The sequence below is a fragment of the Virgibacillus sp. JSM 102003 genome, assembly GCF_041949995.1.
GTDB lineage: Bacteria > Bacillota > Bacilli > Bacillales > Amphibacillaceae > Lentibacillus.
In genome coordinates this window covers 57,672-115,342 of record NZ_JBHFQH010000004.1, presented here as the reverse complement: position 1 = coordinate 115,342, position 57,671 = coordinate 57,672, and the positions used below count along the sequence as shown (strand labels likewise).

At 36.7% G+C, this 57,671-nt stretch carries 63 protein-coding genes (2 of these 63 cut by a window edge); 62 read left to right on the top strand and 1 reads right to left on the bottom strand.

The features are described from left to right. From dprA to rpsO, 61 genes are all read left to right on the top strand, one after another. Positions 1-228 carry the 3' portion of a DNA-processing protein DprA gene (gene dprA / locus ACE1TG_RS06000; RefSeq protein ID WP_375051458.1) on the top strand. It extends 666 nt beyond the left edge of the window, so the window shows 228 of its 894 coding nt (coding positions 667-894); its start codon lies off the left edge, out of view; it ends in the stop codon at positions 226-228. A 115-nt stretch (positions 229-343) separates the two neighbouring features. After that, positions 344-2,422 carry a type I DNA topoisomerase gene (gene topA, locus ACE1TG_RS05995; RefSeq protein WP_375051457.1) on the top strand — a complete coding sequence of 693 codons (2,079 nt, stop codon included), beginning with the start codon at positions 344-346 and terminating at the stop codon, positions 2,420-2,422. A 143-nt stretch (positions 2,423-2,565) separates the two neighbouring features. Next, positions 2,566-2,877, top strand: a complete 312-nt coding sequence (locus ACE1TG_RS05990; protein WP_375051456.1) for a hypothetical protein — start codon at positions 2,566-2,568, stop codon at positions 2,875-2,877. 341 nt (positions 2,878-3,218) lie between these two features. Continuing rightward, the gene (gene xerC, locus ACE1TG_RS05985; protein ID WP_375051455.1) at positions 3,219-4,163 is read left to right on the top strand and encodes a tyrosine recombinase XerC; all 945 of its coding nucleotides are present in this window, start codon (positions 3,219-3,221) and stop codon (positions 4,161-4,163) included. After that, positions 4,153-4,698: an ATP-dependent protease subunit HslV gene (gene hslV / locus ACE1TG_RS05980; protein WP_375051454.1), complete on the top strand. Its 546-nt coding sequence runs from the start codon at positions 4,153-4,155 to the stop codon at positions 4,696-4,698. The genes xerC and hslV overlap by 11 nt, the downstream gene beginning before the upstream one ends. A gap of 20 nt (positions 4,699-4,718) precedes the next feature. Then, a complete protein-coding gene (gene hslU, locus ACE1TG_RS05975; RefSeq protein WP_375051453.1) occupies positions 4,719-6,110 on the top strand; it encodes an ATP-dependent protease ATPase subunit HslU in 1,392 nt (463 codons plus the stop codon). A 27-nt stretch (positions 6,111-6,137) separates the two neighbouring features. Further along, the gene (gene codY / locus ACE1TG_RS05970; protein WP_375051452.1) at positions 6,138-6,917 is read left to right on the top strand and encodes a GTP-sensing pleiotropic transcriptional regulator CodY; all 780 of its coding nucleotides are present in this window, start codon (positions 6,138-6,140) and stop codon (positions 6,915-6,917) included. Positions 6,918-7,605: 688 nt separating this feature from the next. Then, a complete protein-coding gene (gene flgB, locus ACE1TG_RS05965) occupies positions 7,606-8,004 on the top strand; it encodes a flagellar basal body rod protein FlgB (protein WP_375051451.1) in 399 nt (132 codons plus the stop codon). A gap of 2 nt (positions 8,005-8,006) precedes the next feature. Continuing rightward, a complete protein-coding gene (gene flgC, locus ACE1TG_RS05960; RefSeq protein ID WP_375051450.1) occupies positions 8,007-8,462 on the top strand; it encodes a flagellar basal body rod protein FlgC in 456 nt (151 codons plus the stop codon). Positions 8,463-8,480: 18 nt separating this feature from the next. Continuing rightward, positions 8,481-8,786, top strand: a complete 306-nt coding sequence (gene fliE, locus ACE1TG_RS05955) for a flagellar hook-basal body complex protein FliE (protein WP_375051449.1) — start codon at positions 8,481-8,483, stop codon at positions 8,784-8,786. 241 nt (positions 8,787-9,027) lie between these two features. Further along, positions 9,028-10,623 carry a flagellar basal-body MS-ring/collar protein FliF gene (gene fliF, locus ACE1TG_RS05950; RefSeq protein ID WP_375051448.1) on the top strand — a complete coding sequence of 532 codons (1,596 nt, stop codon included), beginning with the start codon at positions 9,028-9,030 and terminating at the stop codon, positions 10,621-10,623. Positions 10,624-10,637: 14 nt separating this feature from the next. Next, positions 10,638-11,648 carry a flagellar motor switch protein FliG gene (gene fliG, locus ACE1TG_RS05945; RefSeq protein ID WP_375051447.1) on the top strand — a complete coding sequence of 337 codons (1,011 nt, stop codon included), beginning with the start codon at positions 10,638-10,640 and terminating at the stop codon, positions 11,646-11,648. Positions 11,649-11,673: 25 nt separating this feature from the next. After that, positions 11,674-12,405 (top strand): flagellar assembly protein FliH, encoded by a 732-nt coding sequence (fliH, locus tag ACE1TG_RS05940; protein WP_375051446.1) that lies wholly within the window; start codon positions 11,674-11,676, stop codon positions 12,403-12,405. Then, positions 12,402-13,715 (top strand): flagellar protein export ATPase FliI, encoded by a 1,314-nt coding sequence (gene fliI / locus ACE1TG_RS05935; RefSeq protein WP_375051445.1) that lies wholly within the window; start codon positions 12,402-12,404, stop codon positions 13,713-13,715. The genes fliH and fliI overlap by 4 nt, the downstream gene beginning before the upstream one ends. Next, positions 13,715-14,161 carry a flagellar export protein FliJ gene (fliJ, locus tag ACE1TG_RS05930; RefSeq protein ID WP_375051444.1) on the top strand — a complete coding sequence of 149 codons (447 nt, stop codon included), beginning with the start codon at positions 13,715-13,717 and terminating at the stop codon, positions 14,159-14,161. Before fliI ends, fliJ begins: the two co-directional genes overlap by 1 nt. A gap of 5 nt (positions 14,162-14,166) precedes the next feature. After that, entirely contained in the window at positions 14,167-14,766 is a 600-nt protein-coding gene (locus ACE1TG_RS05925) for a MotE family protein (protein ID WP_375051443.1), read from the top strand. 36 nt (positions 14,767-14,802) lie between these two features. Next, positions 14,803-16,185 carry a flagellar hook-length control protein FliK gene (locus ACE1TG_RS05920; protein WP_375051442.1) on the top strand — a complete coding sequence of 461 codons (1,383 nt, stop codon included), beginning with the start codon at positions 14,803-14,805 and terminating at the stop codon, positions 16,183-16,185. Continuing rightward, positions 16,186-16,695, top strand: coding sequence for a flagellar hook assembly protein FlgD (flgD, locus tag ACE1TG_RS05915; protein WP_375051441.1), 510 nt, complete (start codon positions 16,186-16,188; stop codon positions 16,693-16,695). A gap of 1 nt (position 16,696) precedes the next feature. Further along, positions 16,697-17,068, top strand: coding sequence for a TIGR02530 family flagellar biosynthesis protein (locus ACE1TG_RS05910; protein ID WP_375051440.1), 372 nt, complete (start codon positions 16,697-16,699; stop codon positions 17,066-17,068). Between the two features lie 92 nt (positions 17,069-17,160). Next, entirely contained in the window at positions 17,161-18,051 is an 891-nt protein-coding gene (flgG, locus tag ACE1TG_RS05905) for a flagellar basal body rod protein FlgG (RefSeq protein ID WP_375051439.1), read from the top strand. Between the two features lie 48 nt (positions 18,052-18,099). Beyond that, entirely contained in the window at positions 18,100-18,321 is a 222-nt protein-coding gene (locus ACE1TG_RS05900) for a flagellar FlbD family protein (RefSeq protein ID WP_375051438.1), read from the top strand. After that, entirely contained in the window at positions 18,311-18,733 is a 423-nt protein-coding gene (fliL, locus tag ACE1TG_RS05895; protein WP_375051437.1) for a flagellar basal body-associated protein FliL, read from the top strand. The genes ACE1TG_RS05900 and fliL overlap by 11 nt, the downstream gene beginning before the upstream one ends. A gap of 37 nt (positions 18,734-18,770) precedes the next feature. Then, complete coding sequence (gene fliM, locus ACE1TG_RS05890; RefSeq protein ID WP_375051436.1) at positions 18,771-19,763, top strand: flagellar motor switch protein FliM; 993 nt, start codon at positions 18,771-18,773, stop codon at positions 19,761-19,763. Further along, on the top strand, positions 19,753-20,904 hold the full coding sequence (gene fliY / locus ACE1TG_RS05885; protein WP_375051600.1) for a flagellar motor switch phosphatase FliY: 1,152 nt from the start codon (positions 19,753-19,755) through the stop codon (positions 20,902-20,904). The genes fliM and fliY overlap by 11 nt, the downstream gene beginning before the upstream one ends. A gap of 26 nt (positions 20,905-20,930) precedes the next feature. Next, complete coding sequence (locus tag ACE1TG_RS05880) at positions 20,931-21,293, top strand: response regulator (RefSeq protein ID WP_375051435.1); 363 nt, start codon at positions 20,931-20,933, stop codon at positions 21,291-21,293. Positions 21,294-21,309: 16 nt separating this feature from the next. Further along, a complete protein-coding gene (locus tag ACE1TG_RS05875; protein WP_375051434.1) occupies positions 21,310-21,954 on the top strand; it encodes a flagellar biosynthetic protein FliO in 645 nt (214 codons plus the stop codon). Continuing rightward, complete coding sequence (fliP, locus tag ACE1TG_RS05870; RefSeq protein ID WP_375051433.1) at positions 21,947-22,612, top strand: flagellar type III secretion system pore protein FliP; 666 nt, start codon at positions 21,947-21,949, stop codon at positions 22,610-22,612. Before ACE1TG_RS05875 ends, fliP begins: the two co-directional genes overlap by 8 nt. A 15-nt stretch (positions 22,613-22,627) precedes the next feature. Further along, the gene (gene fliQ / locus ACE1TG_RS05865) at positions 22,628-22,897 is read left to right on the top strand and encodes a flagellar biosynthesis protein FliQ (RefSeq protein WP_092492937.1); all 270 of its coding nucleotides are present in this window, start codon (positions 22,628-22,630) and stop codon (positions 22,895-22,897) included. A 3-nt stretch (positions 22,898-22,900) separates the two neighbouring features. After that, positions 22,901-23,680, top strand: coding sequence for a flagellar biosynthetic protein FliR (gene fliR, locus ACE1TG_RS05860; protein WP_375051432.1), 780 nt, complete (start codon positions 22,901-22,903; stop codon positions 23,678-23,680). Between the two features lies 1 nt (position 23,681). After that, on the top strand, positions 23,682-24,773 hold the full coding sequence (gene flhB / locus ACE1TG_RS05855; RefSeq protein ID WP_375051431.1) for a flagellar biosynthesis protein FlhB: 1,092 nt from the start codon (positions 23,682-23,684) through the stop codon (positions 24,771-24,773). A gap of 12 nt (positions 24,774-24,785) precedes the next feature. After that, positions 24,786-26,819, top strand: a complete 2,034-nt coding sequence (gene flhA / locus ACE1TG_RS05850; RefSeq protein WP_375051430.1) for a flagellar biosynthesis protein FlhA — start codon at positions 24,786-24,788, stop codon at positions 26,817-26,819. After that, positions 26,816-27,931 (top strand): flagellar biosynthesis GTPase FlhF, encoded by a 1,116-nt coding sequence (flhF, locus tag ACE1TG_RS05845; protein WP_375051429.1) that lies wholly within the window; start codon positions 26,816-26,818, stop codon positions 27,929-27,931. The genes flhA and flhF overlap by 4 nt, the downstream gene beginning before the upstream one ends. Beyond that, on the top strand, positions 27,924-28,787 hold the full coding sequence (locus ACE1TG_RS05840; protein ID WP_375051428.1) for a MinD/ParA family protein: 864 nt from the start codon (positions 27,924-27,926) through the stop codon (positions 28,785-28,787). The genes flhF and ACE1TG_RS05840 overlap by 8 nt, the downstream gene beginning before the upstream one ends. A 5-nt stretch (positions 28,788-28,792) precedes the next feature. After that, positions 28,793-29,851 carry a protein-glutamate methylesterase/protein-glutamine glutaminase gene (locus ACE1TG_RS05835; RefSeq protein WP_375051427.1) on the top strand — a complete coding sequence of 353 codons (1,059 nt, stop codon included), beginning with the start codon at positions 28,793-28,795 and terminating at the stop codon, positions 29,849-29,851. Between the two features lie 2 nt (positions 29,852-29,853). Continuing rightward, positions 29,854-31,878 (top strand): chemotaxis protein CheW, encoded by a 2,025-nt coding sequence (locus tag ACE1TG_RS05830; protein ID WP_375051426.1) that lies wholly within the window; start codon positions 29,854-29,856, stop codon positions 31,876-31,878. Between the two features lie 21 nt (positions 31,879-31,899). Beyond that, complete coding sequence (locus tag ACE1TG_RS05825; RefSeq protein WP_375051425.1) at positions 31,900-32,370, top strand: chemotaxis protein CheW; 471 nt, start codon at positions 31,900-31,902, stop codon at positions 32,368-32,370. 4 nt (positions 32,371-32,374) lie between these two features. Continuing rightward, complete coding sequence (locus ACE1TG_RS05820; protein WP_375051424.1) at positions 32,375-33,013, top strand: chemotaxis protein CheC; 639 nt, start codon at positions 32,375-32,377, stop codon at positions 33,011-33,013. Further along, positions 33,006-33,503 (top strand): chemotaxis protein CheD, encoded by a 498-nt coding sequence (locus ACE1TG_RS05815; protein ID WP_375051599.1) that lies wholly within the window; start codon positions 33,006-33,008, stop codon positions 33,501-33,503. Before ACE1TG_RS05820 ends, ACE1TG_RS05815 begins: the two co-directional genes overlap by 8 nt. A 66-nt stretch (positions 33,504-33,569) precedes the next feature. Then, positions 33,570-34,349 carry a FliA/WhiG family RNA polymerase sigma factor gene (locus ACE1TG_RS05810; RefSeq protein ID WP_375051423.1) on the top strand — a complete coding sequence of 260 codons (780 nt, stop codon included), beginning with the start codon at positions 33,570-33,572 and terminating at the stop codon, positions 34,347-34,349. Positions 34,350-34,376: 27 nt separating this feature from the next. Beyond that, positions 34,377-35,750, top strand: a complete 1,374-nt coding sequence (locus ACE1TG_RS05805; protein WP_375051422.1) for a flagellar assembly protein A — start codon at positions 34,377-34,379, stop codon at positions 35,748-35,750. Positions 35,751-35,762: 12 nt separating this feature from the next. Continuing rightward, on the top strand, positions 35,763-36,080 hold the full coding sequence (locus tag ACE1TG_RS05800) for a hypothetical protein (RefSeq protein ID WP_375051421.1): 318 nt from the start codon (positions 35,763-35,765) through the stop codon (positions 36,078-36,080). 9 nt (positions 36,081-36,089) lie between these two features. Further along, entirely contained in the window at positions 36,090-36,494 is a 405-nt protein-coding gene (locus ACE1TG_RS05795; protein WP_375051420.1) for a DUF6115 domain-containing protein, read from the top strand. 464 nt (positions 36,495-36,958) lie between these two features. After that, the gene (gene rpsB / locus ACE1TG_RS05790; RefSeq protein WP_375051419.1) at positions 36,959-37,720 is read left to right on the top strand and encodes a 30S ribosomal protein S2; all 762 of its coding nucleotides are present in this window, start codon (positions 36,959-36,961) and stop codon (positions 37,718-37,720) included. 173 nt (positions 37,721-37,893) lie between these two features. Then, a complete protein-coding gene (gene tsf, locus ACE1TG_RS05785; RefSeq protein ID WP_375051418.1) occupies positions 37,894-38,778 on the top strand; it encodes a translation elongation factor Ts in 885 nt (294 codons plus the stop codon). 124 nt (positions 38,779-38,902) lie between these two features. After that, positions 38,903-39,625 carry a UMP kinase gene (pyrH, locus tag ACE1TG_RS05780; protein WP_375051417.1) on the top strand — a complete coding sequence of 241 codons (723 nt, stop codon included), beginning with the start codon at positions 38,903-38,905 and terminating at the stop codon, positions 39,623-39,625. A gap of 2 nt (positions 39,626-39,627) precedes the next feature. Further along, positions 39,628-40,185, top strand: a complete 558-nt coding sequence (gene frr / locus ACE1TG_RS05775; protein WP_375051416.1) for a ribosome recycling factor — start codon at positions 39,628-39,630, stop codon at positions 40,183-40,185. Between the two features lie 465 nt (positions 40,186-40,650). Further along, positions 40,651-41,415 (top strand): undecaprenyl pyrophosphate synthase, encoded by a 765-nt coding sequence (locus tag ACE1TG_RS05770; protein WP_375051415.1) that lies wholly within the window; start codon positions 40,651-40,653, stop codon positions 41,413-41,415. A 15-nt stretch (positions 41,416-41,430) separates the two neighbouring features. Then, positions 41,431-42,204, top strand: coding sequence for a phosphatidate cytidylyltransferase (locus ACE1TG_RS05765; protein WP_375051414.1), 774 nt, complete (start codon positions 41,431-41,433; stop codon positions 42,202-42,204). 93 nt (positions 42,205-42,297) lie between these two features. Then, on the top strand, positions 42,298-43,557 hold the full coding sequence (rseP, locus tag ACE1TG_RS05760; protein ID WP_375051413.1) for an RIP metalloprotease RseP: 1,260 nt from the start codon (positions 42,298-42,300) through the stop codon (positions 43,555-43,557). A 98-nt stretch (positions 43,558-43,655) separates the two neighbouring features. Then, positions 43,656-47,948: a PolC-type DNA polymerase III gene (locus ACE1TG_RS05755; protein WP_375051598.1), complete on the top strand. Its 4,293-nt coding sequence runs from the start codon at positions 43,656-43,658 to the stop codon at positions 47,946-47,948. 123 nt (positions 47,949-48,071) lie between these two features. After that, entirely contained in the window at positions 48,072-48,914 is an 843-nt protein-coding gene (locus ACE1TG_RS05750) for an STAS domain-containing protein (RefSeq protein ID WP_375051412.1), read from the top strand. 837 nt (positions 48,915-49,751) lie between these two features. Next, a complete protein-coding gene (gene rimP / locus ACE1TG_RS05745) occupies positions 49,752-50,222 on the top strand; it encodes a ribosome maturation factor RimP (RefSeq protein ID WP_375051411.1) in 471 nt (156 codons plus the stop codon). A 14-nt stretch (positions 50,223-50,236) separates the two neighbouring features. Continuing rightward, positions 50,237-51,346, top strand: coding sequence for a transcription termination factor NusA (nusA, locus tag ACE1TG_RS05740; protein ID WP_375051410.1), 1,110 nt, complete (start codon positions 50,237-50,239; stop codon positions 51,344-51,346). Positions 51,347-51,358: 12 nt separating this feature from the next. Further along, positions 51,359-51,640, top strand: a complete 282-nt coding sequence (gene rnpM, locus ACE1TG_RS05735) for an RNase P modulator RnpM (protein ID WP_375051409.1) — start codon at positions 51,359-51,361, stop codon at positions 51,638-51,640. Continuing rightward, on the top strand, positions 51,630-51,929 hold the full coding sequence (locus ACE1TG_RS05730) for a L7Ae/L30e/S12e/Gadd45 family ribosomal protein (protein ID WP_375051597.1): 300 nt from the start codon (positions 51,630-51,632) through the stop codon (positions 51,927-51,929). Before rnpM ends, ACE1TG_RS05730 begins: the two co-directional genes overlap by 11 nt. Positions 51,930-51,949: 20 nt before the next feature. Next, positions 51,950-54,118, top strand: a complete 2,169-nt coding sequence (infB, locus tag ACE1TG_RS05725; RefSeq protein ID WP_375051408.1) for a translation initiation factor IF-2 — start codon at positions 51,950-51,952, stop codon at positions 54,116-54,118. Then, positions 54,115-54,393, top strand: a complete 279-nt coding sequence (locus ACE1TG_RS05720) for a DUF503 domain-containing protein (RefSeq protein WP_375051407.1) — start codon at positions 54,115-54,117, stop codon at positions 54,391-54,393. The genes infB and ACE1TG_RS05720 overlap by 4 nt, the downstream gene beginning before the upstream one ends. 38 nt (positions 54,394-54,431) lie before the next feature. Further along, on the top strand, positions 54,432-54,779 hold the full coding sequence (gene rbfA / locus ACE1TG_RS05715; RefSeq protein WP_375051406.1) for a 30S ribosome-binding factor RbfA: 348 nt from the start codon (positions 54,432-54,434) through the stop codon (positions 54,777-54,779). Between the two features lie 86 nt (positions 54,780-54,865). Beyond that, positions 54,866-55,759 (top strand): tRNA pseudouridine(55) synthase TruB, encoded by an 894-nt coding sequence (gene truB, locus ACE1TG_RS05710; protein ID WP_375051405.1) that lies wholly within the window; start codon positions 54,866-54,868, stop codon positions 55,757-55,759. Between the two features lie 21 nt (positions 55,760-55,780). Then, on the top strand, positions 55,781-56,719 hold the full coding sequence (gene ribF / locus ACE1TG_RS05705) for a riboflavin biosynthesis protein RibF (protein WP_375051404.1): 939 nt from the start codon (positions 55,781-55,783) through the stop codon (positions 56,717-56,719). A 137-nt stretch (positions 56,720-56,856) separates the two neighbouring features. Continuing rightward, positions 56,857-57,126 (top strand): 30S ribosomal protein S15, encoded by a 270-nt coding sequence (gene rpsO, locus ACE1TG_RS05700; RefSeq protein ID WP_375051403.1) that lies wholly within the window; start codon positions 56,857-56,859, stop codon positions 57,124-57,126. A 5-nt stretch (positions 57,127-57,131) separates the two neighbouring features. On the opposite strand, the gene ACE1TG_RS05695 is transcribed toward rpsO, so the two are convergent. Then, complete coding sequence (locus ACE1TG_RS05695) at positions 57,132-57,269, bottom strand: hypothetical protein (RefSeq protein ID WP_375051402.1); 138 nt, start codon at positions 57,267-57,269, stop codon at positions 57,132-57,134. A gap of 345 nt (positions 57,270-57,614) precedes the next feature. Here ACE1TG_RS05695 and ACE1TG_RS05690 point away from each other — a divergent pair, with 345 nt between their 5' ends. Beyond that, positions 57,615-57,671, top strand: partial view of a polyribonucleotide nucleotidyltransferase gene (locus tag ACE1TG_RS05690; protein ID WP_375051401.1) — the 5' end (the start) only. It continues 2,058 nt past the right edge of the window; 57 of the gene's 2,115 nt are visible here — the first part of the coding sequence; the start codon lies at positions 57,615-57,617; its stop codon lies beyond the right edge, outside the window.

Below are 57,671 nucleotides of genomic sequence, written 5' to 3'. Positions count from 1 at the left end.
TTAAGTTTCGGTACATTAGTGATTGAAGCTACCAAAAAGAGTGGTACCCTAATTACGGTTGACCAGGCCTTAGACCAAGGTAGAGAGGTTTATGCAGTTCCTGGATCCCCATTACTGAAACAGACTGAAGGGTGTCATAAAATGATCCAGGACGGTGCTAAATTAGTACAAGAAGCTGACGATATCCTAGAAGATTGGGATAGAATAAAGCCAAATTGGGTTATTTAGGCCGTTGTACAAGCGAATGATACCATCACATGTTTGACAAATGTATGGTAACTATTTAATATTAGTGAAGATTTCCAATTTATTTAATAATAACCTCATTTTGGGAGGAAAATAAATGTCAGATTACCTCGTGATCGTGGAATCGCCTGCAAAAGCGAAAACGATCGAACGTTATTTAGGAAAGAAATATAAAGTAAAAGCATCCATGGGACATGTAAGAGATCTACCAAAAAGCCAAATGGCTGTGGATGTAGACGATAAGTTTAAACCAAAATATATTACTATTCGCGGTAAAGGCGATGTACTAAAAGAATTAAAATCTGCCGCAAAAAAAGCGAAAAAAGTCTATCTAGCAGCTGACCCCGACAGAGAGGGGGAAGCAATTGCTTGGCATTTAGCACACAGTTTAAATGTTGATGAGAATTCGCAGTGCCGTGTTGTTTTTAATGAAATTACAAAAGATGCAATAAAGGAATCATTTAAAAACCCACGAACAATCAATAATGATTTGGTTGATGCCCAACAAGCAAGGCGGATTCTTGACCGTCTTGTTGGCTATAACATAAGCCCTTTGCTATGGAAGAAGGTCAAAAAAGGCTTGAGTGCTGGTCGAGTACAATCGGTAGCAGTAAAAATGATTATTGACCGAGAGAGGGAAATAGAGAACTTCAAACCTGAGGAATACTGGTCTATCGAGGCTAATTTCCTCAAAGATAAAGAAGTTTTCGAAGGATCATTTTATGGAGTTGACAACAAGAAGAAAGAATTGAAAACAGAACAGGATGTCAAATCCATTATGGAAAAAATGGATGATAATAAGTTCTCGGTTGATAAAGTAAACAAACGTGAACGCAAGCGAAACCCAGCTAAGCCCTTTACAACATCTTCGTTACAACAGGAAGCTGCACGTAAGCTTAACTTTCGTGCAAAGAAGACAATGATGGTTGCACAGCAATTATATGAAGGTATTGATCTGGGAAAAAAATCTGGGGGGATAACCGGTTTAATCACGTATATGCGTACAGACTCAACACGAATTTCTGAGACTGCCAAACAAGAGGCTAAAGGATATATAGAAGAACAATTCGGTAAAGAGTATTTGGGTAACCAAAGCAAAGCTAAGAAACAAGAAGGTGCCCAGGATGCTCACGAAGCCGTCAGACCTACATCAGCTTTACGTGATCCAAAAACAATGAAACCTGTTTTGTCAAGAGAACAGTATCGTTTGTACAAACTGATTTTTGAACGATTTCTAGCAAGTCAAATGGCTCCAGCAATTATGGATACCATGACTGTTCATATGCTAAATAATGGAGTCGAGTTTCGGGCAACTGGATCCAAAGTTAAATTTAAAGGGTTTATGAAGGTCTATGTTGAAGGTACAGACGATAAGAAGAAGGATGAAAATAAGTTCTTGCCCGATCTTAAGGAAGGTATGGTTGTTGAAGCATCAGAGATTACACCAAACCAGCATTTTACACAGCCGCCACCAAGATATACGGAAGCTCGACTTGTTAGAACAATGGAAGAGCAAGGCATTGGCCGACCATCGACATTTGCTCCTACATTGGATACAATTCAGCGTCGCGGGTATGTAAGTATTGATAATAAACGTTTTATTCCAACAGAATTAGGGGGTATTGTAACAGATATCTTAGAAGAATTTTTCCCGGAAATTATCGATATTGATTTTACTGTTAAGATGGAAGATGATCTTGATTCCATTGAAGAAGGAAAAACAGAATGGGTTCAAATACTCGATACATTTTACTCAGGATTCCATAAACGACTGGAAAAAGCAGAACAAGAGATGGAAAAGATAGAAATAAGAGATGAGCCGGCAGGAATAGACTGTGAAAATTGCGGGCATGAAATGGTATACAAGATGGGGCGATATGGGAAGTTTTTAGCTTGTTCGAACTTCCCGGAATGCAGGAATACAAAACCAATATTAAAAGAAATAGGTGTGAAATGCCCTAAATGTGAAGAAGGAAACGTGGTTGAACGGAAATCTAAAAAGAAGAGAACTTTTTATGGTTGTGACCGTTTTCCTGATTGTGACTTTGTTTCTTGGGATAAACCAATTTCAAGACCATGCCCTAAATGTGAATCATTGCTTGTTGAAAAGAAAAGTAAAAAAGAAACTCGAATACAATGCACAAATTGTGATTATAAAGAAAGTGTACAAAACTAGCTGCTCGCGCCTGCGAGTAGTTTTTTTGGTAGTTAAGAAACTGTATAAGTGTGATTGAAGTTTTATTCATAATGCTTGGCGATAAGGCAGGGTTTTTAACTGGTTGAATAAGGGAATGATGAAAGTACAGGGAGGTTATTATAATGGTAGAACGTAAAACTTACTATGTGGCTGTGGATACTAAAGATATACGAGAAGTGTCAGTTCCTGATAGCGGCATTGAATATGAAATTATTGCCAGCCCTGATGAAGCAAAAGAAATTCAACTTTTATTTACTGAAGAAAGTAAGGATGGTCGAAAGGCAACGGAATATTTAGGGAATCCATTTGATGAATGGGGTGCTGATGATAAACGAAGAAATTATGACGACCATCTGATTAAGGTTTATCGGCGGTTATATGAATTAGGAACGAATGATACGAAAAGTAAAATTAATCAATTGGGATTATTCTGATTGTAAAGTTTTGAAATATATTTTATGCAGTTAGTAAGTCGTAATACTTTTTTGCTGCATAATTGCAACGAAGTCTTTTCCATTAATTGGCGCTAATACAGGTTTTTTTAAATAATTCAATTCTTGATTATTGACTATTGAATTTGAAAAAGATATAATTACGCATTGGTAAGATTATTTACTTGACAGTTTCAGGTTATCCTTGAAAATTAGTTAAATACAAGTGTTGTAAAATGAAAGAGTTGAGCTCAATTCAGAATTTTGTTACAATTTAGTTAAGTTCATTGCTTTCCAATTTATTCTATGATATGATTTATTCGCTGTTTGAGCGAGGTGGAAAATTGAATCATTTTAGAAAATTCAGCGAGGCCTTTATTGAATATCTGCAAATTGAGAAAAACGCTTCGCAGTATACTGTCAAATATTATTCAGATGATTTGGAGACTTTTTTCGCTTTTTTATACCAGGAAGGAATTGAAAATCTTAAGGAAGTAAAGTACCAAGAGATTCGCTTGTTTTTAACAAATTTATATGACCGAAAGTTAAGCAGAAGATCTGTATCCAGGAAAATTTCCAGCATTAGAAGTTTTTATAAATTCCTGGAACGAGAAGATCTGGTTACTGGGAATCCGTTCATTAATGTAACGCTTCCTAAGGCTTCTAAACCGATACCAAGTTTTCTGTACATGGAGGAACTGGAAAAGTTATTCGAAGTGAATGATTTATCCGATCCTATTGGACAGCGAAATCAGGCAATAATTGAAACGCTTTATGCAACGGGTATACGAGTGAGTGAGTGTCAAGGGATGTTGCTGGAAGATATTGATTTCACTATTGGTACAATGTATATAAAGGGAAAAGGGAATAAAGAACGATATATTCCATTTGGACGCTTCTCAGAAATTGCCTTGGAAACCTACATAAATGATGGAAGGAATAAGCTTTTGGATAAAGCCAAAAGTTCAACAAACTCCGTTTTTCTTAATGCCAGAGGTACGGCGCTGACTTCAAGAGGCATTCGATTGATTCTTAATAAAATAGTTGAAAAAGCAGCATTAACAGTACATGTTAACCCACATAAACTCCGGCATACATTTGCAACACATATGTTGAATGAAGGTGCTGATCTTCGTGCAGTCCAGGAATTGTTGGGGCACGAAAATTTATCAGCCACACAAATATATACACATGTGACGAAGGATCGTTTGCGTAATGTATATATGAATAGTCATCCAAGAGCAAATGATAAATACTCAAGTCAAAGAGGTGATGATAGTGGCAGCTGAAATGCATGCTACAACGATTTTTGCTATTAAGCATGGTGATCAATGTGCAATGAGTGGTGATGGGCAGGTTACATTAGGAAATGCTGTTGTGATGAAACATAAAGCAAAAAAAGTTCGTACATTATATAACGGACAGGTGTTAGCTGGATTTGCAGGGTCTGTTGCTGATGCTTTCACTTTATTTGAAAAATTTGAGGGAAAGCTTGAAGCATATGATGGTAATTTAGCTAGAGCTTCAGTTGAATTAGCAAAAGAATGGCGCAGTGACAAAGTCCTTCGTAAATTAGAGGCAATGCTGATTGTAATGAACAAAGAGAACATGTTCCTTGTGTCTGGAACTGGAGAAGTCATTGAACCTGACGATGGTTTACTTGCAATAGGATCTGGCGGAAACTATGCATTAAGTGCTGGAAGAGCTTTAGTAAGATATTCAGGAAGTCTAACAGCACAAGAGATTGCTAAAGCAGCGCTGGAAATAGCGGGTGAAATATGCGTCTATACAAATGACCATATTACATTAGAGGTACTTGAATAATGAGGAGGCCTTCGTGAAATATGAGTATTGATTATACGCCAAAACAAATTGTGGGTCAGTTAGATAAGTATATAATTGGTCAGGAAAATGCAAAAAAGTCGGTTGCTGTGGCATTAAGAAATCGGTATCGCAGAATGAAACTTGATGAGTCAATTAAAGAAGAAATTGTACCGAAGAATATTTTGATGATTGGACCAACTGGAATAGGTAAAACGGAAATTGCTCGCAGATTGGCTAAATTAGTCAATGCACCATTTGTCAAAGTAGAGGCAACAAAGTTTACTGAAGTTGGTTATGTGGGTCGAGATGTAGAATCAATGGTTCGTGACCTGGTTGAAATGTCTATGCGGATGGTAAAGGAAGAGAAAATGAGTGAAGTCATGGACAAAGCAGAGGATGAAGCTAACAAAAAACTTGTTCAATTGCTGGTACCTCAAGCGAAAAAGCAAAATAGTATGAAAAATCCATTTGAAATGTTATTCTCGACCGAGGAAGAGAATGATGAGGGTGAAAATACACCAAAAGATGAGGAAATTAAAAACAAACGTAAGCGGGTAGAAAGTCAGCTGTCCCTTGGGGAGTTGGAAGATAATCTTGTGACAATTGATATTGAGGAAGTGCCACCATCCATGTTCGATATGCTTCAGGGGTCAGGAATGGAACAAATGGGCACTAACATGCAAGATGCTTTAGGTCAATTTATGCCTAAGAAAAAGAAAAAACGTAAACTGCCTGTTTCTGAAGCAAGAAAAGTTCTAACACAACAAGAGGCACAAAAACTGGTAGATATGGAAGAGGCTGCACAAGAGGCAGTGCATCGTGCTGAGCAATCAGGTATACTATTTATCGATGAGATCGATAAAGTGGCAGCGAAACAGGATAATTCCGCAAATGTTTCTAGAGAAGGGGTACAGCGTGATATTTTACCTATTGTAGAAGGATCTACCGTCGTAACAAAACATGGTCCTGTAAAGACGGATCATATGCTTTTCATTGCCGCAGGTGCATTCCATATGGCAAAACCTTCTGATCTAATACCTGAATTGCAGGGAAGATTTCCAATCAGAGTAGAACTTGAAAAGCTTTCTGTTGAAGATTTTAAACGAATTTTAAAAGAACCATCAAATGCTTTGTTAAAACAATATACTGCTTTAATTAAAACGGAAGGTATAAATGTTGTATTTACGGACGAAGCTGTAAATAGACTGGCAGAAATTGCCTATCAGGTTAACCAGGATACAGATAATATTGGTGCAAGAAGACTTCACACTATTTTAGAAAAACTGTTAGAAGACTTATCGTTTGAAGCACCGGATATTAATATGGAAACAATTAATATTACGGAAGAATATGTCGATAAAAAATTAAGTAATATTATTAAAAATAAAGATTTAAGTCAATTTATTCTATAAATCGAATTAACGAAATGGAGGATCATTATGGAACTTTTAGATCGCGCAAGAAAAATTAACGCAATGCTGCAAAAAGCTACAGGAAAATCGGTGAACTTTAATGAGATGTCTGCATCCTTAAGAGATGTAATTAAGGGTAATATTTTTATCCTGAGCAGACGAGGAAAGTTATTAGGTTTCGCTATTAACCAGGAGATTGAAAACGAACGTATGAAATCTATGCTGGAGGAAAGACAATTTCCTGAGGAATACACAGATGGGTTATTCAATATTCATGAAACAACTGCAAACCTTGATATTGATAGCCGTTATACTGCATTTCCAGTCGAAAATCGTGAATTATTTAGTAATGGTTTAACTACTATTGTCCCTATAATCGGTGGAGGAGAGCGACTTGGTACCCTTATACTAAGCAGATTAAATGATAGTTTCAGTGATGATGACTTACTTCTTGCTGAATATGGATCAACTGTAGTAGGTATGGAAATTTTGCATGAGAAAACAGAAGAAATTGAAGTAGAAGCAAGAAGTAAAGCTGTTGTACAAATGGCAATTAGTTCTCTGTCTTATAGTGAATTAGAGGCGATTGATCATATCTTTGAAGAATTAAACGGTAACGAAGGACTACTGGTTGCGAGTAAAATTGCAGACAGAGTTGGAATCACCAGATCAGTCATTGTTAATGCTCTAAGGAAACTTGAGAGTGCTGGCGTAATTGAGTCCCGCTCACTGGGCATGAAAGGTACTTATATCAAAGTATTAAACAGTAAATTCCTCGTAGAATTGGAAAAATTACGTTCAAGATAATGTATTCATACAAAAAACGGTTATCCCTAGAGGATAACCGTTTTTTAATGGGGGGAATTAAGAAACTAGAATAAAAGCGAAAGCGCCTGTTCAACGCCGTATGGACTGTGCTCAGCGCTGCGGATAGGTCGACGTTGCAAAGGATGCACGAAGAGCGTAAGCTGCCCCACAGGACGTCGGGTAGTTCGACGTTGCCACAAGATGTGGTGGTTTCAGTCGAACATCCTTTATTTATTATCGTAGACAGGGGAGGGAAGTTCACTAGGCGCTAGGTGCTGGCCGGTGAGAACGACACATCCTGTAGCATCAACGGTACTAGTACGTCCTGTACGTCGGAGTTGGACGTCGCTGATTCTGATGTCCATTGTCCACAGCACTTAAATTTTACAATTTCCAATACAATAAATAAATTCTAGTTAATAAGCGTAACTAGAATTGATATTACTACTGTATTTCTAAAAAAATTTTTAGAGGGTGATAATCACAATAAAATTATTATTTAATATCGATTTTTGGTATTAAAAGTAAATTTAACATGTATAAAGTCCTAGATAAATTTAACTAATTTTTTTTCCCAAAGAGAAAATTGTCGAAATGTGATAGACTTTAAATGCGTTATAAATTACAATGTTCGTATACATATAATAGTTTATGTCCGTCTTTTTATAAAAATTTTGGAGGAATTGCAATGGAATTATTTGGTGGAACGTTCCAAACATTAGAAAACTCTCTTAATTATGCATCGGCTAAAAATCGGACAATTTCAAGTAATATCGCAAATGTCGACACACCGAATTATAAATCGAAGGACGTTGTTTTTAAAAATGTGTTAAACGAAACACTAAATACGTCCATTAAGACAAAGCGAACACATCCTGAACATATTCCTTTTAATAATGTAAATTCAACCCGTTCGTTTAAGACGGTTACGAACCAGAACACGATGTATAGCCACAACGGGAATAATGTTGACATTGACAAAGAAATGTCTGAGTTAGCAAAGAACCAAATTTATTACCGAAGTTTGGTAGACCGTATCAACGGTAAGTTCAGTAGTATTCAAACGGTAATTAGAGGAGGTAGATAATTATGTCAATGTTTAATGCAATTAACACAAGTGCAAGCGCATTAACAGCACAAAGACTTCGTATGGATGTTGTTTCTTCAAATATTGCTAATGCTCAAACAACTAGGGCTACAATAAATGAAAATGGTGAGTATGAGCCTTACCGACGAAAAATGGTCGTTATGGAACCAAACGGACAAAATTTTAAATCTTTTTTACATAAAGCTACTAATTCACCATCAGATCAGGGTTCTGGAGTCAAAGTGTCAGAAATTGTTGAAGATGACGAGCCGTTTAAGGTTGTATATAACCCTAATCATCCGGATGCTGATGAAGCAGGTTACGTAGAAATGCCAAATGTGGACCCTTTAAAGGAAATGGTAGATTTAATGAGTGCAACTAGATCATATGAAGCGAACATCACATCAATGAATGCAAGCAAAAATATGCTGTTAAAGGCACTTGAAATAGGAAAATAATAACGAAGGAGTTATTTTATGAACCCTTTAATAAATGGAGTAAATCAGCCTGCAATAACCAATACAGAAACAGCCAGGCCATCAATTTCACCGGGTGAAGCCCAGAGTAACTTTGCAAATTCGTTAAAAGCAGCGATTGAACATGTGAACGATACACAAGTTGCTTCAGATACAAAGACTAAAGAAATGGCAACAGGTGATGTAGACAATTTACATAATGTTATGATTACAGCACAAAAAGCCAGCGTTACATTGGAAACATCTGTACAAATACAACGTAAAGTAATTGATGCTTATAAAGAAATTATGCGTATGCAGATATAAAGGAAACTATCTTTTCTAAAAATACAAAAGGCCAAGATTTTGTTTAGCAGATGAGAAAGTATTTGAATCTTTTTTAATTACATAAGTGCAACTAGACTTTTGTTATTAAAGAAGTGTATGAGAGTATATTTCTGCGCTCAAATCTATAAAAATATTCAAACGATTTTTATGAGGTCCTAATAGTAGCTATAGAATGGTAAGGTAGTTTTTAAATAGAAATTGGAATTTGGCGGGGGAATATATGAAGGAAAAATTATTGAAATTCAAAGATACAGCTAAATCTTTTTGGACCAAACGAACGAAAGGTCAAAAAGGAATATTTATAGGTTCTATCGTAATAGTTGTTGCTTTGATTACAGCAATAATACTGTTTACATCTGATTCTAAGCTAGTTCCTTTATATAGTAACCTATCTTTACAGGAAGTCGGTCAAATTAAAAGTGAATTAGATGCACGAGGTATTCCTTATGAACTGGAAAGTGGAGGTACAACTGTCACCGTACCGGAAAGCAATGTGAATTCACTACTTGTTGATCTTGCAGGACAAGGTATCCCTAACAGTGGTAATATTGATTACTCTTTTTTCAGCGAGAATGCTTCATGGGGGATTACCGACAATGAGTTTAGCATGATAAAGCTGGATGCTATGCAAACAGAGTTGGCTAACTTAATAAAAGGTGTAGAAGGAATTGAAGATGCAAAAGTCATGATTAATATGCCCAAAGAGCCTGTATTTGTCAGTGAATCGGGGCAGGATGCTAGTGCTTCAATTGTTATTAATACACAACCTGGCTATCAATTTAAAGGAAATCAAATTGACTCATTATATCATCTAGTATCAAAAGCTGTTCCTAATCTGCCGCCTGAAGATATCGTTATTATGAATCAGTATTTTGAGTACTTCGATAGAAATACACAAAATGGTGTTGCCAATAAGGATACATATACATATCAGCAGGATGTAAAGAAGGATATAGAACGTGATATACGGCGAAGACTCCAACAAATGCTTGGAACTATGGTTGGAATGGATAACGTCATCGTTTCTGTAACAGCTGATGTTGACTTCACACAGGAAAACCGAGTTGAAAAACTTATCGAGCCAGTTGATGTAGAAAATATGGAAGGTTTACCGGTTAGTATTGAAAGCATTCAGGAAACTTACACAGGAAACCCTCCGGTTGGTGGAACAGGTGGGACTGGTGAAGGTGACATACCTAATTATGAGGCAACAGAAGAAGGTCAAGATGGTGATTACGAACTATCGAAAGAAACTATAAATAATGAATATAACCGTATTCGTAAAGAAATTGTTGAAAGCCCTTATAAGATTCGTGATTTAGGAATTCAGGTAGCCGTCGATGAAGTGAAAAGTAAGAATGGGGATGAGGTTCAATATTTATCGAATCAGGAACAAGAAACAGTTTCTGCTGGAATGACATCAATTTTAAATTCTATCATCCGTACATCAATAAATGGAGAATACGGGGAGGTTCAGCCTGAAGAAAAGACATCAATTGTATTTCAGGAATTCAGTGAAAGTGCAGATACAGCACAACCATCTAACCCTGTTATTCCATTATGGATGTATATAGCTGGCGGCATATTATTAGCTATTATTATCTTATTAGTCTTCTTGTTAGTACGGAACCGCAAGACGGATGAAGAGGAAGTAGTAGAAGGAAAAGTGGAAACTGAAATGAGTGAGGAACTTCCGGAAATTGGTAATGAACAGAATTCTGAATCGGTAGTACGTAGAAAACAACTAGAGAAAATGGCTAAAGAAAAACCAGAAGAATTTGCCAAACTTTTACGAAGCTGGATCGCGGATGATTAAGGAGGTAATAGAAAATGGCAAAACAATCAACTCTTACAGGTAAACAAAAAGCAGCTATTCTCTTAATCTCCATGGGTCCGGATGTATCTGCACAAGTATATAAACATTTGTCAGAAGAAGAAATTGAAAAATTAAGTCTGGAAATTTCTTCAGTAAAAAAAGTAGAGTCCAATACGAAGGAAGATGTTCTTGATCAATTTCATCAAATAGCATTGGCGCAGGATTATATTACACAAGGCGGGATTGGCTATGCAAAGTCGGTGCTCGAGAAAGCTTTTGGGCAGAATGAGGCGACCAACATCATAGAACGCTTAACATCGTCATTACAAGTCAGGCCCTTTGATTTTGCACGTAAGGCTGACCCGCAGCAAGTGTTAAATTTTATTCAGCATGAACATCCACAAACAATCGCACTTGTATTATCTTACTTGGATCCGGAACAGTCGGGACAAATATTATCCGAGTTACCACAAGAAATGCAGGCAGAAATTGCTAAACGAATTGCAACAATGGATTCAACTTCACCTGAAATCATAAGTCAGGTAGAGCAAGTACTAGAACGGAAAATTTCTTCTTCGTTAACAGAGGACTATACACAAACTGGTGGTATTGCCGCCGTTGTTGAAGTATTAAATGGCGTAGATAGAAGTACTGAGAGAACAATTTTGGATGCTCTTGAAATTCAGGATCCAGAATTGGCTGAAGAAATCAAAAAACGCATGTTTGTTTTTGAGGATATTGTTGTATTGGATAACCGTGCAATTCAACGTGTTATTCGAGAAGTTGAGAATGAAGATTTACGTCTCTCTCTAAAAGTTGCTAGTGATGAAGTGAAGGATATAGTCTTCAGTAACATGTCTCAACGGATGGCAGAGACGTTTAAAGAAGAAATGGAATATATGGGACCTGTTAGGCTGAGAGATGTGGAAGAAGCGCAAACAAGAATTGTCGGGGCCATACGTCGCCTAGAAGAGATTGGAGAGATCGTTATAGCCCGTGGTGGAGGTGACGATATCATTGTCTAATATTTTTTCAAGTCAGTCATGTACTATGAAAGAAAAACTTATTAAAGTTAGACCGATTGAGGTGAAAAGTCAGGATAATGCTCAAACCTCCCTAAGTACAGAGGCTGAGCAGAAGAATATACAGTCTGAAATCAGCCAAGCACATGAAAGGCTTCAGCAAATAAAGGAACAACAAGATTCCTTACTGCAACAGACGAAAGCGGAAATTGAAGAAGCTAAAGAAAATTGGAAAACAGAAAAAGAAGCCTATATTAAACAGGCTCAGGAAGAAGGGTTTAAGAAAGGCTTTGAACTCGGGCAGCAAGAGGGGAAAGGTCAGTATGAGGAATTGCTGGCAAATGCTAATAAAATCGTAGAAACTGCAACTAAAGATTATCACGCTACTATCGAACAAAGTGATGAAACAATAGTAGAGCTAGCCGTTCATGCTGCAGAAAAAATTATTAAAAAAGAGTTGAAGGAGAATCCGGAATCTTTCATCTCAATTGTTAATGCAGCAATTAAAGAGATAAAGGATCAGTCGGAACTTTCGATTTATTTACATCCAAGTAACTATGAAATGGTGATGAAGCAAAAAGATGAGATTGTCCAACTTGTTGACAAGGATTTAAATGTATCAATCTATATTAATGAACAATTAAAAGAAGACAGCTGTTTGATAGAACACCCCTTTGGACGAATTGACGCTAGTATAGATGTGCAACTCCAGGAACTGCGTGAAGTATTACATGAGGTCAATATGGAGAGTGACCAATGACTACAACAAAATTTTTAGATGCAATTGATCAAGCGGATACATTAAAACGGTATGGGAAAGTATTGCGGGTTGTAGGACTAATGATTGAGTCTCAAGGACCAGACGCGAATATCGGTGAAGTTTGTCTGATTCATAGCTCAACTAATAAAAAGCCAGTCATGTCTGAAGTAGTTGGCTTTAACAATGAAAAAATAATTCTAATGCCGTACGCGCAGGTGACAGAAATTGGTCCAGGGTGTTTAGTTGAGTCCACTGGTAAACCCCTGTCAGTCAAAATCGGGCGTGGTTTAATCGGGAAAGCAGTTGATTCACTTGGCAGGTGTTTGGATGAATCGAAACTTCCAAAGGGATTGTCAAGTTATTTAACAGAACAATCACCACCAAACCCGCTATCTCGTGCGCCTATATCTGAGCCAATTCAAGTAGGGGTTAAGTCAATAGATTCATTGCTAACAGTAGGTAAAGGACAAAGGATAGGGATATTTGCAGGCAGTGGAGTTGGTAAAAGTACTTTACTTGGCATGATTGCCCGTAATAGCAGTGCAGATATAAATGTGATTGGTTTGATTGGTGAGCGAGGCAGGGAAGTTCGAGAGTTTATTGAGAATGATCTTGGAGAAGAAGGATTAAAAAAGTCTATAGTAGTCGTAGCAACATCTGATCAGCCAGCTTTAATGCGAATAAAAGGTGCTTACACCGCAACAGCAATCAGTGAATATTTTCGAGACATGGGTTTCCAAGTAAATCTGATGATGGATTCTGTAACAAGGGTTGCAATGGCACAACGAGAGGTTGGTTTGGCAACTGGAGAGCCACCAACAACAAAAGGGTATACACCATCCGTATTTGCTACACTGCCAAAATTGTTGGAACGGACAGGAACAAGTAAAAAAGGGACGATAACCGCTTTTTATACAGTACTGGTAGACGGGGATGATATGAATGAACCAATTGCTGACACTGTTCGGGGAATTTTAGATGGCCATTTTGTATTAGATAGAGATTTAGCTGAGCAAGGCCAATTTCCTGCTATTAATATTTTAAAGTCGATAAGCAGGGTAATGAATCAGGTTTCAAGTAAACAACATTTGGAAGCAGCACAAAAAATCAGGACTTTAATGGCTACTTATGAAGAGAATAATGAATTGATTCAAATTGGTGCTTATAAGCGGGGAACAAACCAGGAAATCGATAAGGCGATATCATATCACCCCAAGATCCAGGAGTTTTTAAAGCAAGAAATTTTCGAATACCATACACTTGAAGAATCAATTAACCAGATGCAAAAGTTGCTTAATGGAGGAATTTGATGGCAGAAACAGTTGCATTATCCAAAATATTAAATGTACGTGAGAATGAAAAGAGAGATGCACAGAAAGCATATCAGCAATCCATTGATTTCTTTGAGGAAATAGCTACACAGTTGTATAACCTGCTAAGAAAAAAAGAGGTAGCCGAGGAATCATATGAAGGTTACCTTCACCAAACAACCCCAATAGATAGAATTAAAGAGCAAGTAGCATATATAGAAATTTTAAATAACCAGATTATGAAACTTCAGCATGACGTGCAAAAAGCAAGAAATGAAATGGATAACAATCATGAGAAACTCACCAATGCACATGTTGAAGTGAAAAAATTTGAAAAAATCATTGAACACAGGCACAAGGAAGATGAAGAGCTTATCAAAAAGAATGAAAATGCTCAAATGGATGAAATCTCGATGCAACAGTATTTCAACCAGAAGATTAGGTGAGAAGAATGGCAAAGGATAATATAAAACAACAAAATAAAACAAATCCGTTTCTATGGTTCTTTTTTGCAATTGTTATTCCATTAATTGTTGCAGTAACCCTAGCTGTCATTATATTTACAGTTGCTGGTGTTGATGTTGTTGGTTGGGCTAAAACCACTGGAAATAGTATTCCGGTTGTATCTACCATGATCACGACAGATAAAGAAAAGAATGAACAGCGAGAAGATCAGAAGACAAAGGATATTATTGCTAGTAAAGATGAGAAAATAGAACAGCTGAATCAGAAAGTTTCCAACCTCGAGTCTACCATCGGACAATTGGAACAGGAAATTGTCAAACTGGAGAACAGTAACTCCAATGAGAAATCGAGCGAATCAGAAACTTCTGATGATGAAGCCGAATCAGGAAATAAATCAATTAAAGCAATCTCGTCATCCTTTAATGAAATGGATAGTGAACAAGCTGCATTAATTATTGAAAATATGGAACAGGATTTAGCTGTAGGAATTCTAAAACAAATTCCAAATGATGTTCGTGGCGGAATTTTCGAGAACATGGATCCTGACCTAGCCGCTGAATTGACTCAGTTGTTTGTAACTAACTAACTCCAAACTGGCTTAACTTGAAAGGGGGTGAGAAAATTGAATGCGATTGGAACGAATTTTCAGCAAGTGATGCAAACAAGGGATATAGTAGAGCAAAATTCCGGCAAGCGACCTTCTAATAAGGAATCTGTTTTCCAAGATCTGTTGGCAGGCACAACACAGAAGAATAGAAGTCAACTAAGAAACCAGGAAGATGAACAAAATGACCTTTCTCTAGTTAAAATGCTAATGGGTACAAAAGATGTTCAAAAGCTCATTAACAGTGCTGTATCAAAAGACGAAGCAACACTAATTATAGAGCAGGCCTTTGATAAAATTAGTTCAGGTAAAAATGGTCCATTATCCAAAGATGAAGCAATGCAAATACTGGAAGATACAATTAGCAGTATTGAAATGGTTGGTGAAGGTGGAACATTAAAAGCACAAGTCATGCAAATGTTGGAAGGTGCAGTAGAAAAACTTACATCATTGCTGAATGGTAAAACAGAAGTAAAAGCAGCATCATTATTTGCTTTCATAGATCAGTCACCAATCTTAAGTGATAAAAATCTTCAAAAGCAATTTGAAGCATTGTTTGCAAAAGCTGAAAAGTTACTTTCACAAGTAACCGATCTGAAGAGTGCTTCCAAAGCATCTCCCGCATTGTTGAAGGTTTTAGAGCAATGGACAGCATTAGAGAAAAAGCAAAATACGAGTCAGACAATGATTTTACAAGACTTGCCTAAAAGCAGTAGTAAAGAACAGGCAGTTTGGAAGGAACTCTTACAATCTTTCCAGAAGCGGAATCAACTTGCTTCCAAATCACAGTACAATTCTGATGCAAAAGTAACAAGTAATGATGTAACTAAATGGTTGCAGCATACAGTTGGCAGTCAAACAAACAGTGATAAAGTATCCGGACAGCAATCCACGTCATTGACATCATCGGTTCCTTTGTCAAAGGTTGAACAATATGTCATTCATATGAACCAGAATCAAGATGCAAAGCCCGTTGATAAACAACTGATGGAACAGTTTCAAAGAGTTATGAAAACAAGCAAGTTTTTAACGATGCAAAATGGAACGTCACAATTAAATATCACGTTACGGCCTGAGAATCTTGGGGACATGATGGTTAAGCTAACACAAATGAATGGAGAAATGACTGTAAAGATAATGGTTAGTTCTCAAGCTGCTAAAGAAATGCTTGAGTCGAACATGTACCAGCTGAAGAACATGTTTTCACCACAACAGGTAGTGGTTGAAAAACAGGAAGTATCCTCACAGCAGGCACAAACGAATTTAAGTGAACAAGAGGAAGAGCAAAATAAAGGCGGAAATGAACAAGGACAGTCCGATCATTCTGAGCAGGATGAACATCAGGAGGAAGGAGATTTTGAGACACAATTTCAAAATATCTTAATGAATGAGAAAGTGTAGGTGAGAAACGTGAATTCAATTGATCCATCTCTTTATTTAAGTAATCAATCAACGGAGCGAACACCAAGTGCTGATCTTGGCAAAGATGGCTTCTTGAAAATTTTAATGACCCAATTGCAAAATCAGGATCCAACGAGTCCCATGAAAGATCAGGAGTTTGTTTCACAGATGGCATCATTCTCATCCCTGGAACAAATGATGAATATGACAAACTCGATTGATAGACTTGTGCAAAATCAAACGGTATCACCAATACTGAAAAATAGTCACATGATTGGTAAAGAAGTTTCTTATCAGGCTTATGATGAAGATACTGGGGAGAAGCTCGATATTGAAACAAGTAAGGTCACTGCAGTGAGTCAACATAATGGATGGGCTGTACTGGAGCTTGAGAACGGTGAAAAAATTTATGCAGATTCGATCACACAGGTAAGTGATCCAGATGCTAGTTCAGATAATGGTACTGACGAAGAAGAGATAGCAGGACCGTCCCCAGAAGGAAGTGAGTAACATGGACCGCATTAATCAGTTGCAGCAACATCATGCGATGCCATTACCACTTGTTAAAAAAACAGAAACGAAAAATGAATCAGCTAGCTTTAAGGATATTTTGGCAGGCGTACAACATCCTAAAATCAGTAAGCATGCCAAAGAACGCTTGAGTGAACGAAATATTACGATAAGTGAAACACAATGGCAGGCTATTTCAGAGAAAATGACTGAAGCGAAACAAAAAGGTGTTACTGATTCATTAGTTGTTACGGATAACGCTGCGCTACTTGTAAGTACTAAAAACAATACAGTTGTAACAGCAATGCAAAAGGAAGAAGCGATAAGTAAAATTTTCACAAATATTAACGGAACGATATTAATTCAAGATTAGGCTGGACCCGATTGGGAGGCCATTAAGCTGTTGAATGAATGACACAGCTAATAAATTAAAGGTGATAAAACCAATAAAGGGGAGAAATAAATATGTTACGTTCAATGTATGCGGGTATTTCCGGAATGAAAGGTTTTCAAACAAAATTAGATGTTATCGGCAATAATATTGCCAATGTAAATACTGTAGGGTTTAAAAAGGGACGTGTCACGTTTCAGGATATGATGAGTCAGATGTCATCAGGTGCACAAGGTGCAACAGATACTCGTGGAGGTGTAAACCCGGCACAGATTGGTTTAGGTTCACAAATGGGTTCAATTGATAACATTCATACACAAGGTTTCCGCCAAACAACGAATAGACCACTAGATTTTTCATTGGAAGGGGATGGAATGTTTGTTGTTGCTAGTGACTTGGAGAGAACTGGGCAGACTGAATTTGATCCAGAAAATGTGATTAGTAATATTGATTTGGAACAATCAAATGTCTCTTATACTCGTGCCGGCAACTTTTATCTAGACACAAATGGTAACATCGTAAACTCAGATGGTTTGTACTTAATGGGATATGCAGAAGATGGTAATGGTGGTATAAACACAGATAATAATTCTGTACTTAAAATTCCTGAAACAGCACAAAGCTTCAGTGTGCAGACTAATGGTACTGTAAATTACATTGATGCAGATGGTAATACACAAGTAGCCGGTCAAGTTGCACTAGCGAACTTTTCAAACCCAGCTGGTCTTCAAAAAGCAGGTAGTAACTTATATTTGAATACAGAGAACGCGGGTTATACCGGATTAGCCGAACCTGAAACTGATGGAGTAGCATCAATTGTCAGTGGTTCACTGGAAATGTCAAACGTGGACCTTGCTTCAGAATTTACTGAAATGATTACAGCGCAACGGGGGTTCCAGGCGAATACCAGAATCATTACGACATCAGATGAAATCCTGCAAGAACTTGTAAATTTAAAACGATAATGTAGGGAGGTAGGGGGTGTCAAGTTAAAAGGCACTCCCGCCATAATTATGGTTCAGCTTACTAGATTGAATGGGGAACTTTTTCTTTTAAATGCAATTATGATTGAACAGATTCAATCACATCCAGACACGACGATAACATTAATGAATGGTAAGAAACTAGTTGTTAAGGACTCTGAGTCAGATGTACAACAACTAGTGACAGATTATTATCGAAAAATCGGTTTAAATGGATGGTTTAATGAAGTGGGTGATGTTAATGAGCAGTAAATTAGGAAAAACGATGGTTACTTCCATAAGTATTTTATTATTAGCTGGTGTAGTTGCACTTATAGTAGTTTTAAATTTTACTGGTGAGAAAAATAGTGGAAAAGCACAATCAATCGATGAAATTATAAAAAATTCATACAAGACTTCCGAAATCACCACAGACTTAGAAGATGGCAGTTTTGTACGAATTCAATTTCAAATTATCACAGACAGTAAAGACGCGAAGGAAGAAGTTAAAAAAAGGGAATTTCAGCTTAAAAACATCTTAATAAAAGAACTGGCTAAAATGAATGAGGAAGATTTTAAGTCAGGATTATCAAATTTAGAAGATGTTGTCCAATTAGAGTTAAACAAGGTTATGACTGAAGGTAATATTACAGATGTGTACACAATAAATAAAATTTTACAGTAGTAAGGTAAATTTCTCCTGTTTGGAGGTGAGGTTTCAAGTGGAAGAAGTACTTTCGCAAAATGAGATTGATGCATTATTATCAGCGATATCTTCGGGCGAAATGAATGCAGATGAATTAATTAAAGAAGAAAAAGAGCAAAAGGTTCGAGTATATGATTTTAAGCGTGCACTTCGATTTTCTAAAGATCAGATTCGGAGTTTATCCAGAATTCATGAAAATTACGCCCGTTTATTAACGACTTACTTCTCTGCGCAATTAAGGACTTATGTAAATATCTCTGTTGCGTCTGTTGACCAAATACCTTATGAAGAGTTTATTCGGTCTGTCCCGAAAATGACCGTGTTAAACATGTATAGCTTAGCGCCACTTGAAGGCAGAATTTTAATGGAAGTTAACCCGAATATTGCATATGGAATGCTTGACAGGGTCCTTGGTGGTAAGGGAAATAGTGTTAACAAAGTGGAAAACTTAACTGAAATTGAGACAATGCTAATGTCTCAACTTTTTGAAAAAGCAACAGTTAACTTACAGGAGGCGTGGTCATCCTTAATAGAGATTGACCCTGTACTAGAGGACTTTGAAGTGAATCCGCAATTCCTGCAAATGGTGTCACCAAATGAAACAGTTGTGGTAGTTTCTTTGAACACCACAATAGGTGAAACAAGTGGCATGATTAATATTTGTATCCCGCATATTGTATTGGAACCTATTATTCCAAAATTATCAGTGCATTATTGGATGCAAACAGCTACTAAAAAGAGGGATCCTGAAGCATATGAAAAGTTATCCGACAATATTCAAACTGCTAATGTTGAAGCAAAGACATTATTAGGTAACACCAATATCAGCATTCAGCAGCTGCTTAACTTAGGCGCGGATGACATTATTGGGTTGAATCAGCCGATAGACCATCCATTAACGTTAGCAATAAATGATGAGCCTAAGTTCTATGTACAGCCTGGCAAATTTAAAAATAAGCTGTCAGTGCAAGTACTTGAAGAAATTAAAGGGGGGAACAATAATGAATGACGGCATGCTTTCCCAAGATGAAATAGATGCACTCCTGAAAGTGGGTGAAGAAGAGGACGAAATGGATAACCAAGTAAAAGATCAAAGTGATACTTTAAATTCTTTGTCTACAATTGAAATAGATACTCTGGGTGAAATAGGTAATATTTCTTTTGGAAGCTCGGCAACAACATTATCGACTCTACTAAATCAAAAGGTAGATATTACAACACCAAAAGTTTCTGTTATTAAAAATACAGAAATGAATAATGTGTTAGATTTTGATCATGTAAATATTAAGGTGAATTATGTAGAAGGTTTTAACGGCCAGAATGTACTAGTTATGAAATCAGAAGATGCTGCTGTAATTTCGGACATTATGCTAGGTGGTGATGGAGCTACTCCTGATAAAGAATTGAACGAAATACATCTCAGTGCTGTTCAGGAAGCAATGAATCAAATGATGGGAACAGCTGCAACGAGTATGTCAACAGTATTTGGTAAACGAGTTGATATTTCACCGCCAACTATTAATCTTGAAAAAACGAATGACAATGAAAGTGAAGAATCTATCACTAATGAGGAACATTTTGTAAAAGTTTCATTCCAGCTGCAAGTTGGCAACCTGATAGATTCCAATATAATGCAGTTGATACCTGTTCAATTTGCCAAGGAACTAGTTGATCAGCTGTTGAATACTTCTTCATCTGATGGAGAAAAAGAAGCAGCTGAAACAGGTGATTTGGACAAACCAAAAGTAAAAACAGAACAAATGGCTAATTCAGAACCGCAAAAGTCTGAGAGTGCACAATATCTTGGTGACACAATTGATCAGGATAATTCTTCTATTCAGCAAGCAACGTTCTCAAATTTTGAACAAGTTGAGCTAAACAAAAATGAACAGCGCAATCTTGATATGCTTTTGGATATACCATTAAAAGTAACGGTAGAACTAGGTCGTACAAAAAGGACCATTAAGGATATTTTGGAGCTATCGGCTGGCTCTATCATTGAATTAGACAAACTTGCGGGTGAACCAGTTGATATCCTGGTGAACGAAAAGTTAATTGCTAAAGGCGAAGTAGTAGTAATTGATGAGAACTTTGGTGTTCGTGTAACGGATATCAGCAGCAGGACTGACCGTTTAATGAAACTAAAATAATACTATCTTAAAGGGAGATTACTGCAATGGCAAAACAAATTTTAATAGTAGATGACGCAGCTTTTATGCGTATGATGATCAAAGATATTTTAAGTAAGAATGGATTTGAAGTTGTTGGTGAAGCACAGGATGGCGTAGAAGCAATTGAGAAATATAAGGAACTGAAACCTGATCTTGTTACGCTTGATATTACGATGCCAGAGATGGACGGATTAGCTGCATTAAAAGAAATAAAACAATTAGATGCTGATGCAAATATAATTATGTGCTCAGCTATGGGACAACAAGCGATGGTTATAGATGCTATTCAGGCCGGGGCAAAAGATTTTATTGTTAAACCGTTCCAGGCAGAACGAGTTGTTGAAGCAATCCAGAAGGCGCTAGATTAAGAAACGAGTGAGTATATTGAAAAAGAAAATAGGATTAGTTGTTTGTATTATAGCTTTCATTTGTACCATTTCGTATCCTGTGATTATCGAGGCGGAGCCTAGTGTAGAAAAATGCCTCGAGGAAGATGCAGATTGTACACAGACCAAAACAACTCCGAATGATGCCAAAAGTGATGAGGAATCCGGGGGAATGAGTAACGGATCTCTACTATTTAACTTGGTTAAGATGTTTTTTGCCTTACTTTTGGTACTTGGACTTATATACTTATTACTTAAGTTTTTAAGTAAACGTAATAAATTGTTTCAACAGGTCAAGGGCTTGGAGAACTTAGGTGGAATTTCAGTTGGACCTAATAAATCCATTCAGCTTGTTCGAATAGGATCCAAAATCTTTATCATAGGTGTTGGTGAAAATGTTGAAATGCTGCAGGAAATTAGTGAAGAAGAAGCAAAAAAAGAGATATTACATAATAATGAATCCAATGAAGTGCAAACAAAGTCATTATTAACCTCTATTTTTCAACAAAAAACAAATGCAGATGAAGAAACTCAATCTAATAAAGATTTTAAAAGTATATTTTCAAGTGAATTAAATAAATTGAAACAAAAAAGAGCAAGATTAATCAACCAACGTAAACAGAAGGAAGATAGACATGAATGAATTTGTAGATATGTTTTCTGGATCTGATCCTTCATCTGTTTCAACATCAGTAAAATTACTACTGTTACTTACAGTATTATCGTTAGCCCCAAGTATTCTAATTCTAATGACGAGCTTTACCAGAATAATTATTGTTTTGTCATTTGTCAGAACATCACTTGCTACGCAGCAGATGCCACCAAATCAAGTGTTAATTGGGCTAGCTTTGTTTCTTACTTTTTTCGTAATGGCACCAACATTCAGTGAGGTTTATGATGAGGCATTACAGCCGCTTTTTGAAGAAGAAATTACATTGGATGAAGCATATGATCGAGCAAGTACACCAATGAAAGAATTTATGTCGAAACATACACGGCAAAAAGACTTGGCATTATTTATGAATTATGCCGAAATTGACAAACCGGATAATATACAGGATATTCCGTTAACAACATTGGTACCAGCCTTTGCGATAAGCGAGTTAAAGACTGCCTTTCAAATGGGATTTATGATATTTGTTCCGTTTTTAATAATTGATATGGCTGTTGCGAGTGTTCTTATGTCAATGGGGATGATGATGTTACCGCCAGTAATGATTTCATTACCATTTAAAATATTGTTATTTGTGTTAGTAGATGGTTGGTACTTGATTACCCAGTCATTATTACAAGGGTTTTAAGGCAGGTGTTTATATTTGACGAGTGAGTTTGTATTAACGTTAGCTGAAAAAGGTGTTTATGTTATTTTACTTATATCAGGCCCATTGCTAATTCTGGCATTAGCTGTGGGGCTTCTTGTCAGTATTTTTCAGGCCACAACTCAAATACAGGAACAGACACTGGCTTTTATACCTAAAATTGTTGCTGTGTTAGTAGGACTTGTATTTTTCGGACCATGGATGCTTACAAAGATGGTCGAATTCACAGTGAATTTATATCAAAATCTGAATCAGTTTGTAGGGTAAAGCATGTTAGATATTATTAATCTTTCCAGTATTCCTGTTTTTTTTCTAATTTTTGTAAGGGTTGCAGCTTTTTTTGCGACAGTTCCATTATTTTCATACCGGACAATCCCAACACCGTTTAAGATTGGATTTTCGTTTTTTTTGGCATTAGTCATGTATTATACAGTTGATTCATCGAATGTCCCAATTGACAACATGTATTTATTTTTATTAATTAAGGAAGCAATTGTTGGTCTGTTAATAGGATTATTAGCTTATATTATCCTTTCAGCCATCCAGATTGCTGGTGGTTTCATTGATTTTCAAATGGGCTTTGCGATTGCTAACGTAATTGATCCGCAAACGGGTGCCCAAAGTCCCTTAACAGGACAATACCTATATATAATTGCTCTGTTATTTTTATTATCGGTAAATGGTCATCATTTGTTAATAGATGGAATTTTTTACAGTTATAATTTAATACCAATGCAATCTTTTATACCGTTTCAGGATGGGACAATCGCTGACTTTGTCATTACTACGTTTAACAAAATGTTTCTGATAGCTTTCCAAATGGCAATCCCAATTGTTGGCTGTTTATTTTTAGTGGATGTCGCACTGGGGATCATTGCAAGAGCTGTACCACAGTTAAACGTATTTGTAGTTGGTTTGCCGATAAAAATTTTCGTTAGTTTTGTCGTTATCTTATTTTTCCTTAGTCTGTATGTCGTGTTGGTGAAGAGCCTTTTTGAAACCACCTTTGACGCAATGCGAGGGTTAATGCAATTATTCGGAGGTGCTTAAGATGCACTTGAAACTGGACTTACAATTCTTTGCAGGAGCCGATGAAAAAACCGAAAAAGCTACACCTAAGAAACGGCAGGATGAACGGAAAAAAGGGAAGGTAGCCAAAAGTCAGGATATTAATACAGCATTCCTATTGTTTTTTTGTTTTGTGATTTTAGTAGTATTTGGTGGTTTCATGAAAGACATCATGACAACGATGTTTCAGCATACCTTTACCGAATATATTAACTGGGATGTAACGATTCCTTCAGTTGGTCAGGTATTAACAGAAACTTCAATGGAACTTGGGAAAATGCTGGCACCAATTATGGTAGTCGCAATCCTTGCAGGTTTGGCTGCCAACTTCACACAAATCGGATTTTTGTTTACAACAGAGCCACTAAAGCTGGATTTAAAGAAACTCGATCCTATTCAGGGGTCAAAAAAAATCTTTTCGGCTAGAGCTTTAGTTGAGTTGCTGAAATCATTATTAAAAATCACTTTTATTGGAACAATTACATTTGTGATTATTTGGCTATATAAAGATGAGATGATGATGCTAGCATTTAAGACCGCTGAAAATGCGATTGGGTTCTTTGGCAGAATTACAATTATTATGGGTATCTCAGCAGCTTTCGCATTATTGTTTCTATCTGTTTTTGATTATACATATCAGAAATATGACTTTGAAAAAAGTTTAAAAATGTCGAAAAAAGATGTTAAAGATGAGCATAAAAATATTGAAGGGGACCCTCAAATTAAAGCGAAAATCAAAGAAAAGCAACGTCAAATGGCGACTAGACGGATGATGAGTGAAATTCCCTCAGCTGATGTGGTCATTACGAACCCTACACATTTTGCTATTGCGATAAAGTATGATGAAGATAAAGCTTCCGCTCCATATGTTGTTGCAAAAGGGGTCGATCAGATAGCATTCAAAATCAGGGAAATTGCCAAAGCAAACAATGTGGTTACAGTTGAAAATAAGCCACTGGCAAGAACTTTATATGATGTAATTGAAATTGGTGATATTATACCAGAAGAATTTTATCAGGCTGTAGCTGAAATGCTGGCTTACGTTTACAGGTTAGAGAAAAAAGTTGGGCAATAAGGAGAGACATCTATGAAAGCACGTGATTTATCCGTACTTTTAGGAGTAATTTTAATTATAATTATGCTTGTTATCCCATTACCGGGATGGCTATTAAGTGTACTCATATTATGTAACATATCTTTAGCACTTGTCGTTATATTAGTATCAATGAATACACAAGAGGCATTACAATTCTCGATATTTCCTTCTCTCCTATTGTTATTGACATTATTTCGACTAGCTTTGAATGTTTCCACTACAAGATCAATACTATCTGAGGCTGATGCTGGTGGTGTTATTGATACGTTTGGTACTTTTGTAATTGGTGATAATCCGCTTGTAGGTTTTGTTGTATTTATTATTTTGGTTATTATTCAATTTTTAGTTATTACAAAAGGTGCAGAACGAGTATCTGAAGTTGCTGCTAGATTTACATTGGATGCTATGCCTGGTAAGCAAATGAGTATTGATGCTGATTTAAATGCTGGATTGATTTCCGAGCAACAAGCCAAAGAACGGCGGGAGAAAGTAGAAAGTGAAGCTGATTTTCATGGAGCTATGGATGGGGCAAGTAAATTTGTGAAAGGCGATGCCATAGCAGGGATTATTATTGTTTTAATTAATATTATATTTGGGCTTGTTATTGGTATGGTTCAGATGGATTTCACCTTTACAGAAGCTATGAATACATATATGCGCCTTACTGTTGGCGATGGTTTGGTAAGTCAGATACCTGCATTATTAATTGCGACTGCGACAGGGATTGTAGTTACAAGGACAACATCAACAGGTAATTTGGGAAGCGATGTAACGGAACAGCTACTGCAATATCCGAAACTGCTGTTTATCGCAGCAGGAACTTTATTCCTTCTTGGATTTACACCGATTAATTTCTTTCTAACTACATCGTTGGCCGGACTATTAGCTTTGGGAGGATATGTACTACTGAAGCAGTCTGATGAACAAGAAGAGCCTGATATCGAAGAGGAAGAGCAGACAGAATCTTCATCAATGAAATCACCTGAAAGTGTTGTCAATCTATTAAATATGGATCCTATTGAATTCGAATTTGGCTATGCACTTATTCCATTGGTCGATGCTAGTCAAGGCGGTGATTTGCTTGACCGAGTAGTAATGATACGAAGACAGCTTGCTATTGAATTAGGTATTGTAGTCCCTGTCGTTAGAATACGAGACAACATCCAGCTAAATCCAAATGAATACCGGTTAAAAATAAAGGGAAATGAAGTCGCTATTGGTGAGTTGTTGCTTGACCATTATTTGGCAATGACACCCGACATAGATGATGAAGAGATTGATGGGATTGAAACAAAAGAGCCTGCATTTGGTTTACCGGCAAAGTGGATTAGTGAAGAGAACAAGGACGATGCAGAGTTATCCGGGTACACGGTGGTTGATCCTCCATCAGTTGTTTCAACTCATATCACGGAAATAATCAAACAAAATGCACACGCGTTGTTAGGTCGTCAAGAGACGAAGCAATTAATAGATCACTTAAAAGAAAATTATCCAATTCTGGTAGAAGAGGTTACTCCAGAGCCATTAGCGGTTGGCGACGTTCAAAAAGTTTTGGCCAAACTACTCAGAGAGAATATCTCAATTCGAAATCTGCCAATTATTTTCGAAACGCTTGCTGATTTTGGCAAGATGACAAATGATACAGAACTACTAACTGAATATGTTCGGCAATCATTGTCATCACAAATAACCAAACAATATGCTGATGACGATATGTCATTAAAAGTGATTACTGTATCAGGTAAAGTAGAAAAAATGATTGCAGAAAACATTCAACAGACTGAGCATGGCAATTATTTGGCGTTAGACCCAGAGTCACAGCAAGTAATTGTGAAAACCCTGCATGATGAAGTAGAAAAGCTTACATTACAAGAGGAAACTGCTGTTGTTCTATGCTCTCCTGCAATTAGGATGTATCTCAAACAGTTACTGGATCGGTTTTTGCCACAAGTGGTTGTGCTATCGTATAACGAATTAGAACCAAATGTTCAAATACAAAGTGTTGGGGTGGTGAATGTAGCATGAAGGTAAAAAAGTATGTAGCATCAACAATGCCAGAGGCCATGAATCGAATTCGCAAAGAACTAGGCTCTGAAGCTGTTATTCTAAACTCAAAAGAAATTTTTCATGGTGGCTTTTTAGGATTTTTTAAGAAAAGAAATATTGAAGTAATTGCTGCACTTGATCCACAGCCTCAACCATCCAAACAGCAAAATCGGATAAATGATACAGCCAGTATTAAGAAAGTTGCAAGTAATGAAGATGATACTATTTTAAATGAAATACGACACTTGAAGAAAATTGTTGAATTACAGTCATCGAATAGAAATAACGATTATCCAGATGAGTATCAAGTTATGTTTTACTATTTGATAAATCAAGAAATTGATGAGGATTTAGCAAAAAGTATAATTGATACTATTATAAACAAACATGACATGTTACCAGAAGTTACTCCTACACACGATATTATTGTGGATGATACAAAGACAGAAATAGAAAACAGATTGAGGGAACTGCCTTTTAAGGGACTGACATATCAAAATAAAATTATTCAATTTGTTGGGCCAACAGGTGTTGGAAAAACAACAACAATTGCAAAGGTTGCAGCGGCCAGTATGCTTAAAGATAACAAAAAGGTTGCATTTATAACCGCTGACACATATCGAATTGCGGCGATTGAGCAACTTAAAACATATTCAAAAATACTGGATATACCAATTGAAGTTGCTTATAACATTGAAGATTATAAGGATGCTGTTGAAAAGTTTAAATCCTATGATTTAATTCTTGTTGATACTGCTGGACGTAATTTTCGCGATGAAAAGTACGTAAGAGAGCTGCAAAATAGTATTGAATTTAATGCTTCTATTGAAACGTATTTAGTATTATCCATGACAGCAAAGCCGAAAGATATAACAGAAATATTCGATCAGTTCCATCATTTATCAATTGGAGAGGTGATTTTTACTAAAGTGGATGAGACAAGGCAATATGGCAGCATATTGAACATTGTACTAAAGAAAAATGTAGGGGTAGCATTTATGACAAACGGTCAGGATGTACCGGACGATATAATTGAACCATCACCAAGTCTTATTAGCAGTTATATAGTAGGTGATCTTAGTGATGCATGATCAAGCTGCAAGCCTTAGACGTCAACTGGAAATTTCCAAAGATCCAAGACAAACAAGAACAATAGCTGTAGTAAGTGGAAAGGGTGGTGTTGGCAAGTCAAATGTCGCTTTAAACTTTTCATTAGAGCTACTGAGTCAGGATAAGAAAGTCCTACTGATGGATTTGGATGTTGGAATGGGTAATATTGATATATTACTAGGTTTACATTCAGAGAAAACTATTGTTGATATGTTTACTGATCGCTTATCAGTTCATGATATTATAGAAACAGGACCACGTGGTTTGGCATATATTGCAGCAGGGTCGGGATTGACAGATCTTTTTTTGATGGATGAGGAGAAAAGAGATTACTTTTACCAGCAATATGATGAACTAGTTAAACTGTATGATTATATTATTTTTGATATGGGTGCAGGCGCAACAAATGATAGCTTATCGATGATTCTTGCTTCTGACGAATGTATTGTTGTCACTACACCGGAACCTACTTCTATAACTGATGCATATGGCATGATAAAGCACATTCTAAACAGGCAAGGAAATATGCCTATCTCAGTAATTATGAACCGTTCAGCCTCGGCTAAAAGCGGGAATCAGGCATTGGATAGATTTCAACGGGTTGTTGCTCAATTTTTAAATGTGGAAATCAAAAAGCTAGGTATACTTCCTGACGATAAAATAGTTCCAACTGCAGTTATACGCCAGATACCATATGTTTTATTAAATAATAAGGCTGCTGTTTCTAAGGCTATTAACGTAATCGTTAGAAACTATACATTATATGGAACTGAATCTCAGCAACAGAAATCTACTTCCTTTGTAAAAAAACTTAAGCAGTTTATGATGGAGAGGTAATTTACATGACGCCCATACGTATTGTAGTAATTGATGACTCAGCATTTATGCGTAAAATAATCACAGACATGCTATCTAGTGATAATCGAATTGAGGTAGTTGCTACAGCGAGAAATGGTAAATACGGACTTCAAAAAATTCAGGAACATAAGCCCGATGTCGTTACCCTCGATGTGGAAATGCCAGTAATGGATGGAATTACAGCTTTACAACATATTATGGAGTTAATACCTACCCCAGTAATCATGCTCTCCAGTGTAACTGAGGAAGGAACAACTAAAACAGTACAAGCAATATCAAATGGTGCTATTGATTTTATTACAAAGCCATCCGGTGCAATTTCACTAAATATAGATGAAATGAAAGACGAGATAATTACTAAGGTTATTGTTGCTTCACAGGCAAAAATAGTTAAAAAGAGTCCCTTAAAGGATACTGCTAGCATAACAAATATTGCTGCTCCAAAAAGATACTCGAAATCGATAGTAACAATTGGCGCTTCTACTGGTGGACCGAAAGCATTACAGCGGGTTTTAACCGATTTACGAAGTGATTTTTCAGCCCCGATTTTAATTGTTCAGCACATGCCTGCCGGGTTTACCAAGTCACTTGCCGAACGACTTGATAAAGTAGCTGGTATTCGGATTAAAGAAGCGTCCCATGGAGAAATCATAAATGAGAAGACAGCATACATTGCACCAGGGAATTATCATATCAGGTTACAAACTGTTGGAACTGAACATGCTATTATATTGACACAGGAACCTCAAAGAAACGGCCATAGACCTGCAGTTGATGTTCTTTTTGAATCATTGGCAAAAGTTGAAGAGGTCAATAAAATAGCTGCTGTACTGACTGGAATGGGCAGTGATGGATCACGGGGCATAAATGTATTGAAAGAATCAGATCCGGAATCCGTTATTATTGCTGAAGCGGAAGAATCAACTGTTGTATATGGAATGCCTAAAGCAGCGGTGAAAACAAGTCACGTCAATCAGATTGTTCATTTACATAAGGTTGGGGATACCATTACGAAATTAGTAAATAGACCAGGGGGGATGTAATCATGGATACAACACAATATTTAGATGTGTTTATTGATGAAAGCACAGAGCATTTGGAAGCGTTATACAAACAGTTACTTGAATTGGAAAAAAGTCCCAAAGACAAGACGATAATAGATGAAATATTTCGAGCTGCACATACTTTAAAAGGTATGTCTGCAACTATGGGTTATACGGACGTAGCTAACTTAACGCATAAGCTTGAGAATATTTTCGATGGTATCAGATACGATAAAATAGTTGTCCAATCTGACATGATTGATATTCTTTTTGATGCGGTAGATCAATTAAACGCGATTGTTGAAGATATTGGGAACGGAGGAGATGGAAAACGGGATGTAAGCCATATTGTTACATACTTGGACCAAATTGAAAATGGTGAAAATGGAATAATAAATACTGAAGCAAGTAAAGACGTGCCAAATAAAACGCTTAATACACTGAAAACTGTTAAATCTTTGGACCAGTTTGAAATTTCCATTTTAAAAGAATCATCTGAACGCGGATTTTCCAACTATGAGATATCCGTCCATCTGAGCGAAGATTGTTTATTAAAAGGTGCTCGTGTTTTTATGGTGTTTGAGGTATTGGAAAAACTAGGAGAAGTAATTAAATCAGAACCACCTGTTAATGAGCTGGAGGAAGAAAATTTTAAAAGTACATTCACAGTTCTTTTAGTATCTCAATTTGCAGAGGAAGAAATACAATCAAAAGTTATGAAAGTGTCAGAGATTGAGAGAGTTCTCGTAAACCACTTTTCAGTAGATACATACACACAGGGGCAGATGGACAAAGAATCTGAAGTGGAAGTACAAAACGCACCGAAATTGCCAGAAAAAAATAAGAATGAAAATAAGAGCACTGGTAAAAGTCCAGTCAGTAAAACAATTCGAGTAAATATTGAACGCCTGGATGTTTTAATGAACCTATTTGAGGAATTGGTTATTGACCGTGGACGTTTAGAACAAATTTCAATGGAACTTGATAACAACGATCTTCAGGAAACAGTCGAGCGTATGTCACGTGTTTCTGGAGACTTGCAAAATATTATTCTAACAATGCGAATGGTACCAATTGATCAGGTATTTAATCGATTTCCGCGTATGATAAGACAGCTTGCACGTGACTTAAATAAAAATGTGGATATTGACATTATTGGAGCAGAAACAGAATTGGATCGTACTGTAATTGACGAAATTGGGGATCCATTGGTCCATCTGATACGAAATGCAATGGATCATGGAATTGAGTCACCGCAGGAACGAAATGCAAAAGGAAAGCCTGAACAAGGAACAATTAGACTTGAAGCTTATCATAGTGGAAACCATGTGTTTATTGAAATATCAGATGATGGTGCTGGAATTAATAAACAAAAAGTGCTTGATAAGGCAATTGCAAATGAAGTGATAAGTACTGCTCATGCTGAGACATTGTCAGATCAACAGATTTATGAGCTGATTATGGAAAGTGGATTTTCAACTGCAGATGCTATTTCCGATTTATCAGGTCGTGGTGTAGGATTAGATGTTGTAAAAAATACAATCGAATCGTTAGGTGGCAGTATAACAATAGATGCAACCATCGATGAAGGTTCGAATTTTTCGATTCAACTACCCTTAACACTATCAATAATGTCAGTCTTACTCGTAGAGTTACAAAATGAAAAATATGCAGTACCATTATCATCAATTATTGAAACATCGATTATCCATAAAGATCAGGTTATGTTGGCACATAATAAGAGTGTAATAGACTTTCGAGGTAAAGTAGTGCCACTGGTTTATTTGAACGACATTTTCAATGTTCCGCAAACAAATGAAGAAGGTCAAGAATATTTATCAGTTGTCATTGTTCGTAAGGGGGACAAATTGGCTGGACTAGTTGTCGATTCATTAATCGGTCAGCAGGAAGTCGTATTAAAATCGTTGGGCAATTATTTATCCAACACCTTTGCTATATCCGGAGCAACTATTCTCGGGGATGGTGAGGTAGCCTTAATTATCGACAGTAATGCTCTGGTTAAATAATAAGAAAATGGGGGAATTAAAATGGAGAATGAAACAGTTTTTGATCGTAAGGTAATAATCTTTCAATTAAATGATGAGGAATACGCAGTGTCAGTGCAGCAAGTAGGTTCAATTGAGCGAATTGAACCGATAACAAGGGTTCCACAAACGGCTGATTTTGTTAAAGGGGTTATTAATTTACGTGGTGTAGTTACACCGATTATCGATCTTAGAATCCGTTTTGGATTACAGGAAACTGAGTTTACAGAATCAAGTCGGATCATAATTGTTTACCTTGATGATATGGAGGTAGGTCTGATTGTTGATGCCGCAAATGATGTAATTGATATTCCGGAAAATGCAATTGAGCCAGCACCAGAAGTGATAGGATCAGTAGATGTTGATTATATTGACGGTGTTGCAAAATTGGATAATCGTTTACTGATACTGCTTAATTTACAAAAGGTTTTAACGAAAGAAGAAATAACCGAGTTGAAATCAGTGGAAGGGTAATAGAATGGATGATATAAGCCGTCTCTCAACCGTGCAAATGGATGTGCTGCGGGAAATAGGAAATATTGGTGCTGGAAACGCAGCGACATCTATGTCGAAATTAATTAACAAAAAAATTGATATGGCTGTCCCTTCTGTGAATGTTGTAGCATTTGACGAAGTGATGGAAATGATAGGTGGCCCGGAAACACCCATCGTCGGAATTATGATACACATTTTGGGTGAAGCACCAGGCAAAGTTTATTTTATTCTAAGTATCGAAGAAGCTGAATCCTTAGTAAGAAGTATTACTAATGCGGATGACTTTACATTATTAAATGAGAAAGAACCAAATGACTTGGTATTTTCTGCTTTGAAAGAAACGGGAAACATACTAACCGGCTCCTACATATCTGCCCTATCTGATTTTACAAGTCTCAAGATGCAGCCATCAGTACCATATTTAAGTGTTGATATGGCTGGAGCTGTTTTAACAGTTGGCTTAATTGACGTGTCGCAAGTTACTGATTATGCAATAATTATTGATACTAAAATTAATGATAGTGAATCTGACAATGGAATACATGGTAATTTCTTTTTTCTGCCTGACCCAGAAGCGTTTCCTAAAATTTTTAAAGCACTAGGAATTGAAAATGATGGATGATACACAAACAGTTGTTAAGGTTGGAATTGCTGATCTCGAAATTGTAAAGTCGCCACATATAATACGTACTTCAGGTCTTGGCTCATGTGTAGGGGCAGTTATATATGACTTATCTCGTAAAGTTGCAGGGTTAGCACATGTAATGTTGCCGGATTCCCAACTTGCGAAAAAGTCAAATCTGAACGAATTTAAGTATGCTAATACGGCTATCGATTATTTAGTAAATGAACTATGCGCAAACGGTGCCAGAAAATATGCTCTTCAAGCTAAATTGGCCGGTGGTGCACAAATGTTTCAATTTGAATCATCTAATGATTTAATGCGAATTGGTCCAAGAAATGTACAGGCTATCCAAGAGAAGCTAGGACAATATCGAATACCTGTGGCAGCTATGGATGTTGGCGGAAATAGTGGCAGAACAATTGATTTTGACCCTGCTACAGGGAACTTGAAAATACGTACGGTTAACAAAGGTGAATTAATTATTTAGGCAGTTAAGATATAATGCTTACTTACTGCATAAGCGCAACTAATAATTATAGGGAGGAGCAATCAAATGACAACTAATAAATCTCCTCTAGAGCAAAAACTGTGGAAAAAGTGGCTGGAAAATAAAGATAATGAGGCTGCAAATGAGTTAATTGAAAATTACATGTATCTGGTAACCTTTCATGTTGAAAGAGTTTCAAGTCACCTGCCAAGCAACGTTAATAAAGATGACTTGAAAAGCTTTGGATTAATGGGCTTATTTGATGCGTTAAATAAATTTGAACATAATCGTAATCTTAAATTTGATACATATGCATCGTTTCGTATTCGTGGTGCTATTATCGATGGGTTAAGAAAGGAAGATTGGCTCCCAAGATCTATTAGAGAAAAGACTAAAAAAGTTGAAAAAGTGTCTCAGGAACTGGAGCAAAGCCTTCAACGCAATCCGACAGCTGAAGAAATTGCAGCTAAACTTAAAATCCCTGTGCATGAAGTTGAAGAATTAGTACGTGATTCACTTTTTGCAAACATACTGTCAATTGAAGAAAAATCTAAAGATAATTCAGCAGAACATAAAGAGGGCATTGGTTATACTATACCGGATGATTCTGCCATTTCACCAGATGATCATATGCTTCAAACGGAAATAAAACAGGAATTAGCAGAAAGTATTAAACTGTTAAATGAGAATGAACAGATGGTAGTAAGCTTATTCTATCAGCAGGAACTCACTTTGACAGAGATAGGGCAAGTGCTGGAATTAACGACTTCACGTATTTCGCAAATCCACAGAAAAGCTATTTTTAAATTAAAAAATACGCTTAATAAAATGCAATCTACCCATTAAATAAGAGAAAGATCGAGGGGAATCAACATGGGGAAACTACAGGATTTCTTTGTTGTATCAGCATCTAATGATCGTATGTTTGCTTATTTAGATTATACAGGGGATAACGATAAAAGCGAACTAAGGTTGGACAGGAATGAAATTATACAGTTTTTACATGATAACAAAATAACAGCTGGTATTGATGAAAATGCTCTTGATACTCTACTTACAGTTAATAATTCGGATATTTACCCTTTATTGATAGCAAAAGGAGTCTCTCCAGAAGACGGTAAGGATGGAAAAATTAATTATGAATTCAATCTTGATGACAACAGAACAAATAAAACTTCTAACTGGAACTTTCGTGATGTAATGCGTATTCCATCCGTTATGGAAGGACAACGGCTTGCAACCTTAACATTACCCACTTCTGGTATAACTGGCAGCGATGTATTCGGGAGACCAATACAAGCACGGCCTGGCAAGGCGTCACGTCTGAAATCAGGTGAAAATGTTGTGTTCCGAGAAGATGATCTTTCATATTATGCAACAATAGAAGGACAAATTAGTATAACAGAACGATCTATCCAAGTATTAAGTGTATTTGAGGTTAAGGAAGACTTATCCATGAAACAAGGAAATTTGGATTTTGTCGGCTCAATTATAATAAAAGGGGATGTTCCATCAGGGTATACAGTAAAAGCAAAAGGTGATATTAGTATTTTTGGTATGGTTGAAGCTGCTACAATTATCGCGGAAGGTTCTGTATACATATCAGAAGGACTTTCAGGATTGAAGAAAGGGTTTATTAACGCTGGAGAGAATTTACGAATCGGTTATATTAACCAGGGGACAGTATATGCTGGAAATGACATATATGCAGAGAATTCAATTTTACATAGTAATATAACTGCAAAACAACAAGTATTTTGTCAGCGAGGTAATATAATTGGTGGTTCAATATCTGCTGGGAAGCTCGTAGAAGCAAAGGATATCGGAAATCGATTGGGCACCAAAACAGAAATTGCATTTGGTTTTAATAAAACGACAGCTGATCGGGAGAAAAAATTATTAGCAAAAAAAGAGGAGTTACAAGGAACACTGTCGAAGTTAAAAACGATTGAGAAAAAAATGGTGGATCAGGAAAATTCGGATACCGCTAAGGCAAAAATAACATTGCTGCGTATTAAAAATTCTTATCAAAAAGCTGCTGACCAACTAGAGGAAGCGGAAAAGACACTGGAACAGTTAACCGCTGAGTTAGGCAGTGAACATGAATCCCTATTAATAATAAGAGGACATGTCTATCCAAATGTAATTGTATCGTTCGGAAAATTTAAACGTAAAATTGAAAGAAATCAACAATATATTGAAATGACATTAGAAAAAAATGAAATTAGTATGCAAAATATAAAATAAATTATTTAGGAAGTGATTCTGTTGAGCTGGAAATCAATAGAAATGCAAGTGGCGCTTCCAAGGACACAGGATGCAGGAAAACTTCAAGAACAAATGCTGAAACAAAATCAGCATTTCCAAGAGTCGCTTGCGCAAAGCCAATTAAAAGATATTGAGCAAAAACGTAAACGCGTGCAAGAGTTTGAAAACATTCACAATGTTAAAAACAAGAACAAAGAGGATCGCGATACTAATGACTCAGAAGACCAGCAATCCGAATTGGGCTATGCCCCAATAGATGAGTTTGCAGAACATCCCTACTTGGGCAAAAAAATTGATTTTAATGGATAGAGGGATACGATGACATCGTTGTTACTTATAATAAGTTTTTTGTTGCACTTAGTTGCTTTAGTTGCAATTTTTCAATTGTTTAAACAGGTACAGCTTTTAAAAAGGGATAGTTCTCAGGATGTTATGGAGCTATTGGAAACATATTTAGAGGAAATAAAGGAAGAGAATCGTTTTTTAGAGAGAGAAATCGGGAAATCAAATAATAAGACAGCAGTAAATGCTGAAGCAGAAAAGAAAGAAGAAACTTCAGAGTATATTCCAGTGGATGCTGAAGTGGAAGATGATTCTGAAACTTCTTTGCAAGCCAGAATACTGCAACTTTATGACCAAGGTATTACTGCAGAAGATATCGCAAGACGGTTGAATTGTGGAAAAACAGAAGCAGATTTAGTAATAAAATTACATGGCAAGTAAACCAGGGAAATCATCCTGACTATCTGACTTATAGATGTATGAGAATCTCCGGTGTAATGCTGCTGAAGTTTTCCCTGAACTATGCTAACAGCAAGTGGAAGAAGCATTCTTAACGTCATGAGGAGACTTGGGCCGTGCCTATGAAAACGAAGCACTTAACCATCATTAGAACGAGATAAAATAAGCGGTGTTGGGGTTGATATCAACTGTGGTGGTTAACGAGCAACAGGATTTACGAACAGAGCCAAAAAAATTATTATTGATTATGAGAAAAACTATTTGTAAAACTTGATTGCTAATATCTGATATGGTATATTTATTTTTGGTGTAAATACTATGTTCGCCTATCGAAAGTGAGCATGTTTAAAAACACACGCTTAGTGATTTGGATGAATGGTGCCATTTATGGTCTTTATGCAAAAATGACCTAAGCGGAGGAATATAACCAATAGGAGGAATTTTTTATGTCAGTAATTTCGATGAAACAATTGTTGGAGGCTGGTGTACATTTCGGTCACCAGACACGCCGTTGGAATCCAAAGATGAAGAAATATATCTTCACGGAGCGTAACGGTATTTATATCATTGACCTTCAAAAAACAGTTAAGAAGGTAGACGAAGCGTTCAAATACGTTAAAGAAATCGCATCAAATGGTGGTACAATTCTTTTCGTAGGTACAAAAAAACAAGCACAAGATTCAGTTCGTGATGAAGCAACTCGTTCTGGTATGTACTATATTAATCAACGCTGGTTAGGTGGAACTTTAACTAACTTCCAAACAATCCGTAAACGTATTAATCGTCTTAAAGATATTGAGCGTATGGAAGAGGACGGTACTTTTGAAGTACTACCTAAAAAAGAAGTAGTAGACTTATTAAAAGAAAAAGACCGCTTAGTTAAATTTCTAGGTGGAATTAAAGAAATGAACAAACTTCCAGACGCTATGTTTGTAATCGATCCTCGTAAAGAACGCATTGCAATCGCTGAAGCACATAAATTAAACATTCCAATTATCGGGATGGTGGATACAAATTGTGATCCAGATGAAATTGACTATGTTATTCCAGCGAATGATGATGCAATTCGTGCAGTAAAGCTTTTAACATCTAAAATGGCAGACGCTATTCTGGAAGTGAAGCAAGGCGAAGAAACTGAAGTAGCAGAAGAGCCAGCAGAAGCTGACGAAGCTGTTGCTGCAGAGACTGCTGAAACTGATAAAGAGTAGTATTGTAAAAGGTAGAGGGTGATAAGGGGATAAGCCTTTTATCACCCTTTTTTGACAGTTAAGAAGGTATAAATCCTTTCCTGTTTCATAAGTGAAACTGCATGGCGCTATTTAGAAATACATGACACATAAGTTATACAATAAAAAGTTTTATACTATAAGGAGGATTTACAATGGATATTACGGCTAAAATGGTTAAAGAACTTCGGGAAAAAACTGGTGCAGGTATGATGGACTGTAAGAAAGCACTTCAGGAAACAGATGGGGACATCGATAAAGCGATGGACTTCTTGCGTGAAAAAGGCGTTGCAAAAGCAGCGAAGAAAGCAGACCGCGTTGCTGCAGAAGGCTTAACACATATTGAGATTGATAATAACTCTGCTGTATTGTTAGAAGTAAACTGTGAAACAGACTTCGTAACAAAAAATGATCAATTTAAACAACTACTATCTGAACTGGGCAAACATATCGTGAAACAAAAACCTGAAACAGTAGAAGAAGCTTTACAGCAAAAGCTACATGGTGAAGGAGAAAAAGTTGAAACGTATCTAAACTCTATTGTTGCTACAATAGGAGAAAAGATTTCTCTTCGTCGTTTTAGCCTTTTGAACAAAACGGATAAGGATGCATTTGGTGCATATCTTCATATGGGGGGAAGTATTGGTGTACTATCTTTACTTGAAGGAACAACTGATGATGACGTTGCAAAAGATATAGCAATGCATGCAGCTGCTGTCAGCCCGCGTTATGTTTCACGTGATGCGGTATCTGAAGAAGAAGTAAGCCGTGAGCGTGAGTTATTGAAGACGCAGGCCTTAAATGAAGGTAAACCAGAAAATATTGTAGAGAAAATGGTTGAGGGTCGTCTAGGTAAATTCTTTGAAGAGATTTGTCTGTTAGAACAAAACTTTGTCAAAGACCCTGATCAAAAAGTGAAGAAGTATGTAGCTGACAAAGGTGCTACAGTAAAAACATTTGTTCGTTATGAAGTAGGCGAAGGTATGGAAAAACGCGAAGATAACTTTGCCGAAGAAGTAGCGAGTCAAATGAAAAAATAGTAAATTCTAAAGGTGGGGAACACGTAATTGTTGTTCCCTATTTCGCTAGTACTAAGAGGTACTAACTCGATCTGTGCTTAACAAACATTAATATAAACAATATAATATTTCTATGGAGGTAAATATGACAACAGCTCGGTACCGTAGAATTGTGTTAAAATTAAGTGGAGAGGCTTTAAGCGGAAAAGAAGGCTATGGAATAGAACCACAGATAATTCAATCAGTTGCTGCACAAGTGAAAGAAGTAGCAGAATTAGGTGTAGAGGTAGCAATCGTAGTTGGCGGAGGAAATATTTGGCGTGGTAAAGTCGGCAGTGAAATGGGTATGGATCGCGCGACAGCTGATTATATGGGAATGCTGGCGACAATTATGAATTCACTTGCACTTCAGGATAGCCTGGAAAATAATGGGATTCAAACCCGTGTTCAAACATCTATTGAAATGCGACAAGTGGCTGAGCCTTATATAAGAAGAAAAGCAATTCGCCATCTCGAAAAGAAACGTGTTGTCATTTTTGCTGCAGGTACAGGGAACCCATTCTTCTCAACAGATACAACAGCAGCATTACGAGCTGCTGAAATCGAAGCTGAAGTTATCTTAATGGCAAAAAATAATGTAGATGGAGTATACTCTGACGATCCAAAAGTTAATAAGGAAGCCGAAAAGTATACGGAGATATCCTATTTGGAAATGCTAAATGAAGGTCTAGGTGTTATGGACTCTACTGCATCTTCATTATGCATGGATAATGATATTCCATTAATTGTATTTTCAATTACCGAAGAGGGCAATATTAAACGAGTTGTACAAGGTGAACCAATCGGAACAACAATAAGGGGGAAATAAAAATGTCAGATGCTATATTGAAGGAGACACGTAGTAAAATGGAGCAGGCGGTTCAGGCTTTTTCAAAGAACCTGGCAACTGTACGTGCTGGTCGTGCTAACCCATCGCTTTTAGACAGTATTTATGTAAATTATTATGGGGCGTCAACACCTCTAAATCAATTATCAACGGTATCTGCACCAGAAGCAAGACTACTTGTAATAACACCTTTTGATAAATCATCAATTGGTGATGTGGAGAAGGCCATACAAAAGTCCGACTTGGGTCTGTCACCTTCAAATGATGGAAATGTTATTCGTATTAATATACCATCTCTAACAGAAGAGCGACGTAAGGATTTAGTTAAAGTCGTAGGTAAATACGCTGAAGAAGGTCGTGTACAGGTAAGGAATATTCGTCGTGAATCGAATGATCAGCTAAAAAAGGCTGAGAAAAATAATGACTTAACTGAAGATGAGCTTAAAGCTGCTCAGGATGATGTTCAAAAAGAAACAAACAATCATATTGAAAAGATTGATCAGTTAGCAAAAGGCAAGGAAAAGGAAATTCTTGAAGTTTAAATATATGGTGTAATGAAATAAGAAGCTTTAGCCCTCTTGTTTAAGAGGGCTTTTATTTCCAAATCAGACATATTTAGAAAACTTGGCTTATCTCTAAGTCTTAATGCACTTATACAGCAGTAATATAGGAGTATGCTTTCCTAACTGTAAAACATTATAGATAAATTATTTGATGGAAGTTACTAAATGTTTAAATCAGTTTTTCCTTAAAATATAAGAAAAGCCATCTCTCATCATTACAGGTATTAGGCAGGTTTTTCTTATATTTTAAAGAAATCCTTATAAAAATTTAATCATATAATGCTATAATGGTAATTCATCAAAATAATATTAAATGGTTTACTGTATCTGATTTCTAAAGTTTAGACACCGGAACAGGCGATAGAATGAATGTTTTTAATCCTTCATATTGATTATATTTAAAAGGATTGTATAAGGATAATCAACCATATCGGAGGACAAATTATGTCAATGAAGTTTCCTTTTTTTAAAAATAAACAGCATAAAGATTCAGACGAAGAGCATGACTTTGATAATATACCGAATCATGTTGCTATCATAATGGACGGAAACGGACGATGGGCAAAGAAACGGGGACTACCCCGGATAGCTGGACATAAAGAAGGAATGAATGTTGTAAAAGAAATCGTTAAAGCAGCAAGAAATTCTAATGTACAGATTCTAACATTGTATGCTTTTTCCACAGAAAACTGGAAACGGCCAAAATCAGAAGTTGACTTTCTAATGAAATTACCGAAAGAGTTTCTACATATATATTTACCAGAACTTATGGAAAATAAAGTAAGAATTAATACCATTGGTGATTTTGAAGCCCTTCCTGATCATACGAAAGAAGCTATTCATTATGCGAAAGAGAAGACAAAAAATAATGATGGCTTATTATTAAATTTTGCTTTAAACTATGGTAGTAGATTTGAAATCATGCGTGCTATTAAGCAGGTTATGTCAGACATTGATGGTTCCAAATTATCCATGGAAAATTTAGATGAGAGCACTTTCTCAGAATATTTATATACGAAAGACTTAACAGACCCTGACTTATTAATTAGAACAAGTGGTGAACAACGGTTAAGCAACTTTTTATTATGGCAGGTTGCCTATTCTGAATTTTGGTTCACAGACGTATTATGGCCGGATTTCTCAGAGGAAATATTTAATAATGCCCTCCATGATTATCAGCAGAGGAAAAGAAGATATGGAGGAATTTAAGGTGATGAAACAAACATGAAACAACGAATTCAAACAGCAATCTTAGCAATTATAGTTTTTTTACCATTTGTTTTAATTGGTGGCAAACCCTTTGAAATATTTGTCTATATACTTGCTACTATAGGTTTAGTAGAATTAATGCGTATGCGCGAAATTGGTAAATACTCTGTACCTGCAGTTTTAGCAATCGCGCTGTTGTGGCTTATATTAGGCTCCATCCCAATTTCTTGGGTTACAAAATCAGAAGTAATTATGATGTTTGTTTTATTACTATTGTCATATACTGTATTAGTTAAGAATAAATTTACTTTTGATGAAGCTGGTTTTATTCTATTATCAACTATATATATCGGAATGGGGTTCTTTTACCTGATTGAAACACGTCAGGATGCTGGTTTAGTCTTCTTATTTTATGTGTTGCTTGTTATTTGGGCCACAGATACTGGTGCATATTTCGGAGGGAAAGCCTTTGGCAGAAGAAAACTTTGGCCTAAAATTAGTCCTAACAAAACAATTGAAGGAGCAGCCGCTGGTATCATCCTAGCGTGTGTAGTAGCTATCATTTTCTATCTTATTGAACCATTTTCTGACTCATTGATGCTGGTTATTGGTGTTACAGTTTTAGTATCAATATCAGGACAAATTGGGGATTTAGTTGAATCTGCGCTTAAGCGGCATTATGATGTGAAGGATTCCGGTAATATTCTTCCTGGCCACGGAGGGATACTGGACAGGTTAGATAGTTTATTGTTTGTGTTACCGATATTACACTTCATCCATTTTATATGAATGGCTAGCTTGAACAAAGAATTAAGTTAAGTGTAGAATTATTAGATAAGAAGTCAAAGTTATTCCTAATCAGATTAAAGGAAGGTGCTTCTTTTGAACACAGTAATCGCGTTTATTTTTATGTTCGGCCTGCTTGTATTTATACATGAATTTGGCCATTTAATATTTGCAAAACGAGCTGGTATGCTTGCTCGTGAATTTGCTATTGGCTTTGGTCCAAAAGTGTTTGCATTTACCAAGAATGAAACAGTTTATACAATCCGCTTATTGCCTATTGGAGGATATGTTCGAGTGGCTGGTGAAGATCCGGAGATTGTTGAGATTAAGCCAGGACAGCATATCGGATTGGAATTTAACGGGAATAAAAAAGTCAGTAAAATTATCGTAAACAATAAAGCAAAGCATCCGAATGCTCGCGTTATAGAGGTAGAACATGCTGATTTAGATCATAAGCTGCTTATTGAGGGATATGAAATCGATGAAGAAGATCAAAAATTTAGTTTTGAAGTAGATCCTAAAGCATTTTATGTTATGGATGAAAAAGAAACTCAAATCGCACCATATGATCGACAGTTTGCTTCAAAGAGTATTCCTAAACGTGCTATGCAATTGTTTGCTGGGCCAATGATGAATTTTATCCTGGCAATAGTCATTTTCTTTATTGTTGGACTTATTCAGGGTGTTCCGGTCGATAGAGCTTTAGTTTCCGGGATACAAGAAGGCAGTCCAGCAGAAGAAGCAGGGCTGCAAGAAGGAGACGAAATTGTTCAGATTGAAGGTAACTCAGTCTCAACTTGGGGAAAATTTACGGAAATTGTTCGCGATAATCCAGAAAAAGAGCTCAGCATGACAATTCAGCGTAATGGTGAAACAGAATCAATTACAGTAACACCCAAAAAGATTGAGACTCAAGGTATGACAATTGGACAAGTAGGTGTACAGCGGGCTTTTGAGAAGTCATTTACCGGAACTGTTAAATATGGATTTACCCGGACATATGAAACAACTAAGTTGATTTTGACTAACCTTGGAATGCTAGTCACAGGTCAGTTGCCAATTGAAACATTATCTGGACCTGTTGGTATATATGATGCAACAGATCAGTTTGTGAAGGCAGGAATTATGACCTTTCTAATGTGGACTGCTATTTTGAGTATTAACTTAGGAATCGTGAATCTTGTTCCGCTGCCAGCACTCGACGGAGGCAGATTACTCTTTGTTGCACTTGAAGCGGTTAGAGGTAAGCCGATAGATCCACAAAAAGAAGGAATTGTTCATTTTATTGGTTTTGCATTATTAATGCTCTTAATGATTGTTGTGACATGGAATGACATTCAGCGATTATTTTTATAAAGTTTAGTTTATGCTTTAGAACAGTTGAAAACCCTTGTCCAAATGGCAAGGGTTTTCCATCATTATAGTTCCATAACTATAATCAGGAGGAAAACATGATGGATATTTCAAAAAGAGAGAAAATGGTTTTATTATTAAAACAGGTGGAAATGCCAGAAGATTATCAGGAAGCCTATTTTAAAGATAGTGAATTGAATAAACTGGAAGTCCATAAACAGGTTAAAACCTGGCATTTTCATATTAATATCAAGCGAGTGCTGCCAACGCGAATTCATACTTTACTTCTTACAAAATTACATGAAACCTTTCAGCAATTTGCTCAAATTGATCTGACGTTATATGCCGAGGAAAAGGAATGTGATAATAAGAATATTTGTGATTATTGGCAGTCTTTTCTTCAAACTATATCAAACTTATCACCTGCTTATAAAGATTTAGTACATAACCAGGTACCGCGGGTAGAGAATAATAAGATTATGTTAACTGCAAGAAACGAAGCAGAAGGCAATGCACTGAAAAAACGTTTGGAAGATCCATTTCGTGACTATTGCAAAAAAATTGGAACAAATCCATACTCTCTTGTGATTGATGTTAAAACTGAAATGGCTGAATTGAAAAAGTTCAGAGAAAAAACAGCTCTAGAAGATCAGGAAATGGTTTTAAAGACTGTTCAGGAAAAAGAAAAACGTGATCAGGACAGACAGAAAAACGAGCAAAATAAACCGCTAATGCTTGGTTATAAAATTCAGGATGATCCATTGCAAATGGAAGAGATCCAGGATGAGGAACGTCGGGTCACTGTACAAGGCTATGTGTTTGCTACAGATATTCGCCAGTTACGTTCCGGAAGAAGTTTATTAATTGTTAAAGCAACAGATTATACGGACTCATTACAAATAAAGATGTTTTCAAAAGGTGATGAGGATGCAGAGAAATTTGAACATGTGAAATCGGGTATTTGGATTAAAGCTAGAGGCAGTATTCAAACCGATATGTTCACAAATGAATTGGCAATGATGGCTACTGATATCCATGAAGTAAAGGTAGAAACGCGAAAGGATACAGCTCCGGAAGACGAAAAGCGAGTTGAATTACACGCACATACAACAATGAGCCAAATGGATGCAGTCGTATCCCCCTCAGCTCTTATACAACAGGCAGCTTCCTGGGGGCATAAGGCAATTGCTATTACCGATCATGCGGGTGTTCAAGGATATCCGGAAGCGCATGCAGCTGGTCAAAAACATGGGATTAAAATCCTCTACGGTGTTGAAGCAAATGTTGTTGATGACGGTGTTCCAATTGCCTATAACGAACATGATGTTGATTTGAAAAATGGAACTTATGTTGTATTTGACGTGGAGACGACAGGTCTTTCAGCGGTATATGATACCATTATTGAACTTGCAGGTGTTAAGATTCATCAGGGTGAGGTAATCGATCGATTCGAATCATTTGCGAACCCTCATCATCCATTGTCACAAACAACCACGGATTTAACCGGAATTACAGATGATATGGTGAAAAATGCTCCTGAAATTGATGATGTCCTTAAAGATTTTTATGAATGGATGGAAGATAGCATTCTTGTTGCACATAATGCCAGTTTTGATATCGGTTTTTTAAACCAGGGATTTAAAAAAATTGATTATAAAAAAGTTGTTAACCCAGTTATCGATACGCTTGAGCTTGCGAGATTTTTATTTCCTGATTTAAAAAATCACCGACTGAATACGATGTGTAAACATTTAGATATTGAATTAACCCAGCATCACCGTGCTATCTATGATGCAGAGGCAACTGGCTATTTATTATGGAAATTAGTACAAGGACTTCTAAAAAAGGATATTACAAACCACAACAAGCTAAATGATCACATGGGAGAAGGTAATGCATATCAGCGTTCTCGTCCATTTCATTGCACACTGGTTGCTAAAACAGAAGAAGGTTTGAAGAATTTGTATAAGCTAGTTTCATATGCGCATATCGATTATTTCTATCGTGTTCCGCGAGTACCTAGATCACTGCTGCAAAAGCTGCGAAATGGAATTTTAGTTGGGTCTGCATGTGATAAAGGTGAAGTATTTGAAACGATGATGCAAAAATCAGCAGATGAAGCGGAGAAAGCAGCAGAATTCTATGATTATATCGAGGTCCAGCCACCAGCTAATTATGCCCATTTAATTGAAAAAGATCTCGTTCAGAATGAAGCACAGATACTGGATATTTTAAGCAAATTAGTAGATTTGGGAAATCGTATAAACAAAACTGTGGTAGCAACAGGAAATGCACACTATATAGATGAACATGATAAACTTTATCGTCAAATATTAATTGCTTCACAGGCTGGTAATCCATTAAATAGGCAAACATTACCGGATACACCTTTTCGTACGACAAATGAGATGATTGATAGTTTCAACTTTTTAGGAGGAGAAAAAGCCCACGAAATAGTAGTAACAAATACCAGTAAGTTGGCAGATGAAATTGAAGAGATTTCCCCTGTTAAGGATGGGCTTTACACACCAACAATTGAGGGTGCAGATCAAGAGATGCGTGATCTGTGCTATAATCGGGCAAAATTAATTTATGGTGATCCTGTACCGCAAATTGTTGTTGATCGACTTGAAAAAGAGCTATCAAGTATTATTGGACATGGTTTTGCAGTAATATATTTAATATCTCATAAGCTAGTAAAAAAATCATTGGACGATGGATACCTGGTAGGTTCACGAGGGTCTGTTGGCTCTTCTTTAGTAGCAACCATGACTGAAATAACCGAGGTAAATCCATTACCACCACATTATGTCTGTATGGAATGTCATCATCATGAATTTATTACAGATGGGTCTGTCGGTAGCGGTTTTGATTTAGCTGATCAGGACTGTCCGCATTGCGGTAACCCTCTAACAAAAGATGGACAAGATATTCCTTTTGAAACTTTTCTCGGATTTAAAGGTGATAAAGTACCCGATATTGATTTAAATTTTTCAGGTGCATATCAGCCAAGAGCACATAATTACACCAAAGAATTGTTTGGAGAAGAGAAAGTCTATCGTGCGGGAACAATTGGTACAATTGCTGAAAAGACGGCGTATGGCTATGTGAAAGGTTATGCGTCAGATAAACAGTTAGTTTATAAAAATGCTGAAGTTGATCGTCTAGTACAAGGCTGCACAGGGGTCAAACGAACAACAGGTCAGCATCCAGGCGGAATTATTGTTGTCCCGGATGATAAGGAAATATATGACTTTACACCTATTCAATTTCCGGCTGATGATCGAAAAAGTGAGTGGAAAACAACACATTTTGATTTTCACTCCATTCATGATAACTTGCTTAAACTTGATATACTTGGGCACGATGATCCAACCGTAATTCGGATGCTGCAGGATCTGAGTGGAATCGATCCCAAAACAATCCCGACAGATGATGCAGAAGTGATGAAGATTTTTTCCGGTACGGAATCACTTGGAATAACACCGGAACAAATTAACTGTCAAACCGGGACATTAGGTGTCCCTGAGTTTGGGACAAAATTTGTCCGGCAGATGCTGGAGGATACAAAACCAAGCACATTTGCTGAGCTGGTAATGATATCTGGTCTATCGCATGGTACAGATGTATGGCTGGGCAATGCGCAAGAGCTTATCAACGATGGTATTTGTGAATTGCCTGATGTTATCGGGTGTCGTGATGATATTATGGTATACCTAATGCACAAGGGCCTTGATGCTTCACTTGCCTTTAAGATCATGGAATTTGTCCGTAAAGGCAAAGGGTTACAGGATGACTGGATTCATGAAATGAAAAAAAACGGAGTTCCGGATTGGTATATTGAATCATGTAAAAAGATTAAATATATGTTTCCAAAAGCACACGCTGCGGCGTATGTTCTAATGGCAGTTCGAATTGCGTATTTTAAGGTTCATTATCCAATATACTTTTATGCCGCTTATTTTTCTGTAAGAGCAGGTGACTTTGAGTTGGATACAATGGTTAAAGGATCAGATGTGATAAGGCAGCGTATTGAAGGTATCGTGGCTAAGGGAAATGATGCAACACCTAAAGAAAAGAATCTCTCTACAGTTCTGGAAGTGGTTCTTGAGATGAGTGAACGTGGCTATACTTTCCAAAAAGTTGATTTATATAAGTCTGCTGCTTCTGAATTTATAGTCGATGGTAACTCATTAATACCACCATTTAACGCGGTTGATGGATTGGGTACTAACGCAGCTATTAATATTGTTAAAGTACGTGAGGATGGGGAATTTCTTTCTAAAGAAGATCTTCGGCAGCGTAGTAAAATTTCTAAAACGGTTCTGGAGTATCTTGACAATCACGGATGTTTAGAAGGCATGGCCGAAAAGAATCAGCTGTCACTGTTTTAATATATCTGTTAAATTATGTTGTTGGCACCAGTAAATTATTGTCTTGAGCAAATGCTTAATCTTAACAATAGGGCATGAAATAGCTGATATTATCTAAATTTCCTAAAAGGAGAGTGATCACTTATGGAGTTAACATATGAAGTAGGACAACCGATCCGACAATTTTTAATTGACAACAGACAAACTTTCGAAAGTCAACTTCTGGCAGAGGCAAATAATGTTCGTGATAAGATTGAAGAAATTCAAATGATTGGAAATATTAACCTATTGGAGAATGCTCATAAGTTAGTCTTGTTTGTGGTTGATGAGAAAAAAGATGAGGTAGTGAGTTTTGCTGAGCAGGAGGGTATTGCATGGGCAAAACATTCTCTGACATTAGCGTTAAAAATTGAGTGGATTCAAGCGATCCGCAGAACATTATGGAATTTTCTTTATGAACATGATAGATTTACCGAAAAAACTAACAGTCTTGAAGCGTTTTACTATATGGAAAGTAAGATAAATGATTTAATTGATAAATTTCTTAATGGGTTCTTTATTAACTATTCGACTTATAAAGATAAGCTAATTGAAGAACAGCGTAAATTAGTAGATAACCTATCTGCTCCAATTATTCCAATAACCTCAAAGATTAGCATATTGCCAATAATAGGTACTATGGACAGAAATCGAGTTACTGTTATTGAAGAAAAAGTATTACTGGAAATTGGACAGAGACATGTACAAAAATTAATTATGGATTTGTCTGGAATTGCTGAAATGGAAAAAGAGGTTCTGCAATTATTTCTGAAATTATTAGATGGTATTTCTATGATGGGATGCGAAGCAGTGATAACTGGTTTACGTCCTGATTTAGTCAGAAATATGGTGCTTGAAGTAGAATTTGGTCAAAATTTTGAAACAAAAGGCTCGTTGCAGCAGGCACTGGACGGCTACCTGCAAATGAACGATACAACTGTAAATTAGACTATTTTCTAAAAGATTGTTGCTTTATCAAGTTAATGAGGTTATTGCGTAGTTGATATAAACTGCGAAGTAACTGCCAGAATAATCTCTATAAACTCTCACGCCGCCATCCGGGATCGCTCCGGGCGGATGCTCACTTTAGAGCAACGCTTCAGCTTCCTCGGAAGCAAAAACCGCTTCCTGCGGGATCTTCAGCTGTTGCTGTTCCCGCAGGAGTCACCGCCCTCCGCTCACCCGGACTAGTGTAGTGCTGTCACATAATTATTCTATAGCGATTCCTACTCGAGTCAACAGCGGAGGAAATACACGTAGACTCCTGTGGGAGCTTGCGCCTAGATGGGACTACGCAGCGACGTAGGAGCAAGGAGGCTCATCAGCCGCCCTAGGTGCGCGGAGAGTATTTCCGGAGCGGTATAGTAACACTCAAACTTTTTAAAAAGTAGTTCGCAGTTTATATCAACTGCGAAGAATAAACTCTTGCGAAAAGATTATTAAATTATAATTAACAGCTAACACCTTGGCCGATACTAACCTTTTATTATAATCAGTAAGAATTCGGATATAATACAGCTATGTATGAACAATTGTTCACCGTTCTTGCAACATCAGTCCTAGTATGATATAGTAAATAGTGGTAAGAAATGATACGAACGGTTAGAAGAGTGGGAGAACCCCACTCTTTCTTCATACTACTATCTTTGCAATTTGCACTTTGACTACTTTCCCTTGCCACATCTTCCGGCAGGGGATTTGTATTATTATGGATATGTTGCAAATGAAATGTCGTGTGATGGTTCATAATAGAACTATAAACAACTGAATAAAGGAGGATAAATTTTGAGTTCCAATGTAATTAAAACAACGGAAGAATTGGTGCAGCCGATTTTACAGGAGAAAGAATTGGAATTAGTAGATGTTGAATACGTAAAAGAAGGACCGAACTGGTTTCTTCGCGTTTATATTGATAGTGAGAGTGGCGTTGATATAGCGGATTGTGGTACTGTCTCTGAACAGTTAAGCGAAAAACTGGATAAAGCTGATCCAGTAGAAGAAGCCTATTATCTGGAAGTTTCGTCTCCAGGTGTCGAGCGTCCACTAAAGTCTAAGGATGACTTTGAAAAGAATGTAAATAATAATGTTTTCGTAAAATTGTATGAACCAATAGATGGTCAGAAAGAATACGAAGGTATATTGAAGGATTTTACGGATGATATTGCAACGATCGAATATAAAGTAAAAACCCGAAAAAAGCTAGTTGAAATTCCAATTAATAATATAGCTAAAGCAAGGTTAGCCGTTACGCTATAAGGGGGAAAATAAAAGTGAGCAGTCAGTTGTTTGAAGCGATTGATTTTCTAGAAAAAGAAAAGGGTATTGATAAGGATATTCTAATGGAAGCGTTGGAAGCAGCGCTAATATCAGCTTATAAGAAAAACTTTAAATCTGCTACAAATGTGCGGGTTGATATTGATGAACAGTCCGGTACAATGCGCGTGTTTTCACGTAAAACGGTAGTAGAAGAAATAGAAGATGCCCAAGAGGAAATTTCATTGGATCAGGCAAAAGAAATTGATCCCAAATATCAAATTGAAGATGTTATTGAGGTTGAGGTAACTCCAAAAGACTTCGGACGTATTGCAGCCCAAGCCGCAAAACAAGTAGTTACACAACGGGTAAGGGAGGCGGAACGTGGCGTCATATTCAGCGAGTACTCTGATCGTGAAGAAGATGTTATGACAGGGATTATTCAGCGTAAAGATCCGCGCTTTGTCTATGTTAACCTTGGAAAAATTGAGGCTAAGCTAGCTGAAGCGGAGCAAATGCCTACTGAAGAATACTATGTTCATGACCGTATAAAAGTTTTTGTAACAAAAGTGGAGAATACGAGTAAAGGACCTCAAATTTATATTTCAAGGTCACATCCAGGATTATTAAAGCGCCTGTTTGAAATGGAAGTCCCAGAAATTTATGAAGGTATTGTTGATATCAAATCAGTGGCAAGAGAGGCTGGGGATCGTTCTAAAATTTCCGTTCATGCAGATGACCCTGAAATTGATGCAGTTGGATCTTGCGTTGGCCAAAAAGGACAGCGAGTACAAGTAATTGTTAATGAACTAAAAGGTGAAAAAATAGATGTTGTAGAGTGGTCAGAAGACCCCGTTGTCTATGTATCAAATGCTTTAAGTCCTTCGAAGGTAGTAGAGGTATTGGTAAATGAAGAAGATAAGGCGACAACTGTAATTGTACCTGACTATCAACTATCGCTAGCTATTGGAAAACGTGGGCAAAATGCTCGCCTAGCAGCTAAATTAACCGGCTGGAAGATTGATATTAAAAGTGAGTCAGAAGCTCGTAAGGAAGGGCTTTTAACAGATGACGAAGAAGATGCTGATGCTTATTCTGACAATGAGGAAGATGGCTTGTTCGAATAGGGAGGTTCTGTAATGGCGCAAAAACGGAAAGTACCAGAACGTAAATGTATAGTAACTAATGAAATGAAACCAAAGAAAGATCTCATTCGTATTGTCCGTAACAAAGAAGGAGAAGTCTTTGTTGATCCAACTGGCAAAAAAAATGGCCGTGGAGCATATGTATCCAATGATCTATCTGTTATTGAAAAGGCTGAAAAGGCTGGAATTTTAAGTCGTCAGTTAAATACCAAAATTGAACCATCAATATATGAAGACCTTAAACAACTAGTTGAAGGAAAAAATGATGAAAAATAATTACTTAAATTTAATTGGCTTAGCCTATCGGGCTAGAAAGTGTTCTTTAGGGGAAGAAACAATCTTGAAAGATATCAGGCAAAACAGAGCAAAACTTGTTCTTTTGGCAAGTGACATCGGTCCCCAAACACGAAAAAAAATAACGGACAAATGCAAAACATATGAAGTACCATTTTTAATAGCAGATGATAGAGAAACTTTATCAAATGCTATTGGAAAATCACAAAGAGTAGCTGTAGCTATTTTAGATGCAGGATTTGCCACTAAAATCAAATCGTTACTCGGGTAATTAAATTCGGGGGTGGACGTATGAGCAAGATGCGTGTATATGAATATGCAAAGCAAAATAAAACGACCAGTAAAGATGTAATAAATTATTTAAAAGAATTAAATGTCGAGGTATCCAACCACATGTCGACAATCTCGATTGATACGATATTAAAGTTGGATGAAAAATTCGGATCAGAGAAATCTCAGGAAACACAAAAGAAGCAGGATTCATCAAATAAACCAGCAAATAACAGCAGTAACAATAAAGCTGCCAATCAATCAAAAAAAGAAAATAAACCAAGTAATAATGGGAAGTCTAATAACAACCCCAAGCCACAACAGGCTCAGCAAAGAAAAGGTCAGAAGAACAATAACAAAAAGCATCAGCATGGTAAAAATTCAAAAAGGAACAATCAGGCACCTCAGCAGCAGCAAAAGCCCGCTGTTAAGGAAACGCCTAAACATATTACTTACAGCGAAACACTAACTGTAAGTGATTTGGCAGCTAAGTTAAATAAAGATGCATCAGAAATTATTAAAAAGCTAATGTTCCTTGGTGTCATGGCTACAAAGAACCAGGATCTTGACGATGATGCAGTTGAGCTTATTTGTGCAGAGTATGATGTGGAAGTAGAAAAGGAAATAATTCTGGAAGATACCGACTTTGATAAGTATCGGGAAAAAAATAATGAGGCTAACTTAATCGAAAGACCTGCTGTTGTAACGATTATGGGACACGTTGACCATGGTAAAACAACATTATTGGATGCGATTCGCCATACAAAAGTAACGGAAGGCGAAGCAGGAGGTATTACGCAGCATATAGGGGCATATCAAATAGAAAGCGAAGGTAAGAAAGTTACATTTCTTGATACACCAGGACATGCGGCGTTTACCAGCATGCGTTCACGTGGTGCACAAGTTACGGATATTGCTATATTAGTTGTTGCAGCGGATGATGGTGTAATGCCACAGACAATTGAGGCTATTAACCATGCGAAAGCTGCTGAAGTTCCAATTATTATAGCAGTTAACAAAATGGATAAAGAAGGCGCTAATCCAGATCGTGTCATGCAGGAATTAACGGAATACGAACTCATACCTGAAGACTGGGGCGGCAGTACAATTTTTGTTAATTTGTCTGCTGTCAAACATGAAGGAATTGATGATCTGCTTGAAATGATTCAACTTGTTTCGGAAGTAGAAGAATTAAAAGCAGATCCAAACAACGATGCTTTTGGTACTGTAATTGAGGCACAGCTTGATAAAGGAAAAGGACCTGTTGCTACATTATTAGTACAAAATGGAACTTTACGTGTTGGCGAATCAGTTGTTGTTGGAAATACTTTTGGTCGTGTTCGTGCGATGGTTAGTGACTTGGGTCAACGGATTAGTGAAGCTGGTCCATCAACTCCAGTTGAAATAACTGGATTGAACGATGTACCACAAGCGGGCGATCAATTCCTGGTATTTAAGGATGAGAAGAAATCACGCCAAATTGGTGAAGCTCGTCAGCAAAAGCATATCCAGGAGAATCGTACGGAACAAACAAAAGTAAGCATCGATGATTTGTTCGATCAGATTAAAGAAGGCGAAATGAAAGATATTAACATTATAATAAAGGCAGATGTTCAAGGTTCTGCAGAAGCTATGGCATCTTCATTGAGCAAGATTGATGTAGAAGGCGTTAAAATAAAAATTATTCATACTGGTGTAGGTGCAATTACTGAATCAGATATAATTTTAGCGTCGGCTTCAAATGCAATTGTAATTGGGTTCAATGTACGACCAGATGCAAATGCGAAAAAAGCTGCTGAATCAGAAAAGGTAGATGTCCGTTTACATCGTGTTATTTATAAAGTTATTGAAGAGATAGAATTAGCAATGAAAGGTATGCTGGATCCTGAGTATGAAGAAAAAGTTATAGGTCAGGCAGAAGTGCGCGAAATATTCAAGGTTTCCAAAATTGGAACTATCGCTGGTAGTTATGTGACAGATGGTAAGATTACACGTAATTCAGGAATACGCCTTATTCGTGACGGTGTTGTACAGTTTGAAGGCGAAATAGATGCGTTAAAACGTTTTAAAGATGATGTCAAGGAAGTTGCACAAAACTATGAATGTGGTATCACAATTAAAAAGTTTAATGATATTAAAGAAGGCGACGTAATTGAAGCATTTGTCATGGAGGAGATTGAACGCAAATGATAATTTATGCTGAAGTAGAATGCATTCTTTACGAAGGTCATTCACTTAAGCAAAAACGTTCTGTTATCAAAAGTTTAATGGCTAAACTGCGTAATGAATTAAATGTAGCAGTAACGGAGTTGGATTATCATGATTTATGGCAACGTACAAAGCTTGGAGTTGTAACAGTTTCCAATGAAAAGAAACATGCTGAACAGGTTATTCAGGAAGGTTTACGAATTATTGACACAATTGATGAACTGGAGCGGACACTTACAGATGTTGAGCATGTATAATCAAATTATCAGGTCGTCAACTTATAGAGGTGATCAAAATGAGTGACATTCGTTCAAATCGGGTCGCAGAGCAAATGAAAAAAGAATTAGGTGAGCTTTTAAGTAAAAAAATCAAGGATCCACGTGTTGGATTTGTTACAGTAACAGATGTAGACGTAACTGGTGACCTACAACAAGCGAAGATTTTTATATCTGTTCTGGGTGATGAACAAAAGAAACATGATACACTTGTCGGATTAGCTAAAGCTAAAGGATTTATCCGATCTGAAATTGGGAATCGTATCCGTTTACGGAAAACACCAGAAATTACATTTGAATTTGATGAAGCATACGAATATGGGAATCGTATCGAAACAATTCTACGTGATTTAAACAAAAATAAGTAATATGCAATGAATTAATCTGATCCACAGAAATGATAGGTGGGTCAGATTTTTCCATGTACGATACTCTAGTCTTGGGAGCTGGTTAGATGAATGGTATATTGCCTTTATGGAAACCAAAAGGAATGACGTCACATGATTGTGTGATAGCGATTAGAAAGAAATTTGGCTTAAAGAAAGTGGGCCATACAGGAACTCTTGACCCTGAGGTTGAAGGTGTATTGCCTATCTGTATTGGACAGGCAACCAAGATTGTACCTTATTTGACTGATACCAAAAAGACATACATAGCACAAGTGAAGCTTGGGGTCGCTACTGAAACTGAAGATAGTCATGGTGCAACTATCGAGAAAAGCAGAGTAGTAAATTTTCCGTCTAAACAGTCAATCGAAAACGTGTTACAATTGTTTAGGGGAGAAATCACACAAGTTCCCCCAATGTATTCAGCAGTCAAAGTAAACGGTAAAAAACTGTATGAGTATGCAAGAGCCAATGAGCAAGTAGAACGGCCACAGCGTAAAGTAGTTATTTATCAGCTTACACATATAGATAATACAGACCATAAAGATAGCTTTAAGATAAAGGCAATCTGTTCAAAAGGTACATATATCCGAACACTTTGTGTAGATATTGGTAAGAAACTAGGCTATCCTGCACATATGTCACACTTGGTAAGAACAGAAACAGGCATTATTAAACAAGAAGAAACAGTAACATTTGAAGCTATTGACGAATCCGTAGAGTTGGCGAACCAAGAAAAGTTACTGTTGCCAATTTCAAAAGGTTTAAGCCATTTGGAACATATTAATGTAGACGAAAACACAAAAAAACGAGTACTCTATGGTCAAAAATTGTCAAAGCCTGATAACGTTACTAAGTCAAATCCATTTGTCATCATGTTTGATAATCAAGTACTGGCGATTTATCAAATACATCCTGAAAATCCATATCTTATAAAGCCAATCCGAGTATTTAAAGAGTGAAAAAAGAGTAGGTGAAGCGCGTTGCGAACGATTGAATTAACACATCCCCATACATTGGTACTAGAAGAGCTGCCGGAGACTGTTGCGGCTATAGGTTTCTTTGATGGTATTCACAAAGGTCACCAGAAAGTTATACAAACAGCAGTATCCAAAGCGAAGGATAAAAACATGGAAAGTGCAGTTATTACTTTTCATCCGCATCCATCTGTTGTTTTAAAAAAAAATGCACCACATGTAAGATATATCACACCTTTACGAGAGAAGCAGGAAATTCTGCAGCAACTGGATGTTGACCGTCTTTATGTTATTACCTTTAATAAGGAATTAGCGTCACTTGAACCACAGCAATTTATAGATCATTTTATTATTGGCTTAAAAATAAAACATTTGGTTGCGGGATTTGATTTTTCTTATGGTCACAAGGGTCAGGGAAATATGAAATTGATGCAAGACCAAACAAGAGGTTTATTTGATTATACAACAATAGGCAAAGTAGAATTGGATAGTGAAAAAGTGAGTTCTACCAGAATCAGAGAACTTCTCCAGAGTGGTGAGCTCGAAAAAGCTAATAATTTATTAGGAAGACCACTTACTATACAAGGTGTTGTTGTTGAAGGAGAACAACGAGGGAGAACGATTGGTTATCCAACTGCGAACATAAAGGTTAATTCAGATACGTTACTACCCAAAGTTGGTGTTTATGCAGTAAAAGTACTTTATAAAAATGAAGTATATGAAGGAATGGCAAATATTGGATATAATCCAACATTTACAAATCAGAGAACTGAACCATCTGTAGAAGTTAACATATTTGATTATAATAATGATTTATATGGTGAAGTAATGAATGTTGAATGGCATAAATTTATCCGGGAAGAGGAAAAATTTAATGGTGTTCAGGAGTTAGTAAATCATATAGAAAATGATGAAAAGTGTGTCCGCAGTTACTTTTGCAATTAATGTTTCTTTGATTTACCACTTGCAATTTGAGTAAAAAAGATGTAAGCTTAAAATCGTAAAACCATCGCTTGGCATATCGTAACTCCGACGTTTGCTAGGGGAATGGGGATATTAATAAATTATTGGAGGTGAGCCAGATGGCTATCACAAAAGAACGTAAGAATGAAATTATTAGTGAGCACAAAGTTCATGAAAATGACACTGGTTCTCCAGAGGTACAAATTGCTGTACTTACTGAAGAAATCACAAAACTAAATGAACATCTACGTGTTCATAAAAAAGATCATCATTCACGTCGTGGTCTTTTGAAAATGGTTGGTAAACGCCGTAACTTGCTTAATTACCTACGTAATAATGATGTTACTCGTTATCGTGAACTAATTAAAAAACTCGGCCTACGCCGATAAGTGTTTTAAAAAGCAGGAGCAATCCTGCTTTTTTTAGCAGATAAATCTATTTCGTAGTAAAAATAAAGCAGTAAAACCAAACTATTTGTAATTGTGCTAGGCTTGTTGATATCCAACTGCGGGCGGACGATTTCTGCGGGCATGGCTTGAGCCTCCTCGTGCTATCGCACTGTGGGGTCTCAAGGCACATGCTATTCCCGCAAGAGTCGCCTCCCGCAGTGATATTTAGCGATTATAGTACCTCGAATTAACGAATGGTAAAATATTAGTTCGCCATATTGTTCGGATAAATGATGATTAAAAGTATTTTTGAAACTTAGTAAAGAAAATATTAAACTTCCTATCTGAAATAGGTGCAACTATTGAATACAAAGGTTTGTCAATAAACCAAGTTTTTAATACTTAATTAATACATAAAATTTACATTTTAGCTTATTAACTATAAAATGAATGGTAGTATGTTTTATATTGAAAGGAGTACTATTACAATGGCAGAAGAAAATCAAGAATTCTCCACTGAAATTGCCGGTAAGGAATTTATCGTT

Coding starts and splice junctions, on each gene's coding strand:
- topA (WP_375051457.1), top strand. CDS start 344: ATGTCAGATTACCTCGTGATCGTGGAATCGCCTGCAAAAGCGAAAACG.
- ACE1TG_RS05990 (WP_375051456.1), top strand. CDS start 2,566: ATGGTAGAACGTAAAACTTACTATGTGGCTGTGGATACTAAAGATATA.
- hslU (WP_375051453.1), top strand. CDS start 4,719: ATGAGTATTGATTATACGCCAAAACAAATTGTGGGTCAGTTAGATAAG.
- codY (WP_375051452.1), top strand. CDS start 6,138: ATGGAACTTTTAGATCGCGCAAGAAAAATTAACGCAATGCTGCAAAAA.
- flgB (WP_375051451.1), top strand. CDS start 7,606: ATGGAATTATTTGGTGGAACGTTCCAAACATTAGAAAACTCTCTTAAT.
- flgC (WP_375051450.1), top strand. CDS start 8,007: ATGTCAATGTTTAATGCAATTAACACAAGTGCAAGCGCATTAACAGCA.
- fliE (WP_375051449.1), top strand. CDS start 8,481: ATGAACCCTTTAATAAATGGAGTAAATCAGCCTGCAATAACCAATACA.
- fliF (WP_375051448.1), top strand. CDS start 9,028: ATGAAGGAAAAATTATTGAAATTCAAAGATACAGCTAAATCTTTTTGG.
- fliG (WP_375051447.1), top strand. CDS start 10,638: ATGGCAAAACAATCAACTCTTACAGGTAAACAAAAAGCAGCTATTCTC.
- fliH (WP_375051446.1), top strand. CDS start 11,674: ATGAAAGAAAAACTTATTAAAGTTAGACCGATTGAGGTGAAAAGTCAG.
- fliI (WP_375051445.1), top strand. CDS start 12,402: ATGACTACAACAAAATTTTTAGATGCAATTGATCAAGCGGATACATTA.
- fliJ (WP_375051444.1), top strand. CDS start 13,715: ATGGCAGAAACAGTTGCATTATCCAAAATATTAAATGTACGTGAGAAT.
- ACE1TG_RS05925 (WP_375051443.1), top strand. CDS start 14,167: ATGGCAAAGGATAATATAAAACAACAAAATAAAACAAATCCGTTTCTA.
- ACE1TG_RS05910 (WP_375051440.1), top strand. CDS start 16,697: ATGGACCGCATTAATCAGTTGCAGCAACATCATGCGATGCCATTACCA.
- flgG (WP_375051439.1), top strand. CDS start 17,161: ATGTTACGTTCAATGTATGCGGGTATTTCCGGAATGAAAGGTTTTCAA.
- ACE1TG_RS05900 (WP_375051438.1), top strand. CDS start 18,100: ATGGTTCAGCTTACTAGATTGAATGGGGAACTTTTTCTTTTAAATGCA.
- fliL (WP_375051437.1), top strand. CDS start 18,311: ATGAGCAGTAAATTAGGAAAAACGATGGTTACTTCCATAAGTATTTTA.
- ACE1TG_RS05880 (WP_375051435.1), top strand. CDS start 20,931: ATGGCAAAACAAATTTTAATAGTAGATGACGCAGCTTTTATGCGTATG.
- fliP (WP_375051433.1), top strand. CDS start 21,947: ATGAATGAATTTGTAGATATGTTTTCTGGATCTGATCCTTCATCTGTT.
- fliR (WP_375051432.1), top strand. CDS start 22,901: ATGTTAGATATTATTAATCTTTCCAGTATTCCTGTTTTTTTTCTAATT.
- flhB (WP_375051431.1), top strand. CDS start 23,682: ATGCACTTGAAACTGGACTTACAATTCTTTGCAGGAGCCGATGAAAAA.
- flhA (WP_375051430.1), top strand. CDS start 24,786: ATGAAAGCACGTGATTTATCCGTACTTTTAGGAGTAATTTTAATTATA.
- flhF (WP_375051429.1), top strand. CDS start 26,816: ATGAAGGTAAAAAAGTATGTAGCATCAACAATGCCAGAGGCCATGAAT.
- ACE1TG_RS05840 (WP_375051428.1), top strand. CDS start 27,924: ATGCATGATCAAGCTGCAAGCCTTAGACGTCAACTGGAAATTTCCAAA.
- ACE1TG_RS05835 (WP_375051427.1), top strand. CDS start 28,793: ATGACGCCCATACGTATTGTAGTAATTGATGACTCAGCATTTATGCGT.
- ACE1TG_RS05830 (WP_375051426.1), top strand. CDS start 29,854: ATGGATACAACACAATATTTAGATGTGTTTATTGATGAAAGCACAGAG.
- ACE1TG_RS05825 (WP_375051425.1), top strand. CDS start 31,900: ATGGAGAATGAAACAGTTTTTGATCGTAAGGTAATAATCTTTCAATTA.
- ACE1TG_RS05820 (WP_375051424.1), top strand. CDS start 32,375: ATGGATGATATAAGCCGTCTCTCAACCGTGCAAATGGATGTGCTGCGG.
- ACE1TG_RS05815 (WP_375051599.1), top strand. CDS start 33,006: ATGGATGATACACAAACAGTTGTTAAGGTTGGAATTGCTGATCTCGAA.
- ACE1TG_RS05810 (WP_375051423.1), top strand. CDS start 33,570: ATGACAACTAATAAATCTCCTCTAGAGCAAAAACTGTGGAAAAAGTGG.
- ACE1TG_RS05805 (WP_375051422.1), top strand. CDS start 34,377: ATGGGGAAACTACAGGATTTCTTTGTTGTATCAGCATCTAATGATCGT.
- ACE1TG_RS05795 (WP_375051420.1), top strand. CDS start 36,090: ATGACATCGTTGTTACTTATAATAAGTTTTTTGTTGCACTTAGTTGCT.
- rpsB (WP_375051419.1), top strand. CDS start 36,959: ATGTCAGTAATTTCGATGAAACAATTGTTGGAGGCTGGTGTACATTTC.
- tsf (WP_375051418.1), top strand. CDS start 37,894: ATGGATATTACGGCTAAAATGGTTAAAGAACTTCGGGAAAAAACTGGT.
- pyrH (WP_375051417.1), top strand. CDS start 38,903: ATGACAACAGCTCGGTACCGTAGAATTGTGTTAAAATTAAGTGGAGAG.
- frr (WP_375051416.1), top strand. CDS start 39,628: ATGTCAGATGCTATATTGAAGGAGACACGTAGTAAAATGGAGCAGGCG.
- ACE1TG_RS05770 (WP_375051415.1), top strand. CDS start 40,651: ATGTCAATGAAGTTTCCTTTTTTTAAAAATAAACAGCATAAAGATTCA.
- ACE1TG_RS05765 (WP_375051414.1), top strand. CDS start 41,431: ATGAAACAACGAATTCAAACAGCAATCTTAGCAATTATAGTTTTTTTA.
- ACE1TG_RS05755 (WP_375051598.1), top strand. CDS start 43,656: ATGGATATTTCAAAAAGAGAGAAAATGGTTTTATTATTAAAACAGGTG.
- ACE1TG_RS05750 (WP_375051412.1), top strand. CDS start 48,072: ATGGAGTTAACATATGAAGTAGGACAACCGATCCGACAATTTTTAATT.
- rnpM (WP_375051409.1), top strand. CDS start 51,359: ATGGCGCAAAAACGGAAAGTACCAGAACGTAAATGTATAGTAACTAAT.
- ACE1TG_RS05730 (WP_375051597.1), top strand. CDS start 51,630: ATGAAAAATAATTACTTAAATTTAATTGGCTTAGCCTATCGGGCTAGA.
- infB (WP_375051408.1), top strand. CDS start 51,950: ATGAGCAAGATGCGTGTATATGAATATGCAAAGCAAAATAAAACGACC.
- ACE1TG_RS05720 (WP_375051407.1), top strand. CDS start 54,115: ATGATAATTTATGCTGAAGTAGAATGCATTCTTTACGAAGGTCATTCA.
- rbfA (WP_375051406.1), top strand. CDS start 54,432: ATGAGTGACATTCGTTCAAATCGGGTCGCAGAGCAAATGAAAAAAGAA.
- truB (WP_375051405.1), top strand. CDS start 54,866: ATGAATGGTATATTGCCTTTATGGAAACCAAAAGGAATGACGTCACAT.
- rpsO (WP_375051403.1), top strand. CDS start 56,857: ATGGCTATCACAAAAGAACGTAAGAATGAAATTATTAGTGAGCACAAA.
- ACE1TG_RS05695 (WP_375051402.1), bottom strand. CDS start 57,269: ATGCCCGCAGAAATCGTCCGCCCGCAGTTGGATATCAACAAGCCTAGC.